A 57,671-nucleotide genomic window follows, 5' to 3' on the forward strand; every position below is an offset into this window, starting at 1 on the left:
AGCCATTAGCTCAGTTGGTAGAGCACCTGACTTTTAATCAGGGTGTCGAAGGTTCGAGTCCTTCATGGCTCACCATTCATGAACTTATATGTCATGGATATAATGATATTGCGGACGTGGCTCAGCGGTAGAGCATCGCCTTGCCAAGGCGAGGGTCGCGGGTTCGATTCCCGTCGTCCGCTCCATATTTGCGCCCTTAGCTCAGCTGGATAGAGCGTTTGACTACGAATCAAAAGGCCGGGAGTTCGAATCTCTCAGGGCGCGCCATTAACTTCATAAGCCGGTGTGGCGGAATTGGCAGACGCGCGCGACTCAAAATCGTGAGGGAAACCGTGGAGGTTCGAGTCCTCTCACCGGCATGTATTTCGGGATGTAGCTCAGCTTGGTAGAGCACCTGGTTTGGGACCAGGGGGTCGCATGTTCAAATCGTGTCATCCCGATTCAAAAGGAAAGTCGCTGGAAGCAGCGGCTTTTTTTTATATTCATATCTTTTTGTATAAATCAGTAATCCTCAGGTCACACTAACACAAAAAGTGGGACGGAAGGGATTACTGTGAAGCGATTAAGTTGGAAAAAACAGATGAAACGGCGCTGGAAACAGTGGAGAAGAACAGTGTGGGCATGTAGCATTTTTGGTGCGGCTTGTTTGCTGGCAGGGTTGGGTATTCTGTTTTCGAATTATTTGCAGGCTATGTTGTCACAGCCACTCGCTACTACCGTCATGGCAGAGGAGAGCTCGGAGGAGGCCTCACATCTGAGTCCAACTGAAGATCACTCCTCACAGATGCAACTATTGCAAAGTATTCGTGCTTCCGGTATAAGCAGGAAGACCCGTCTATTAACCACCTACGTGTGTGGTACGGAAACACTTTCCTTGGGAACGCTAAGTTCACAGCAGCTAGAGACCTTACTGAAGCAACATCCCGATTGGAAGGGACGACTTAATACCAAAGGAGAGGTGTGGCTGGAGCGTAGGGTGGAAGACTTGTCAGAGTCATGCAAAGAGCATGGATACATGGGGTTGAGCACTGACGGGCAGCTTACATTGTATGAAGGGCTACCTAAAAAGGAAAAAGTTATCCGCACTTTTTTTCAATTGGATGTGGGTTCCATGGAGACGGCCTTGCCAGAAGGGGTATATAAACAACTTCAGCAGGGAATACGTGTACAGGATATAAATGAGTATAACAGTGTAATCTCCACTTTTAGTGACTTTGCCCTGGAGCGAACACAAAGGGTATTAAAGCAGCACTATTGATTACAACTACGAGACGTTAGGCATTGCCCATGTGGTGAGGCTTGAAGCGTCTCTTTTTATGTTTTTACTCACGTTTAAATTTTTTCCTCTATTAGATACAAAGTTTTGTTATAATGAAAAGAACGACACATATGTTCGCTTTATATGGTATTTGACCATGATTATATTCAGGATAACGCTGGCTTTTGGTTGGGTACGCCATGTTTGAGTGATAGGGGAGAGATTTTTTTGCGTTTTTTAGGAATTGATCCGGGTATTGCCATTGTGGGCTTCGGATTTGTAGACAAGATTGGCAGCAAGGTGGTTCCTGTGCAGTATGGCTGTATCCAGACTGAGGCTCATACACCGGAAGAAGAAAGGCTGCTTCATGTGTATGAAGGCATGTTGCAATTAATAGATAAATATAAGCCTGATGCGGTAGCACTGGAAAAGCTCTTTTTTAATCGCAACGTTACAACCGCTATGTCTGTAAGTCAGGCACGTGGGGTGCTGGTACTAGCTGCAAAACAACGTAATTTGCCTATAGGTGAATACACACCGATGCAGGTAAAGCAGGCTATTGTAGGGTATGGTAAGGCTGAGAAGAAACAGGTACAAGAAATGGTTAGAATGTTCCTAAAGCTTCAAGTTGTGCCCAAACCGGACGATGTAGCGGATGCTTTGGCGGTGGCTATTTGTCATGCGCACTCCTATGGACTAAATTCAAAATTAAATGAGGTATTGCGAAAATGATAGATTTCTTGCGTGGTTCTGTGGCCCATTTGGAAAATGAATATGTTGTTTTAGATGTGCAGGGTGTAGGGTATAGGGTATTTTGTCCGAATCCTTACGCGTTCGCCAAAACTGAAGGTCCAGTGGTTATTTACATTCACCATCATGTAAGGGAAGATGCTATTTTACTGTTCGGTTTTGCGACCCGTGAGGAGCAGCAGCTTTTCCGTAAACTGATTGATGTATCTGGTATTGGACCGCGTGTTGCGCTTGGTATTTTGGGAGGCGGTACGCCTGCTCATGTGGTAACGGCGATTTATCAGGAGAATATCACATTTCTCACCAAGTTACCGGGGATCGGTAAAAAGACGGCACAACGTATGATTCTGGATTTGAAAGACAAGCTGGACGGTATTGGCTCGTTGGGGATGGCAACCGGATTGTTTGCTGAGCCTGTCGTAGAAGATGGCGAAGGTTCATATTGGGGCGAGGCCCGTGAGGCGCTCAAGGCGCTCGGTTACACTGATGCTGAGTTGGATAAGGTATGGAGCAGAATGAAGAAAGATGCGAAACCTGATGAATCTGCCGATATTTTGATGAAGCGGGCTTTGCAACTGTTGTTTGCCGGATAGGACGATGATGTCCGCTAACAAATGTCTGGTGAAAAGAGGAGCGATGGAACATGGATGACCGGATTATTTCCGCCAATTTGATGATGGAAGACCAGACGGCGGAGCTAAGCCTTCGCCCCCGTTATCTAAATGAATATATCGGGCAAAATCAGGTTAAGGAAAATCTGAAAGTATATATTGAAGCGGCCAAAATGCGTAAAGAAGCGTTGGACCATGTACTGTTGTACGGACCGCCTGGGTTGGGTAAAACAACTCTTGCTAACATTATCGCCAATGAGTTGGGGGTTAATTTGCGTACGACTTCAGGTCCTGCAATTGAAAGACCGGGAGATTTGGCAGCATTGCTGACCAATCTTCAAGAGGGTGATGTTTTGTTCATTGATGAGATTCATCGCCTTCATCGTACGGTGGAAGAAGTCATGTATCCGGCGATGGAGGATTTTGCGCTGGACATTATGATTGGTAAAGGCCCGAGTGCACGTTCGGTCCGTCTGGATTTGCCACCCTTTACCCTTATAGGGGCCACTACGCGCGCTGGGCTGCTCTCTGCGCCATTGCGTGACCGGTTTGGTGTTATTAGTCGATTAGAGTTTTATACGACAGACGAGCTGGCTTACATCGTGTCCAGGAATGCGGATATTATGGAGATTGAGATTGTTGGGGATGCGGCGGAGGAAATCGCATTGCGTTCACGGGGGACCCCGCGTATTGCTAACCGACTGTTAAAAAGGGTGCGTGATTTTGCTCAGGTTGCCGGAGACGGTATTATTCATTCTGAGTTGGCTGCAGAGGCGCTAAAGAGACTTCAAATAGATCCACTCGGACTGGATGAAATTGATCATAAAATGCTTAAGGCCATGATTCATTCATTCCGGGGCGGGCCTGTAGGATTGGACACCATTGCTGCAACTATTGGTGAGGAGAGTCAGACAATTGAGGATGTGTACGAGCCCTATTTGTTACAAATTGGCCTTTTACAAAGAACACCTCGGGGACGAACAGTGACTCCGGCGGCATATGGCCACCTTGGAATCCCACTGCCAACGGATCCACGGTGAGTAGGAAACATGATGCTTTTCAAAAAATCATTGCATGATTACACGCAATTATGGTGAATACGATATTGGCTGACGGATGATTGAGGGAAGTGAGAGTGTAAGTAAGATTCGAGCGGGTTCATATTTTGGTTTATTCCGCCGATGTATTTAAAGGGATGGACAAGGGTCGAGATCCCGATAAATTACGCAATATAAGTGCTAGACAGCTAGATTGGGGGAGCCAGAAATGAGTGGAGAAGCATTTAACCGAAAAAGTATTTTCGGTGCATGGATGGGCCGGGCCAAACGAGCAGCAGCGATTATGGTATTAGCTACAGTGTGCATACCTTGGTCTTCGGGCGTTCACGCTGCTGCCGCCCAAGAGGATATTCGTGTAGTGATTTTTGCGGATCTAGGTAGCAAATATAAAGCGACAGTCCCCGCTGTAACCTTGAAATCATCAGGAGGTCTGAGTGTTGGACAGAACAGTGGGGGCAGTTTTCAAACTTGGATGGGACTACCAGACAGTACGGCTCGTTTTAGTGTAGACAGCTATCGGGTGAAGGTACTTGAAGGAAATGAAGCAGCGGCAATAAAAGCGGCCCAAGCCCTGCAAAAGACTAATGATAAACCTACGGTTTTTATCGGTTCAAAAAATGGTAGCTCAGTGTATCAAGTGTACGCGGGAATATATGCTAGTGAGCAGTCTGCGCAGGCTGCTGTACAGCGGATTTCCTCCGCAACCGGAGCGCAGGCCGAAGTTAAGGGAAACAAGCATTGGTCCACAGGAAGCTACGGAAGCGAGCAGGAAGCTAATCTCGTTCGAACGACAATTGCTGCGGCAGGCTTTGATGCTTTTACTGTAATTCAATCAAGAGGCCAGTATGCTGTATGGGTTGGAGAAGAAAGTAATGACAGCAAGCTGTCGGCTTTGAAAACAGAGCTGGAGAGCAAGCAGCCGAGACTCACGCTGTCTAAAGTTAATGCTACTCAAACCGGCCTCATTATAAGACAGGAAGCAGGAGTCACGACTGGCTCGCAGGTGATGTCTCATTACATGCTAAGTGGTTCTGATCATAGCAAGGTAATTGTCAACGGCGGTAATGATGGAATACAAGTGATGGAGAGATCACAGCGTACATATCGCGGCGAGATGGAGATTGCCATGACGTCAGGCCAGCTGGCGCTTGTGAATGAAGTTCCTCTGGAGCAGTATTTGTATTCCGTGGTAGGAGCAGAGGTCTATTCCTCATGGCCAGATGAAGCGCTCAAGGCTCAAGCGGTAGCGGCTCGTAGCTACGCGCTTGCCCAAGGCAATCGGTTTCAGATCGGCAATGTAGTAGATGGCACGTTAAGCCAGGCTTACAACGGTAAGAGCTCGGAACATGCCAATGTCAATGAGGCTGTAGATGCAACAGCTGGTGAAGTCATTAAAAGTGGCGGCAAAGTGGTCGAAGCTGTATTTTCATCTAATGCGGGCGGTGTGACAGCAGATGCTTCCGAGGTGTGGAACAGTGGTGGCGAAGCCTTTGCCAGCGTAGACAGCTCGGGAGATACTTCGGCGCAAAAAGGAGCACAGGAGTGGTATCATGTACTTCTCTCCAGTGGCAAGACAGGGTATATTCGTGAGGATAATGCTAAGGAACTGGAGGGTGTCACAGAAGCGGGGTTAGACAAAATCACCGTCACTGCGGAAAATACAAATGTGCGTCCTATTCCCCAAATTCAATCGACGGTTACACCAATAGCCAAGGCGCAGCCGGGCGAAGAGATCATTGTATTAGAAAAGGTGCCTCAGTCCGGAGACTATGCATGGGTGCGGGGGCCCTTTACGTCAGCTCAGCTTGCTAAATCCCTGCAAGGGAAAGTAACGGGCACAGTGCCTTCCTCTATTAATCACCTCGATGTCACCAAACGTGGTCCATCAGGGCGAGTGTTGGAGGTTGAAGCGAACGGATCCTCTTTGAAAGTGAAATATCCGGATATGTTTCGCTCAGCAATGGGCGGACTCCCGAGCACACTGTTTGATATTGCGAGTACCGGAAGTTATACTGTATTAGGCGCTGATGGGGCTACTTCTCATGTAAGTGGTACACAAGGCACTCAAATCCTGTCCGCATCTGGCAGCAGTACTTCAAGTGGTAACGGGGTGATCGTCATGAATGAAGATCGTCATGCACGAGTCATTGACAAAACACAAAGCTTTATTTTTACAGGTAAAGGAAATGGTCATGGTTTGGGCTTATCCCAATGGGGTGCCAACGGTTTGGCCGAGCAGGGGTATGATTACAAGAAAATTTTGCAACACTATTACAAAAATGTGGATATAGTTAAGGACTGACCAGTATATGAATGTAAACGACTACGATTTTGAACTGCCTGAAACATTAATTGCACAGACACCTTTGCTTGATCGGAGCGCTTCCAGATTACTGACGTTAAACAAAAATAACGGTGAAGTGGGTCATCATACGTTTTCGGATATTGTGCAGTATCTCCAACCAGGGGATACGCTGGTATTAAACGATACGAGAGTGATTCCTGCACGCTTGTTTGGCATCAAGGAAGACACGGGAGCTAAGGCTGAGGTTTTGTTGCTTAAGCAACTGCAAGGGGACCGATGGGAAGCATTGGTGAAACCCGGTAAAAAGCTAAAAAAGGGTGCTGTTATTGTTTTCGGTGATGAGCTGAAAGCAGTAATTGAGGAAGAAGGAGATATGGGCGGAAGGGTGCTTTCATTTTCATATGACGGTATTTTTCAGGAGATCTTGGACCGTCTGGGGCAGATGCCGCTTCCGCCGTATATCAAGGAACAACTGGATGATCGCGAGCGTTATCAGACCGTTTATGCTCGACATGAAGGTTCGGCTGCGGCTCCAACGGCAGGGCTGCATTTTACAGAAGAATTGCTGGACCAGATTAAAAAGAAGGGCGTTACCGTTGCCTTTATCACACTTCATGTTGGCTTAGGGACGTTCAGACCGATGTCTGTGGATACGATTGAAGAGCATGTCATGCACGAAGAGTATTATTCATTATCACAGGAAACGGCAGATGTACTTAATGCAACCAAGGCCCGCGGTGGGAGAATCGTGGCAGTGGGAACAACCAGTTGTCGAACGCTAGAGACGGTGGGCAATACATTCGCAGATGGAGTGCTGCAGGCCAGCAGTGGCTGGACACAGATTTTTATTTATCCAGGCTACGAATTCCGTGTGGTGGATGCGATGATTACGAATTTCCATTTGCCTAAATCCACCTTGGTTATGCTGGTCAGCGCACTGGCGGGCAGGGAGAATATTATGCATGCTTACCAGGAGGCGATTGACCGACAATATCGGTTCTTCAGCTTCGGGGACGCAATGTTCATTTATTAATTAAGGATGGTAGAGAAAATATGGCACCAGCAATAAGATACGAACATATTAAAACCTGCAAGCAATCGGGAGCTCGTCTCGGGCGTGTACACACACCTCACGGAGTTATTGAGACACCAACCTTTATGCCGGTGGGAACTCAAGCGACTGTTAAAACGATGAGTCCTGAGGAACTGAAAGCGATGGATGCTCAAATTATTTTGAGTAACACGTACCATTTGTTTCTTCGTCCCGGACACGATATTATTCGTGAAGCGGGTGGACTGCACAAGTTTATGAATTGGGATCGCCCTATTTTAACAGACAGCGGCGGATTCCAGGTGTTTTCTTTAAGTGAAATGCGTAAAATTTCAGAGGAGGGTGTTCATTTCCGCTCTCATTTAAATGGAGATAAGAAGTTTCTTTCACCAGAAGTGGCGATGGAAATTCAAAACTCGCTTGGCTCAGATATTATGATGGCCTTCGATGAATGCCCGCCGTTTCCGGCTGAATATGAGTATGTGAAAAAGTCACTGGAACGCACCAGCCGTTGGGCTGAGCGTTGTCTAGAGGCACACGCGCGTCCTCATGATCAAGGTCTGTTTGCCATTGTTCAGGGAGGCATGCATGAAGATCTGCGCAAGCAAAGCGCTGCGGATTTGACTTCCATGGATTTCCCGGGGTATGCTATTGGTGGACTGAGCGTAGGTGAACCGAAACATTTGATGTATGAAGTGCTCGATTATACGGTTCCTCTGCTTCCCACCAACAAGCCACGTTATTTGATGGGCGTGGGTTCGCCTGATGCTTTGATTGAAGGCTCTATCCGTGGTGTGGATATGTTCGATTGTGTACTTCCAACCCGAATTGCTCGCAACGGGACAACGATGACCAGCCAAGGTCGTCTTGTCGTTCGCAATGCCCAATATGCAAGTGATTTTGGCCCGCTCGATCCCGCTTGTGATTGTTATACCTGTCGCAATTATTCACGTGCTTACTTGCGACATTTGATTAAAGCGGATGAAACCTTCGGGCTCCGACTGACAACGTATCATAACTTGCATTTCTTAATACAATTGATGCGTAATGTCAGACAAGCGATTATGGATGACAGGCTGCTTGATTTCCGAGATGAATTTTTTGAGCAGTACGGTCTTCATGATAATGATAAAGGCTTTTAAGTTTTAGGGAGAGTATACGAAAGGGGGATTTAACATGTTTCATTTTGCTACAGCCGCTACTGCACCCGGTGGAACTGGCGGACTTTTCCAAATGATCTGGCCACTGGCTCTGATGTTTGTAATCTTCTATTTCTTGCTGATTCGCCCGAATCAGAAAAAACAAAAGCAGCGTCAAACGATGCTTCAAGCTTTGAAAAAGGGAGATAAAGTAATTACAATCGGAGGTCTTCACGGTACAATTATGGAGATTACGGATGATGTAGTAGTTTTGCGTGTGAATGATGTCACGAAGCTGACCTTTGACCGCAGTGCAATCAGCAACGCGATTGCAAAAGATACGGCATCTGAGGAAGTTGTTTCCAAATCGTAAAATGCTGGTGACCGTTATGCAAAAACCGAGCCTTTGAGGAGGCTCGGTTTTTTTGTGTTGTTTTATTACATGGATACAAACATTTTGATTACTTGTTGAGATTAATGCCAAACATCCCACCACCTGCGCCTATGACAAACGCGAAACCTAAGTGTAACAGGTCCTTGCCGTTCATGCCCGCATCCAATGCCAGAAAACCGACCAGAAGAACGATTAGTCCATACAGGATGCCTGTAATACCGCCTTGATACCAGCCTTTGTTTGTGGATCTTTTACCGGCGACGAAGCCGCCAGATAGCATGGCGAATGCATGGACGATGTACGTATACAATGATAAGTCCTGTTCCTGCATCTGTGTCAGCCACAAGAGTAATGAAAGAATCAATGCGCCAAGCAGCATCCATGCAAAAGCATAAAATAAACCGGATAAAATGGGATGGGCCAGACGAAACGAACACCAGCGGCGAATGAGCTCCATTGATAATTCCTCCTGTACCAAGGTTTGAACTATTATCATTCTATGGCCAAGCCTCCCGGCTTAGTACCAAGTCGCAAGCAGTCTTTCTCTTTATTTCAATAATTTAGCCTTTTGTTTTTTGTATGAGCCAAGTGAGGAACGGTCAGAATACGTGTACAATGAACGACTCATGTCTTATTGCAAGTACAGGGGAGGAGGCGAACATATTGAGTCACGATATTTTTGCTCATATTTTTCGGACGCTGCTCATGTATTTTATTGTATATCTGGTGATGCGCTTGATGGGTAAAAGGGAGATCGGCAAATTGTCTGTTTTCGATCTCGTCATATCCATTATGATTGCAGAAATTGCTGTATTCAGCCTGGAGGATATAAAACGTCCACTTTATGAAGGGTTGATTCCTTTAGGAGTGCTGTTAATTTTGCAAATAGGTATTTCATTTTTCAGTCTGAAAAGTCGGCGACTGCGCTTACTATTTGATGGTAGGCCCAGTGTATTGTACTCTAATGGACAATTAAACAAGGATGAAATGGTAAAACAACGTTATAACTTAGATGACTTGCTGTTACAACTTCGCGAACAAAATATAGAAAGTCTGGACGAAGTTGAATATGTTATTTTGGAAACGACAGGTAAGCTAACGGTTATAGGTAAGGATGATAATGATGGAGTGGAACACGAAAAAATGAAGCAGGAATTAAACGGAACAGATTTGACAAGCAAAGAGCAACAGGTGAATAAAGTCCATCCTTCTCCACAAATCGGTGGAAAGTTTAGATATGAGGGACTGCCTATTCCATTAATCATGGATGGCAAAGTGCTGGATAGAAATTTGGAACGGATGGATATGAACCGTTTTTGGCTTAAAAATCAAATTCAAGCGAAGGGACACAAAGATTTTAAGGATGTTTTTTTATGCTCGGTTAACCATAGAGGTGATGTGTACATTACACCACCGGCCTATGGAAAATCTTCAGATTAGGTTTTTTATGCTTTAAACCATCTTCTCAGGATTGGAATGCGTGTAAGGTTGTCCCAATCAATCATTTTGATCAAGGTCATTAGGAAAAGGTACAGTATAATTCCCAATCCTGCGGCAAAAATAAACTGTAGCCACATTTGGTTGAACATCGTTAGATGTCTGTAGGTATATAATACTGCTGCTGCCATGATGATCATGCCTATCCCGGTCTTCCAGAAATCGAGCAAACGTACGCGGAAGCGAAGCAGTCTGCTGACACTGAAGCCGTGAAGGAGAGTAACAATGGCACTGTTAATACAAATGGCGATGACAGCTCCATAGATACCATACTGAGGTTGGGAAGCAAGCCAGACGATCAGTACAATTTTGATAACGGCTCCGATAAAGGTATTTAATAAGGCACTTCCAGGACGGTCTAATGCCTGAAGTGCTGCCTGAAGCGGGGCCTGAATGTACATAAAAAGAGCAAAAGGTGCCATGAGCTTAAGCATGCCCGCAATATCGCCATTATTGTAGAGTAGCAGACACAGAGGTTCTGCCAATACATACATGATAACGGCAAATGGGGCTCCTGCAACCAAAGCGAGCCGAAGCGATTGATGTAGACGTTTGTGAATGGCTGTAATATGCCCCTTAGCTGCTGCTTCGGATAACGAAGGAACGAGTGAAACTGCTAGCGAACTGGTTAGAACCCCAGGTAGTAATAACACAGGAATGACCATGCCCTGCATGGCTCCATATTGTGCGGTTGCCACGCCAGTTGCAATGCCTGCTACGGCAAGGCTACGCATGCACAAGATAGATTCGAGCAAATAGGATAAGGAACCGACAAGCCTTCCAGCAGTAACGGGAACGGATATAGACATAAGACGTGACAAAACGGATGATTGCTCGGGATGAACTTCAGAGGAGGGGACAGGCGACTTTGGCTGAAGGATGCGATCTTTTCGCTGGTTACACACGTATTGCCATAGCAGTACAATCATGCCAATGAATTCGCCCGCCAGAGCACCGAGCATGGCACCTGCAGCAGCGTAGTCTACCCCATGGGGAAGTAACAAGTAAGCAAACCAAATGACGCAAAAAATGCGTATAACGGTCTCCGCAATGGAGGAGCTGGCGGAAGGGATCATATTTTGCTTTCCCTGAAAATAGCCCCTATAAGCTGAAGAAACAGCTACAATGACAATCATTGGGCTCATGCTCACAAATGTATAATACACGCGACTGTCGGTCAGGAGATGGCTTGTGATCCAAGGCGCGAACACAAGACAGAGCACCATGGCGATCAGACTGAGTGTAATGGTGAAGCGCAGGCTGGTGTGCAAAATACGCCGCGACATTTCGGGCTGTCCAGCCGTTTCAGCTTCGGCTACAAGCTTGGCTACCGCAAGAGGGATCCCCCCTGTAATAAGCGTCACCAGAACGATAAAAAAGGGATACCCCTGTTGGTATAAGCCAACTCCTTCGGGGCCGATGATACGCGGGAGTGCGATTCGGGGAATAAAACCAAGTATCCGGTTAATAACTCCCGCTGCCAATAAAATGATTGCTCCATGGATGAAAGTCTGCTTTTTCAATCGCAACTCCCTCTTCCCAAAATGTAATTCTGCGTCTATGCATTACTTTAGAAGATATGCTGGACCTGTCCATGTTCATGACAAGCTTTTCCGTTCAGAAACAAAGTGATTTAGACAACAAGAGGGCGAGTGGTGAATTCTGCTATTGACGAGCGAAATGAATGCATATATTGTTGATTTAAGGCTATTTTCAACGAAAAGAAGGGTTTTCCAGGATCAGGACAGAAATGTTCTACAAAGCAGTCAATAACCCCGCTAATTGCTGATCTGCGGAACCGGTAGTCGCTGGGAGGAGGAACGGCCATCGTGGGTATGGAAGAGCTGGATGAGCAGGATTGGGATGACGCAATTGAGATGCTCTGTCAAAGTAAGGCGGACGAGTTGATTCTCGTAGGCTATGAGCATGTCACAAGTAAGGACGTGTGGAATTGCGTCAGCCATAAATATGAAAAGGAGGGTATCCCTCCGCTGCACAAGCTCGTTAATGATATTCTTTCCCTTAAAGCGACGAGCTTTATGAACTATTTGACGATGTCCGCATTACGGGGCTCCACTTTCGAATAGAAGGGGGTCTTTTTTTGCGTTCAAATTGACTGCTTTTTGAGGGGTAGCTATAATAGGAATATTGAGAATGAAAGGGGAACATGGGACGGAATGAAGAGAATTCTAAGTTTCATCGTGGTCGTGCTCATAACTACTGGTGTTATGATCGGGACAAGCCCGGGCCTACTGAACAGTTTAAAATTAGGCCTCGATTTAAAGGGAGGCTTTGAAATTTTATATGAAGCCCAGCCTTTGGAAGCCGGGCAGAGTGTAACCAGCCAGTCTCTTATACAAACAGCTCAAAGTCTGGAGAGACGGATAAACGCGCTTGGTACAACTGAGCCGGAAGTAACAACAGAGGGTACCAACCGTATTCGTGTGCGGCTTGCTGGTGTCTCTAATGAAGCAGAAGTCCGCTCTATGCTGAAAAAGCCTGCCGAGTTGACCTTCCGCAGTGCAACGGCAGCGGATGCTAAAAAGCCAGGCCAATACAGCAAAATTGAGCTCCGCGGTAATGATTTTGTGGAGAATGGCGCTGTTGTCGGCTATGATCAGCTGAACCAACCTGAGATTAGTATCAAAGTGAAGGACAAAGCTAAATTTGCAGAAATCACAAAGCGACTTCTGAATAAAGAATTGGCTATTTTCCTCGATCAGGAATTGCTGTCTGCACCTACAGTACGTGGGGAATTAACGGACGGTAGCGCGTCAATCACAGGTAGCTACACTCGTGATGAAGCGAATAAACTGGCGGATACGATTAATCTGGGTGCCCTTCCGCTCAAACTGACGGAAAAATATTCTCAGAGTGTAGGTGCTACGCTGGGTCAATTGTCACTGGATCAGACGATTCGTGCTGGATTGATCGGCTCGATCATTATTCTGGTATTTATGATTGCGATGTTCCGTGTACCGGGATTAGTCGCCAGTTTCTGTCTTATCGTTCATACCTGGGTGGTGCTTGCCATCTTTTATTTGGGTGGATTCGTGCTTACGCTTCCGGGTATTGCAGCCTTCGTGCTCGGGATCGGGATGGCGGTAGATGCCAATATCATTACGTATGAACGGATTAAAGAAGAAATCAAGTCAGGCAAAACGATTCGTTCTTCTGTCATTGCAGGTAGTAAGGCTTCGTTCCGTACCGTTATGGATGCCAATGTTACGACTATTATAGCGGCAGCGGTTATGTTTGGTCTGGGAACAGGCTCCGTTCGAGGATTCGCTTTGGTGCTCATCGTTGATATTGTCACCAGTATTTTGACGAATATCTTCTTCTCCCGCTTCTTACTCAATCTGCTGGTTAAAGCGGATGTTGTGAAGAAGCCAAAGTATTTTGGTGTGAAGGAGAGTGATATCAGTGCGCTTTAATTGGAACTTGAAATATATCAAGATGAGCAAGTGGTTTTACACGTTCTCGATTATTATCACACTGCTTGGTATTCTGAGTTTGTCGATATTTGGCTTGAATTACGGAGTAGACTTTCGTTCCGGTTCCAATGTGGATGTCAATTTGACTAAAGTTGTTACACAGGAACAGATTCAAACTTTGCTGGATAAGCAGGGGATCGGCAAAGAGGTGGATTATACACCGGGTAAAGAGCGTTTCGGCATTCGCTTTTCACAGGTTTTGACGGATCAGCAAGTGAATGACTTTAAGATTTCTTTTAACAAACAGCTGGATCCGAAGGCTTCCTTTGAGGTTAATACAGTGGATACGGAAATGGCGCAAGAACTAGAACGAAATGCGTTATGGGCGATTTTATTGGCTTCTGTGGCTATCGCTATTTATATCTCAATCCGTTTTGAATGGCGGTTTGCCGTTGCAGCAATTGTTTCGTTGTTGCATGATGCCTTCCTCGTCATCAGTATTTTCTCGATTTTCCGTCTTGAGGTGGATTTGACCTTTATTACGGCAATTCTGACGATTGTCGGTTTCTCCATTAATGACACTGTCGTTATTTTTGACCGTATTCGGGAAAATCTACGATTTGCGAAGAAGAAGTCCAGGGACGACTTAGAGCAGGTAGTTGATCACAGTATTGCGCAGACGATGACTCGTTCACTTGCAACTGTGTTTACGGTGTTTATTGCTTCCTTATGTTTGTTCATATTTGGCGGCGAATCGATCCGTATGTTCTCACTTGCGATGGTTATTGGTTTGTTGTTTGGTGCTTATTCCTCCATTTTCATTGCCAGTCCGCTGTGGGTGGCTTTGAAAGGAAAACAAAAATCTCCGACAGCTGGCGGGGGCGCGGTCAAAACTGCAAAGTCTTAAGTTACGTAAATACCAGTAGTATAAATTAAAGAGAAAGCCGCGTCTGCTTGGGCGCGGTTTTCTAAGGTTTTGAGATTTACCTTGAGTAAGGGCACAATAGTGGACACTTAATGTGAATGGTTTTTGGTTTTAAGAAATTTGGTTATTTTAGAATGGAGCTTTATTAGGAAAGGGTTAGTTCAGGATTGAGGGGGAAACGTTGTGAATAGCGAACGCAGCCGATCATTGGAAACTGCGGCGTTGAGCGGGATTGTAGGCAATCTCGCGCTGGCTGTTCTAAAGGGAACCGTCGGTTATGCGGCAAACAGCAAGGCGTTGTTGGGGGATGCACTGCACACGGCTGCGGATAGTGCTTCCCGTTTGCAGGAGCTTCTGTTTTCCAAGGGTGCTACAGGGCACGGAATGCTGGCACGGTTGCGGAACGGTGAAAAAGTTCGGACGGTCATATCTGTGGTGCTGGCTATTTTAGTGCTGATGAGTGGTCTTCAGCTAGCTATCTCGGCGGTTCGTTCATTAAGCAGTTCGGAACCGCAGGCTCCCGGTTTGTATGCATTAATTACCGTATTTATTGCGTTGGTGTTGAGAGAGGCGTTATTTCAGTTTCAATATCGCTATTCGATTAAACATGGTCATAAAGCGGAAGCAGATCGGTACGCTAACCATGAACGTTACTCGCTGTATGCATCGTTGATTGCATTGATCGGCATGATCGGTGCAATGACTGGCGAAGCAATGGAATGGCCTGCATTATTATATCTTGATCCAACCGCAGCTTTGCTGGTAGCCTGTCTGGTGCTGCGCAAAGGATATTTGATGGTAATGAATACCGCTTACCAGGTTCCTGCACAGCCCTTGCAGGAGGAAGACTCCCGACGCTTTATGGAGACGATTCAACGGGTGTATGGTATTGTAACGGTTGAGCACTTACATGCCCAGGAAACAGGCCATTTCATAACAGTGGATGTAACGATAAGTGTGAACCCGCGGATTACGGTACAGGAAGCGCAGGAAATCGCCGATCGAGCCAAAAATCTACTGTTAGCCCGTTTTCCACAGGTGACCCATGTACAAATGCAGTTCATTTCTTATCAAGCCGGGTATCCTTACAAATCCAATCATGAACTGCCAGATAATGATGTGTCGTCGTTACTTCAATAGAGTAGGACGACTATGAAAGAAAGGTGAACAGGATTGCTTCATTCGCAGTACAGATGGAAGACCCCAGAGGCTAACCTGGAAGCGGCTCAGCTGTTGACAGAAGAGCTGGGGATTTCACCATTGTTGTCCCGGCTTTTAGTGAACCGGGGCGTCACTACCGCCGGGGAAGCAAACCGCTTTTTGTACGGAAGTGTGGACGATGTACACGACCCTTATCTGCTTCTTGGTATGAAAGAGGCCGTGCCGAGAATTCGCCAGGCTCTGGAACGTGGCGAGCATATATTAATCTATGGCGATTATGATGCAGACGGCGTATCCAGTACATCATTGATGATTCAGCTCATGCGTTTTCTGAAGGCTTCTTATGATATTTATATTCCCCATCGTTCTAATGAGGGATATGGTCTGCATAACCATGCCCTTGATTGGGCTCATCAGCAGGGAGTTACACTGGTCATTACGGTAGATACGGGAATTAGTGCAGTCGAGCAAATTGCTTATGCAACTTCCTTGGGGATAGATGTTATTGTGACGGATCATCATGAGCCGCCTGCTGTACTTCCTGAGGCATATACTTTGATTAATCCGAAGCTACCCGGTTGCCCATACCCATTTAAAGGTCTTGCAGGTGTTGGTGTTGCCCTGAAGCTCGCTCAGGCGCTGTTGGGTGAGGTGCCAGAGGAATGGTTTGAAATCGCCGCTATCGGCACGGTAGCCGATCTGATGCCACTACATGGTGAAAATCGAACGATGGTACGCAGAGGGATTCAATCCATGAGAAACTCTGCATTTCCGGGTATCCGTGCGTTGCTCCATGTAGCGGGTGTGGATATATCTACAGTGACTTCAGTCAACATCGCATTTGCATTGGCTCCGCGGATTAATGCCAGCGGGCGCCTGGATCATGCGGGACGAGCAGTTTCTCTGCTGACGACAGAAAAAGAGGAAGAAGCAGACCAACTTGCGCATGCGCTGGACCTGCTCAATCGTGAGCGTCAACAGGTGGTCGAACGTATTGTGGAGCAAGCCGAGCAACAATTAGCATCCAAACTGAATGGAGGCAAGCTACCGTCAGTTATTGTGTTGGCTGGTGAAGGCTGGAATGTCGGCGTTGTCGGAATTGTGGCATCCAAGCTATTGGATCGCTATTATCGACCGACCATTATTCTTGGTATAGATGCTGAGACAGGCACGTGCAAAGGTTCTGCCCGGTCTATTCCTGCATTGGATATTTACAGTGCTCTTACGGACAGCCATGAGCTTATGGAGCATTTTGGTGGTCATCCTTCGGCTGCGGGTATGACGCTGTCCCGTGACAATCTGAAATTGTTTGAAGAGCAGCTGAACCGCTATGCGGGTTCCATTCTGACACCAGAAGATCTCATTCCTGTAGCTGAAGCTGATATGGTCTGTCGTCTGGACGAGGTATCTTTGCAAGTGGTTGAAGAACTGGAATTGCTTCAGCCTTTTGGTATGGGGAATCCTTCTCCACGATTCGTATTACAGGGTCTGCAATTGCGCGAGGCTCGTAAAATGGGACGTGAGAAAAATCATGTGAAGCTCCTGCTGGAGCAGAACGGTTTATCGCTGGACGCGATTGCTTTCCGTCGTGGCGATTTGGCTGATTTTTTACAGCAACAAACGGAGATAGATCTGCTGGGTGAATTGTCAATTAACGAATGGAACGGTAAAAGGTCTCTCCAACTAATGATGCAGGACATTCGAGTGCAGGCGCCACAAATTTTTGATTATCGTGGAGTGTCGGACCCTTTTGCCGAATTAGAGCGGGGACTGAAGATTTTTCATCCACGTATTGAGGAAAGAAAGAAAGACGTTGCGGTGTTGATTCATCCGTCATCCAGACTTCGTCCATCGAGCTCCGTGGACGCTGAATCCTTTTGGTTATACGATAAAGATGGCAGCGTTATTCCCAGTGATGGTCAAAGAGATGCACAGCACTCTGTAAAGTCGCTGTTCGTACTGGAGCCGCCGGATACACCGGATCAGTTTCAGGCATTATGGTCTACCTTTGAGAATGTAGAGAACGTATTTCTCCTTCATTCGGTCAGTGAGCGTGGCGGTCGACTCGTAAGCCCCGACAGAGAACTGTTCAAGCGCATTTACGTTGTGCTTTCCCGAATGGGAACACAGCCTATTGATGAAAAGGCAATGCTGCCTGCTCTTAGCCGACAGTGTTCCTGTTCAGTACGCATGTTATCCAAAGTATTGGACATCTTCGAAGAGCTTGAGTTTATGACGCGTACAGATGGTCAATTCCGTTTTGTATCCAATCCGCCTAAGCGGGATTTAACCGCTTCTCCACGCTATCAGGAATTGTATAATATGGCTGAAATGGAGAAGTATTTGCTGGATGCGGACACTACCCAGATGACGAGCTGGATTATGTCGCTTATGAAGGGTGCGTCTTGAGATACTATTTCGCAATTTATGTTGTAAAATGTATATACTAATTTGAAGTTACAGTAGGAGGAACTAAGTTGGACTACAAAGAATATATTCGGGTGATTTCCGATTTTCCACAACCAGGGATTAGTTTTAAGGACATTACGACCCTGATGAAAAATGGTGAACTGTACCGCAAGGCTATCAACGATATGAAGGAACTGGTATCGGATTTGAAAATTGATTTGATTGCAGGGCCAGAAGCACGTGGGTTCGTTATTGGTGCTCCTTTGGCTTATGCGCTTGGTGTTGGTTTTATTCCCATCCGTAAAAGTGGCAAGCTCCCTGGGGAAACCATTGAGGAAGCATACGGTTTGGAGTATGGTAAAGATACACTGGCGATGCATAAGGATGCTATAGAGCCAGGCCAAAATGTTCTGATTGCTGATGACCTGCTTGCTACAGGTGGAACTATTGCTACATCCGTGAACTTGGTACGCCAGCTTGGTGGCAATGTGGCAGGGGCTGCTTTCCTTATCGAGCTGTCTGATCTAAACGGTCGGGCGAAACTGCCTGATGTAGATGTATTCACTCTGATTACGTATTAAGTATTTCGAAACCGGGTTTCCCGGGAAATAATTATGAACGGATCACCTAAATAGTCCGATGGAACATCTCTTTATCTAAAGAGTTGCTCCATCGGACTATTTTGTTTAGCAGTGTTTTAAGTTTGGGCTTTGTTTAATTGGTACAAACCACCAGCCACTTTGTTGGAGATATTTAATAATTTTTTAAAAAATTGTCGATGAAGAAAAAGAGTAGAGGTGGCCATAAGGAGCATAGAGGTCATGCTGATTTCAATCAGTTTTTTGTCCTTATTTTTTTGCTAAGCAGAAGCTAGATAAGGAAATAAGTAAAAATGCTGCTCGTTGCATATCGAGGGTTAAAGCGGATATTGCAACTAACGTGGAGGGGGCGCTCTGGAGAAGGATGAAGGATTATCTATTAAAAAAAGGCCGTGCATAAAAAAACGCCGCTCCATGAGATATGGATCTTTTTTACACGCTTGTCTATACAGCCTGAGCGTGTTGATCAATAACTAACATGGAGCGGCGTTTTAAAGTTGAAAAAAAGATATCAATCTGGTGTTTTCTCGGTTAAAGGTTCCTGCGATTTATCGTTGGACCAGCCGAGCACGTCAATCAGCTTAAAGAACAAGCTGAGGATGATGCCGATGATTGTAGCCAATGCCATACCTTTCAAGGTTACAGCGCCCCAAGTGAGCGTAGTACCGCTGATTCCGACAACAAGCACGATGGTCGCAAGCAGCATGTTGGTTGGCTTGGCGAAATCAACCTTTTGCTCAACGAAGATTCTTAGACCGGAGGCAGCGATGACACCGAATAATAGTAAGGATACGCCACCCATAACTGGAGCTGGAATATTAGAAACAATCGCTGAGAACGTGCCTGAGAAGGACAATAGGATGGCAATGACAGCCGCTCCGCCAATGACCCATACAGAGTACACTTTAGTTAATGCCATGACACCAATATTTTCACCATAAGTCGTATTAGGTGTAGAACCCACAAAACCGGAAATGACGGTGGAAATACCGTTACCTAGCAGAGAGCGATGGAGACCAGGATCTTTGGACAGTTCGCGCCCGACAATGTTGCTAGTCACAAGCAAGTGACCAATATGCTCTACGATGACGACCAGAGCAACAGGAAGAATCGTCAGCATAGCAGAGGTATTAAAAACGGGAGTGGTAATTGCAGGATGTCCGAAAAAAGGAGCGTCTGCAATGGCTTGTGTATTGACCATGCCCATAAAATAAGCAAGTACATAGCCCACTACGATACCGATCAGAATATGAATGATTTTGGCAAAGCCGCGAAACAATACCGCACCCAGAACAGTGACCCCGAGTGTAACGAGCGAAAGAGTAATCGTTTTGGGATCTGGAGTCCAGGCCTTAGTAGGATCGGCATTGATAATGCCTGCCATACCTGCTGCAACCGGAACCAGTTCCAGACCGATTAAGGCTACGATGGAGCCCATAACAGCTGGAGGAAAAACGACGTCCAGCCAACGGGTTCCGGCATATTTGATCACCAGTGCGACGAGGCAGAAAATAATACCTGTAACGATGAAAGCACCGAGGGCCATAGCATAGCCGTTGCCGCCGGGATTGTTTTTAAGCACAAGACTGACGGGAGCGATAAAAGCGAAGCTGGAGCCGAGATAGGCGGGAATTTTGCCGCGGCAGATCCATATGTACAACAATGTGCCAATACCGTTCATTAGCAAAATCATGCCGGGATCGACGCCGAAAATATTCGGCACCAGCACAGTGCTGCCAAACATGGCAAACAAATGCTGTACGCTGAGCAGGAACCCAGGTCCTGCCGGTAGCTTTTCATTAACTTGAATTTCGCGTTGCAACGCAGTTCACTCCTTAGTTCTTTCAATTATTCTTATATACATTAATTACTTTTCGTAATTTTTTCAATATAATTCGTTTCATTTCGTCAACAATCCTGATTTTACTTACCATGTGTGACAGAATAATGCGACAATGCCAAACCTGTAATAGTTGACGTGTGACGTGCTAACCGTCATAATTGTAGGAAATCACTTTTAAAAGGGAACCTTTGCGCGACATTGATCGGCGGGTTCCATTTTGCATAGAAAGGACACGGAATAGAGCAGAATGGGGATAGAGCAATTACTTAAAAAGGCCGGGGCCTATACCAGAGAAGCAGATCTTATCCGCATCAGGGACGCCTATGATTTTGCCGAGCAGGCCCATTCCGGCCAGACTCGTAAGTCCGGTGAACCTTATATTCTGCATCCGCTTGCGGTTGCTGATATCGTCGTTAATATGCAGATGGATACCATCTCCATTATCGCCGCTCTTTTACATGACGTTGTGGAGGATACAACGGTGTCTTTGGCGCAGATTCGCGAGCATTTTGGCGATACATGTGCGATGCTTGTCGATGGTCTGACGAAGCTGGAGCGTATTCAGTTCCGTTCCAAGGAAGAACAACAGAACGAAAATTATCGAAAAATGTTTATTGCTATGGCGCAGGACATTCGTGTCATCGTCATTAAGTTAGCAGATCGTCTGCATAACATGCGTACTTTGAAATATCAGTCAGAGGAAAGCCAACGTCGGATTGCTTATGAAACGTTAGAGATTTTCTGTCCGGTTGCAAACCGACTGGGTATTTCGGCCATTAAATGGGAAATGGAAGATATTGCTTTACGCTATCTGAATCCTCAGCAGTATTATCGCATCGCTAATTTGATGCATAAAAAGCGGGCAGAGCGGGAGCAGTTTATTGATAATGTTATACAGCGTATCAGAGAAAAGCTGGAAGAGATGGGTATTCAGGCTGACCTGTCCGGACGCCCTAAACATATTTACAGTGTGTTTAAAAAAATGACGACGAAGAACAAGCAATTCAATGAAATATATGATTTGCTGGCGATTCGAATTATTGTGGATAACATTAAAGACTGTTACGCCACACTGGGGATTATCCATACGTTGTGGAAGCCGATGCCGGGGCGGTTTAAAGATTATATCGCTATGCCTAAGGCCAATATGTATCAGTCCCTTCATACGACAGTAGTAGGTCCCAACGGGGAGCCTACCGAGGTACAAATTCGCACAGTGGATATGCACCGTACCGCTGAATTCGGGATTGCGGCCCATTGGGCCTATAAAGAAGGCAACGGAGCAAACAACACTAACTTTGAGGATAAAATCACCTTTTTTCGAGAAATTCTGGAGCTGCAAAATGAAGCGAAGGATGCGTCGGAATTTGTGGAATCGCTCAAAATGGACTTTTTCTCAGACCTTGTGTTTGTGTTTACTCCTAAGGGAGAGGTCATTGAGTTGCCGGCCGGATCCGTTCCGCTGGACTTTGCTTTCCGTATTCATACCGAAGTTGGCAATCGAACGATTGGCTCTAAGGTAAATGGAAGAATCGTACCTTTGGATTATCGGCTTAAAACCGGTGATATTGTCGAAATTATGACGTCCAAGCATTCTTATGGACCTAGTCAGGACTGGCTCAAAATTGCTCAGTCCTCTCACGCGCGCAGTAAAATCAAACAATGGTTCAAGAAAGAAAAGCGTGAGGAGAATGTTGAAAAAGGCCGCGAAAGTCTGGAACGTGAACTGAGAAAACGTGATATCGAGCCATCGGTGTGGATGAGCGACGACAAGCTTCAGGAAGTGGCACAGAAGTTCTCTTTTAACGATTCCGAAGATATGCTGTCTGCGATTGGCTTTGGTGGTATAACCGCAGCGCAGGTTTGTACACGTTTGACAGAGAAGCTGCGTAAGGAACAAGAAGAGGCACGGTTGATCGAATTGACGACCGAGGTCAAGGAGTACAAGCCGCAGGGCGAACGGAAAAAAACACCGACCAACGGTGTCAGCGTCAGAGGCGTCGATAATTTACTCGTTCGTTTTGCACGATGTTGTAATCCCGTACCGGGAGATGACATCATTGGCTATGTAACACGTGGACGCGGCGTATCCGTTCACCGGACGGATTGCCCGAATATTCCTTCGGGTACGGGCGAAGACCAGGCACGTGTGATTGAAGTAGAGTGGGAAGAAGCAGCGGAAGTCAACTACAGTGTCGATATTGAGATTACGGGGCATGATCGCAACGGTTTGCTGAATGAAGTGCTTCAGGCCATTTCTGAGAACAAAACCAGCTTCTCGGCCGTTACAGGTCGTACAGATAAAAATAAAATGGCGATGATTCACATCACGATTCTCATTCGCAACACGGATCATTTGCATTCTGTTGTCGAACGGATTAAACGGGTGAAGGATGTATACACTGTGCATCGGATTATGCAATAACCTTATTAAGCGTACAGATAGGTTTATAGCCTTTGTAACACATCTTGGGTAGAAAGACCCATGGGTTGCTAAAAGAGCCATAATACGGCTGTGAGCACCTTTTAAAAGGGAAGGTTAAAGGAGATATCGGATAGGCGATGAAGATCATTATTCAGCGCTGTAAAGACGCTCAGGTAACGGTGAATCAAAAGGTGGTCGGCAAGATTGGAACCGGATTAATGCTGCTGGTTGGTATTGGTCAGGGAGATACTGCAGCCGATGCCGTTTATTTGGCGGATAAAACAGCGGGATTACGTATATTTGAGGATGCTGAAGGTAAAATGAATGACAGCGTTCTGGATGTCGGTGGAGCCATTTTGTCTGTCTCTCAATTTACGTTGTATGGTGACTGCCGTAAAGGAAGAAGGCCTAACTTTATGGGGGCGGCCAAACCTGAGGAAGCGGAAAAGCTGTATGATTTCTTCAACAGTCAGCTTCGAGCCAAGGGCCTGGAGGTAGAAACGGGAATTTTTGGGGCTATGATGGATGTTTCATTGACGAACTGGGGCCCAGTGACACTGATTTTGGATACCGAACGTTCGTAACTATACATTCACGGCGTGGTCTGAGTAGAATAAAATAGCTGTTCAGAGGGATCATAATGTCATCCCGATTGGTGATTAGCCAGGCGGATAGCCTAAGGGTGACAGGAGAGACGAAGCTATGCGTCAAACCCCGAAAATGGACGGGCATCGAAGCACTATGCTGCTTTTTCCCGGTAGTATGCAGGAGGCAATCAGCCTTACACGTAATGCTGATACGTTATTACAGCATGTTGCAACAGCCATCGACAAGCCGGGACGGGATGCTTTGCCACGCAGGTAACATCGGGTTAAATGTAACGTTACGTTATGAGGTGCTACCCGGAAGTAGCATAAAGAGGTCAAAAATAAAATATGTAGCATTGAATTAGTGCAGGAGCCGAAAGGCTCCTTTTTCTTTTCCGCCGCTGCGATTGTTATAAAAACAGATCAAGCGGGTAATAACAAATCGTGGTAGACAAACAAACTTAATTTTAACTTTTTCGAGGATAACCGGAAAGGAGATCTGAACATTAATGAGTAAAATTGCATTTTTATTAGCTGACCAATTTGAAGATTCTGAAATGAAGGTACCTTATGATGAATTAAAAAAGGCTGGACATGAGGCAGATATTGTTGGGCTGAAGCAAGGTGAGAAAGTGAGCGGTAAGCAAGGTAAAGCAAGCTACACTATTGAAAAAGCCATTGCAGATGTGAAATCAAGTGACTATGATGCAGTTGTTATTCCCGGCGGATCCTCCCCGGAAAATCTGCGATTGGATGCACATGTTCTGAAATTTGTGACTGAAATTAACGAGTCCAAAAAAACGATTGGCGCTATCTGTCACGGGCCACAAATTTTGGCGAGTGCCGATTTGTTACAAGGCCGGACGATTACTGCTTATCCTCCGTTGAAAGATGACTTAATTAATGCGGGTGCTCATTTTGAGGATCGAGAGGCGGTTGTGGACGGTAACTTTATTACGTCTCGGACCCCTAAGGATGAGCCTGCCTTTGTGCGTGAGTTATTAAAAGCATTGTAATTTGAACGTGAATATTTCCTTAGATTAATGCCAGTACAATTCCCAAACGAGGAGGATTTGATATGGCAAAACAGATTCAGGCTTATTTTCGCACAGAAGATGAAGCTGAGGGTGCCAGAGCCTCGCTTCAAGCTTATAGAACTGAACATTTGGAAGTAGGTGCTTTGGATGATGCGCTCGGTCGGGAGACGAGAGTTTTAATTCCGCTGGTCCCCTATAACAATACAGGTTCTGTGAGCACAGGAGGCTCTGCAGGTGCGGCAATCCCTGCGGCGGGTGCTTATGGCGAAAATATTCTACCAGATGCGAAGGATGGCCAGATTAACTCTGGCTCAGCCCAAAGGGATCTGAATGAAGATCGGGGTGGAACAACGAATCATGACGGAGGGTTGCTCCGTGCGACAGATGTGTATATTAACGGTGATCAAGATGAATTACGGTATGTATTATCAGCAAAGGTGAATGATGCCGATTATGATGAGGTCATTTATAAGCTACGTTCCAATCGTGGATATGTATCGCAGTTGGATTAAAGCTGAGAGCGCGACACAAGAGATTGTCGATACTTGAGAAATTCAGCTGCAAAAGAGTGACTGTAATACAATTGTAATATTCGAAACATCATTCCTTAATATTCGTTGTTTATAATAACAGCATGACCCCCTTTTGATATATCTTTTTGAACCTGCGGACCGTTTCCGCAGGTTTTTTCTTTTTATAAGCCTTATTTGTCCGATTATAGGGAGAATGTCTTGACTTTGTCGAAGCGGTTCATTAAAATCATAAAATAATGAAAAATGATTTGATGACGGGACCAAGTACTCCGAACCCACAAGCGCAGAGAGGAATTTCCAGGCTGTAAAAATTCCCTTGATGAGCGGATGAATGACCTCCCCGAGAACAGGCGGCGAACAATTGAGGAAACCCTACTGAAAGTACATTGCAACTGTGCCGACAGTGGATGGTCCTGCATAATAGCCGTACTGCGCGTTACGGGCGTTATACGTATGAGCGGAGTCAGTATAATGCTGACGGGCAATGAGTGATTCTTATGCTGGTTGTCTGGGTAAACTCCGGAATGTGGGTGGTACCACGGGTGATTTGTAAACGACAATCCCTCGTCCCTGTTAATGTTAACAGGACGAGGGATTTTTTGTTTTATTTGAAAGTGGAGCAATAAGAAAGTGCACAATACGAAATACAACGATGGGGGGATACGTTAATGGCCTTTCAAAAACCGACGGGAACACAGGATTTGCTGCCGGGCAGTGTAGAAAAATGGCAAGTTGTCGAGGAAAAAGCCCGTGAGATTAGCCGCCGCTTTAATTACCGAGAGATTCGTACGCCCATGTTCGAACAGACGAATTTGTTCGTTCGAGGTGTGGGTGAAACGACGGATGTGGTGGAAAAAGAAATGTATACTTTTGAGGATAAAGGGAAGCGCAGCATGACTTTGCGTCCAGAAGGAACAGCAGGGGTTGTCCGCTCCTATGTGGAGAACAAACTATACGGGGAGCCGGATGTAACTAAGCTGTATTATATCGGCCCGATGTTCCGGTATGAGCGTCCACAGGCTGGGCGTCAGCGCCAGTTTCACCAATTTGGAATTGAAGCATTTGGTGCGGTCGATCCGGCGTTGGATGCAGAAGTTATTGCTTTTGGGTATCAATTCTGCCGTGAACTGGGCTTGAAAGGAGTACAGGTGGAGATTAACTCCGTCGGTAATGCAGCCAGCCGGGCAGCTTATCGTCAGCATCTGGTAGACTTCTTGATGCCAATTAAGGATACGTTGACCAAGGAGAGCCAAGCACGCATTGAGCGTAATCCGCTACGAGTGCTGGATAGCAAAGATGACCAGGACAAATTTGGCGGAGCACCTTCGATTTTGGATAGTTTGGATGAAGAATCCCGCACGCATTTTGAGAAAGTGAAGCAAAATTTGGATGCCATGGGCGTGGAATATACAGTTAACCCGCGTTTGGTACGGGGGCTGGATTATTATACGTTGACAGCGTTCGAATTCAAAGCCGAAGGAATTGGTGCCATAGACACGATCGGTGGAGGCGGCCGCTACAACGGATTGGTTGGAGATCTGGGCGGACCGGATCAGCCGGGCATTGGTTTTGGCATTGGACTGGAGCGAATTCAACTGATCCTGGAGCATCAAGGTGTCAAACTGAACGAAGCCAAGCCTTTAGATATCTATATGGTAGCGTTGGGAGAAGCAGCAGAAACAGAAGTAACTAAACAACTATTCAAGTTGCGTCAAGCCGGATTTTCCGCAGAACGAGATTATCTGGGGCGTAAAATGAAGGCACAGATGAAATCAGCCGATCGCTTTAAAGCAAGGTATACTGCGATTCTGGGTGAGGATGAGCTGGTTCAGGGTGAAATTGCACTAAAAAACATGGAAACCGGCGAGCAGCGTACCGTTAAGCTGGATCAGCTGGTGGAAGAATTAGGATAAATAAAATAATGTAACATCAGTCAGGGGAAGTTTCCCTCTGGCTGTCATATAGCATTAACTACTAAACATAAACAGGAGTGTGTATTATGAAAAGGAGTCATCAATGCGGCGCATTGACTCATGCGCATATCGGAGAAACAGTTACATTGAACGGTTGGGTACAAACTCGTCGTGATTTGGGGGGCGTACTTTTTATAGACCTACGTGACCGTAGCGGAATTGTACAAATCGTGTTTAATCCGGCGTATTCAGGTGACGCACTGCAAATTGCGGATCGTGTCCGTAGTGAATACGTCCTTGAGGTTACCGGTACTATTGTTAAGCGTGATGCAGAAACGATTAACCCGAACCTGCCTACAGGTGAAATTGAGGTACGCGTCACTGAAATCGAAGTATTGAATGCGTCTAAAACACCTCCGTTCTTCATTGAAAATGGTGTAGAAGTGGACGAGTCTCTGCGTTTAAAATACCGTTATTTGGACCTGCGTCGTCCGGAAATGTACCAGACCTTGAAACTGCGCTCTAAAGCAGCAAAAATATTCCGTGACTTCCTGGACGGAGAAGAGTTCGTCGAGGTGGAAACACCAATTTTGACGAAAAGCTCCCCAGAGGGCGCACGTGATTATCTGGTACCTAGCCGGGTGCATGAAGGCGAATTTTTTGCCTTGCCGCAATCGCCACAACTGTACAAGCAATTGCTGATGGTGGGTGGCCTGGAGCGCTACTACCAAATTGCACGTTGTTTCCGTGATGAAGACTTGCGTGCTGACCGCCAGCCTGAATTTACGCAGGTCGATATTGAGACCTCCTTTATGCAACAGGATGACTTGCTGCCTATGATGGAGCGTCTTATGGTGAAATTGTTCAAAGAAACCGTTGGGGTAGAACTGGAAACACCGTTCCAACGGATTACACATGCAGAGGCAATGGACAAGTATGGTTCTGACAAGCCTGACCTGCGTTTTGGTCTTGAGCTGATAAATGTTAATGATATCGTGGCAACCAGTGGTGTGAAAGTATTTGCTTCCGTAATTGAAAAGGGTGGCGAAGTTAAAGTCCTTAATGCCAAAGGATGTGGCACGTGGAGCCGTAAGGACATTGATGACCTGGGTCCTTTTGCAGCGCGTTATGGAGCAAAGGGCTTGGCTTGGATTCAAGTGAAAGAAGGCGAATTCAAGGGGCCTATCGTTAAATTCTTCACACCGGAAGAAATCGAAGCATTGAAGGAGCGCACAGGAGCCGAAGAAGGCGATCTGTTACTATTCTCTGCGGATAATAAAAAGGTAGTTGCTGATGTATTGGGCGCACTTCGTCTGAAAATTGGCCGTCATTTGGGACTGATCGACGATAACAAATTCAAATTTGCCTGGGTTGTAGACTTCCCGCTTCTCGGCTATGACGAAGAACAAAAACGTTATGTAGCGGAGCACCATCCGTTCACTCGTCCGAAGGAAGAAGACCTGGCCCTCTTGGACACAGATCCTGGTCAAGTTCGTGCTCAGGCCTATGATATCGTGCTGAACGGCTACGAAGTGGGTGGTGGCTCGATGCGGATTTTCAAACGTGAAGTTCAGGAAAAAATGTTCAAAGCGCTCAATCTGCCGCCTGAAGAAGTGAAGGATAAATTCGGTTACCTGCTGGATGCATTTGAATATGGTACGCCTCCACATGGTGGTATTGCCTTCGGTTTTGACCGTCTTGTCATGCTGCTTGCAGGTCGTACAAACCTGCGTGAAACTATTGCATTCCCGAAAACAGCCAGCGCGACAGACCTGCTTATGGATGCACCAGCCGAAGTGGATCAAGCTCAATTGGATCAGCTTCATATTCGTCTTGCTCCGAAGCCTGTTGCGCCTAAAGCTTAAGACGAACATTTGGCTTAGCAAGTGCCATCCATTGGCATGAGATAGCTTATAGAATGCCATGAACCCGTTACCCTCATATGGATAATGGGTTCGTGGTTTGTATGCTGGAGTTCAGGCATAGAGTTTAAATCAGTGAGGGAGGATATACCATATTGTTGCATCAATTTTCACGAACGGAACTAGCCATTGGAACTGAAGGTCTAGAGGTTATGAAAAATAGCACGGTGGCCGTGCTGGGTATTGGCGGTGTCGGTTCGATTGCAGTGGAAGCACTGGCGCGCACGGGTGTTGGACGCATCATTTTGATTGATAAAGATGTTGTAGATATCACCAATATTAATCGCCAGATTCATGCGTTGACAACGACGGTAGGTCAAAAAAAGGCTGATCTGATGGTAGAGCGTGTGAAGCTGATTAATCCTGAATGTGAAGCGATTGCACTGAACATGTTTTATACAGAAGAAACATATGAGGAACTGTTCAAGTACGAATTGGATTATGTACTGGATGCTTCGGATACGATTATATACAAAATTCATTTGATTAAGGAATGCCTGAAACGGGGGATTCCGATGATCTCCAGTATGGGCGCTGCGAATAAAATGGATCCAAGTCGTTTTCAAGTAGCAGATATTTCCCAGACGAGAATGGACCCGATTGCCCGTGTCATCCGCACCAAGTTGCGCAAGGAAGGCATTACCAAAGGCGTCAAAGTTGTGTTCTCCGATGAGGAACCCATGAAGCCACGTGAAGAAATTACAAAAAAAATTGTACCTCCAAACGCACCTGAAATCCGGAAGGCGAAGCAGCCACCTGCAAGCAATGCATTTGTACCTCCGGTAGCAGGACTGATCATGGTTAGTGTAGCCGTGAAGGATTTGTTAGAACACGCTGGTGTGTAAGTTGCAGAAAAATAGCATGGCAGTGCATTGGTAGATTTACAGCAGTATGTATTCACTTTAAGACCTGTAGTTCTGTGCATCACATCCTTTGTGTCACAGTTGCTACAGCTCTTTTTTGTTTTGAAAAAGCGCAGCTTACTGCAAAAAGATTGAACAACTTGCTGGAGGGTTTTGGTATGAAGGATGGACTATGGTCCAGAAGTCTCGGTTTCAAGCCCGAGCATCATTGGAAAAAGGAATTAGCCGCTGGGGCCATTTCTTATTTTTCCGTTGTATACATTGTTATGGTTAATGCAACTATTTTGGCAGATGCCGGGATTCCCCTCCAAGGGGCAATGCTCGGGACGCTGCTGACATCGATGATCGGCTGCCTGCTTATGGCTTTTGGTGGGAAATCTCCAATGGTCGTTGTACCCGGGATGGGAATTAATGCTTTTTTCACATATACGCTCGTACATTCTATGAAGCTGAGCTGGCAGGAAGCGCTGATGGTGGTTGCCGTCACAGGGATTTTATTCGCCATTGTGGCTTTTACATCATTGTACAAGCTGATTAGCCAAGCGATTCCCCATAATTTGCAGCACGGAATTACGGTGGGCATTGGGTTGTTTTTAACCTTTATCGGATTGCAAAAAAGCGGCATCGTGATTGCTCATCAGACGACTTTTGTGGCTATTGGCCATTTTAATGATCCCAAGGTAATTACGGCTTGTGTAACGTTGCTGCTCGCTATTGTATTGTTTGTGCGTAACGTTCAGGGAGGTTTACTAATTAGCATTTTGGCGGGAACTGGCCTTGCTTATATACTAGGAGCTGTAGAGCCTACAAGCACGGTACGAACCTCTGAAACGGTGCGACAGTATGGGCAATTGTTTGGAGAGCTTTCCTTTTCAGGCATTGTCTCGGTAGCTTTCTGGATTGCTGTCTTTTTGCTCCTACTCATTGTGCTATTCGAGAATATTGGTATGATTACTGCACAAACCAACATGATTGGAAGACCGGATTTATTTAAAAACAGCTTGCGTGTGTTGGCTGTAACCAATATCTTTGCCGGTATTTTGGGTAGCAGTCCGGCGGTAGCCGCTGCGGAATCGACGGCTGGCATTGCAGCGGGGGGACGCTCGGGAATGACACCGCTGGTAACTGCTATTTTATTCGGAGCGACGTTTTTCTTTATTCCTCTGTTGGCTTATATTCCTGACAGTGCCATTGCGCCCGTGTTGATCATCATTGGGGGTCTAATGGTGCAAAATGTGCGAGAGATGGATTTCAGTGATTTTACTGAAGCGTTTCCTGCATTTCTGATCATGGTGATGATGCCCTTTACTTACAGTATTGTGGACGGGATGGCATTTGGATTTATTGCATACCCCGTAGCCAAGCTGGCAGCAGGACGGGGCAAGGAAGTGCCTGTTGCATTATATATCATTTCTGTACTGTTTGTGGCTAACTTTGTGCTTCATTCTCTGGTGTAGTAAACTCGAAGATAGATTGTACTGTTCATACCCGCGCAGAGCGCGGGTGTTGTTGTTTGAACAAGAATGGTCAGACAGGAAGCGAGGTTGATGGCATATGGAAAAAGAACATCATACACACCAAGATGAGCAGGAGGACCAGATGAAGGAAAAACCGGGTAAAAGACCGGATAAGGCTGGCATGGGGCGGTTTATCAAATTGATTGCGAGTGCGCATCCGCCCAAGGCAATTCTGATCATCGCCCTGATTCTGACGCTGATTCAGACCATTGCTGGTTTAATCGTACCCATGATGACCAAAGGGTTGATTGATGGCTTGACCTTTTCTTCACTAAACCGTATGGTCATTGTTGGTCTGCTTGGCGCTTTTGTGCTTCAAGCGGTGGCTTCGGCGGTTTCTATCTATATGTTGAACTATGCCGGGCATAAGATTGTGGCTAATTTGCGCAAACGTTTATGGCATAAAATCTTATCTCTACCTATCCCTTACTTTGATCGGAATCGGTCAGGAGATACGATGAGTCGCGTCACCAATGATACAAGCCTGATTATGAACTTAATTACGGAGTATCTAGTCAATCTGATTTCTAATGTGATCGCAATTATTGGTGGTATTGCATTGTTATTTTATCTGGATTGGGTGATGACGCTCATTATTATGGCCATTGTTCCGCTAACAGCCCTGATTTTATTTCCGGTAGGCAGAAAAATGTACCGCATCTCCAAAAAACAGCAGGATGAGATGGCAGATCTGACCTCAGTGTTGAGTCAGGTTATCGGCGAAATCAGACTGGTGAAGGCCTACGGAACCGAAAGCAGAGAGGCCCAGGCAGGTGAGGATCGTATTTACCGGATGTTCCGCTTCGGTTTGCAAGAGTCCCGTATCCTGGCCCTTGTAGGTCCCATTTCTACCTTCTTGCTGACTGCAGTACTGGTCATTATATTGGGTGTTGGTGGTGTTCGTGTCGCATCGGGTGTGCTGACCGCTGGGGATTTGGTGGCTTTTATTTTGCTGCTGTTTCAGGTGATCACACCGATGGCACAATTCACGACCCTGTATTCACGTCTGCAAAAGGTGGTTGGGGCTACTGAACGGATTCAGATGATTTTAGATCATGAAGAGGAACCGCTCGAGTTGAAACAGGAAGCGGCAAAAGAGAGCAGAGATATTATACTTCGTGATGTTGCCTTTTCTTATACCGAAGGGGAAGAGGTCCTTCATAATGCGAACTTGGTCATTCCGGCTAACCGGACGACAGCATTCGTGGGGCCGAGCGGAAGTGGGAAGTCCACCTTGTTTTCATTGTTGGAACGCTTTTATGTGCCAGATACAGGTGAAATTCGTTATGGAGACGAACCGATATCGTCATATACACTTTCCTCCTGGCGCTCCAAAATTGGTTATGTATCGCAGGAAAGCTCAATGATGACTGGAACGGTCAGAGATAACATTACATATGGCTTGGGGCGCGAAGCTGACTTGGAAGAAGTGAGACGAGCAGCCACGATGGCGTATGCGGATACATTTATTATGGATCTACCTCAAGGCTACAATACTGAGGTGGGAGAACGAGGAATGAAGCTGTCCGGAGGGCAGCGTCAACGGATCGCTATTGCGCGTGCGCTTCTTCGTAGCCCTGATATTCTCATGCTGGATGAGGCTACATCTAGTTTGGACAGCTCATCTGAGCATGAGGTACAGAAGGCCCTAGCGAACTTGATGGAAGGACGCACGACAATTGTCATTGCTCATCGTTTGTCTACAGTAGTTCACTCCGACCAAATTATCGTGTTGGACAAGGGGAAGGTGACCGGTGCAGGAACTCATACTGAGTTATTAGAGTCCCATCAGGTGTACCGTGAGCTGGCTCAAAAGCAGTTTGTGGAGATGGGGGAGAGGAGTATGGAGCATTAGAGGCCGCTTCGCGTGTGCCGCAAAGCTTCATACTTTTGTGAAAGAGTAGGGGAATAGGCGTATTAGGAAATAAGGTTGGATTTTTATGGTTAAATGTGTTACGCTTACTTTCCTTTTTTTGTGTCGGAGCAAGTGAATGCGATGCAGAAATCGAGACTTGATATTCTTAGGAGGTAACTGAAATGGAGAATGAGTTTCAAAGTGCCTATCAAGAAGAACAGCACAGGCTGTCGCTTGCTATGGAGGAAATTGATCGGAGATTGGAACGGCTTCGCAATACGCCGGTGTACACCGGGCATGATTTTACGGAGCAAGTGCTAGAATCGGCACGGGAGGAAAAACGTCAGGCTTTGGCCAAAAGCTCGCAGGAGCCTTATTTTGGTCGTATGGATTTTGACGAACGTGGCAGAGGGCAGCGGAAGCCACTTTATATCGGTAAAATTGGAGTGGAGCGTGAAGAAACGTCAACGTATCCGCTGGTGATTGATTGGCGCGCACCGATTGCCAGCTTGTTTTATTCATTTACAGGTGGTGAAGAAACTGCGTCCTATGAGGCTCCCGAGGGAACCATTGAGGGCTTGGTCTATCTGAAGCGCAACGTTGTCATTCGGAAAAGAATCCTGGAACGGGTAGCCGATACGTATAATCGTGAAAGCGACGAGCCGGCCGTTTCCGATGAGTTTCTCGTTTATCGTTTGGGAGAAAACAAGGATAACCGTTTACGGGATATCGTATCTACCATTCAGGCGGAGCAGGATCAGATCATCCGCGCGGCTAAAAATACAGCCCTCGTTATTCAGGGGGTGGCGGGTAGTGGCAAGACGACGGTAGCGCTGCATCGGCTCGCATTTTTGCTGTATCAATACAAGGATCAGGTATCGGCCGACAAAATGGTAATTTTCGCACCAAACCATATGTTCCTTGACTATATTTCAGATGTACTTCCAGAGCTGGGGGTCGGGAATATTCAGCAAAGTACATTTGCAGACTGGGCGCTGGATTTGTTGGGTTTGGATTTACCTTTGGCTGATCCTGCCGAAACATTATCTTATTGGTTTGAGAGTGGCAGTCTGAGAAAGGAATCCATGGATGAGGCGCCGGGAAGATTCAAGGGTTCGGTTCATTTTATGGAGCTGCTTCAAGCTTTTGTTGAACGACTGGAGCCCATTTCCGTGCCAGAGGATGATTTTTCACCATGGGATGGGGCGGTGCTACCGCGAGCTGAGATTTTGAATTGGTTCAATGAGGAATATAAGCCTTATCCGCTCGCGAAGCGGAAGGAGCGTGTGCTGGCAAGAGTGCACCGCTGGATTGAAATGGAGCTGAAAAAGTCGCCTTCGGCGGCAGCGCTCAAGGAACGCAAAAAAAGGGCAGGGGCACGTGAAAAGGCATATGCTAAAAAATGGCCACAATATGACGCACTGACGCTCTACAAGCAGCTTTTTCAGGCAGCTAAAGGGTTACCCGCAGATACGGCTGCGGAGATGAAGGCTTCTCTGCCGCCTGCTATTTTTAAGACCACACAGTCGGATCTGCGAAAACAGATTATCCGTGAAGAAGATCTGACTGCGTTAGTGTATCTTCACGTGCTGATTCATGAGGTAGAATCATCCCAACGTTTTGACCATGTGGTCATTGATGAAGCACAGGATTTTTCACCTTTTCATATCGCATTGCTGGATTTGTTCGTGAAAGGACATTCCTTTACGATACTGGGCGATTTATCGCAGGGCATTCATGAATACCGTGGCGTGCATGCGTGGGAGGAAATGAGTTCTCTTTTTGCGCCGGAACATACAGGGTATTTTGCACTTACGCGGAGCTACAGATCAACCTTGGAAATTATAGAATTTGCAAATACGATTTTGGAGCAGGGAGTTCGCGGCGGTATTACGGCAGTTCCGGTATTTCGTAGTGGCGATCCGGTGCGCACGATGTCTTACGACTCATCCGTGCGTGAGCAGAGTTTGCTTACCGCTCTAAAAGAGCTGTCCTCCAAGGAGTATCGTACCGTTTCTGTGCTGACCCGCACCTTAAAAGAGGCCGTGGAGCTACATGAGGTTTTCACAAGCGCGGGGTTGGATGTGAATTTGATTGACGGTGGTAAAAAGCAATATGAAGGCGGTTTGTCGGTACTGCCTGTGTACCTATCCAAAGGTCTGGAGTTCGATGCAGTTATTGTGGCGGATGCCGACCATGAGCATTATGGAGAACGGGCATGGGATGCAAAACTGCTGTATGTAGGATGTACCCGTGCGCTGCATGAGCTGTGGCTATTGCATGATGGCTCACTTCCTAGTTACGTACAGGCACAGATGGAGTAAGCAGAAAAAGCGTTGTAAAGCATCGCCTGAGTTGTTGTATTCCTTTTTGTTACTGTTTATCTTAGTGATGGAAATTATGAAGTTATGCCAGTCGAAGAACAGCCACGAAATTCATCTTTCGTCTAAGGCTGTTCTTTCTTTTTTGTAGGCGACTGACTTGTAGATCTACAGCCGTGCCGTGACCATGCTATCTGCAACTTGTTAACGGATATGGTAGAATAAGAGGCGGTTTATACCGTATCAGAATCAAAGGTGACTTGAATTTTCATGATTTTCAACCGTATGAGCGAACATAATATAGTATGTTTTCAAAGAAAAAGAGAAAGTGTTCGTTCATAAAACATAAGGAAGTGAATGAAATGGACTTATTTTCATATTCCCAAGAGTCAACGCCAAGCAATCGGTTGCTTGCGGATCGCTTGCGTCCGACTTCGCTGGATGAATATATTGGACAGGAGCATGTTGTGGGTCCAGGTAAGCTGCTGCGAAGAGCTATAGAGGCAGATCAGGTCTCTTCTATTTTGTTGTACGGACCGCCGGGGTGCGGCAAAACAACACTGGCACATATCATCTCGCAACACACGCAAGGCGATTTTGTACGTCTGAATGCTGTAGAAGCATCTGTGAAAGACGTAAGAGAAGTCATTGACCGTGCACAGACGAATAAATCGATGTATGGCAAAAAAACCATTTTGTTTCTCGACGAGGTACATCGTTTTAACAGTTCACGTCAGGATGCACTGCTGCCTGCGGTGGAAAAGGGCACGATCGTGTTTATTGGCGCCACCACTGAAAATCCCTTTCACTACGTCAACGGCGCTTTAATGAGCCGTTCTACGTTGTTCCAGCTTGAAGCGCTAACGCAGGAGCATTCGCTGGCTGCTATGCGCCGTGCCTTGAGCGATGCGGACAAAGGGCTCGGCTACATGCAGCTTCAGGTAGATGAAGCTGCACTGGCTCACATCGCGTCCATGGCGAACGGTGATATCCGCCGCGCTTTGAACGCGCTGGAACTGGCGGCGCTCACGACGCCTCCGCTGGCAGACGGCACGATTCACGTGACACTGGAAGTCGCAGAGGAATCCATCCGTCGCCCGATTGTCAAAGCAGATGAATCCACGCAGTATGACGTGCTGTCGGCCTTTCACAAAAGCATTCGCGGCTCCAGCGACGCCGCGCTGTTCTGGTTTCTGTACGCCGTAGAAAAGCTCGGCATGGACCCGATGACCTTTATCCGCCGCCTCATCGCGGCGAGCAGTGAGGACATTGGCCTGGCGAACCCGCAGGCAATGGTGCAAGCGGTGAGTGCGCTTGAAGCCTATCGCAATAACGGCTGGCCCGAGGCCAAACTGAACATTGCACAGGCCATTTTGTTTGCTGTGGAAAGCCCCAAATCGAATGCCGTATATACGGCAATTTCACGGGCCATGTCGGCTATGGACGATATCAAATCGGCTGAGGTGCCACTCCATTTGCGTGACGCACACTACAAAGGCTCGGAAAAGCTCGGTCATGTTGGCTATCAATATCCACATAATTATCCGAATCATTATGTGAAGCAGCAATATTTGCCCGATTCGATAGCAGACCAAACCTTCTATCAGGCTACTGAGCAGGGGAATGAGTCCAAAATCAGGCAAAACCAGCGCTGGCGGGATTCACAGTCTTAATATATGTGCGACTTCATATACAGAGTGTGTACGAAATCGTCACGTTACACCATGATCGTGCAAGAGCGAAGAAGGGGATAAGAAGATGAAAGACGTGCTATTCGTTGCCGCGGGCGGAGCGCTTGGAACCTCTACCCGTTATGGCCTGCAGTCGCTGTTGCCTGCAGCGGGTGCGGATTTTCCACTTGGTGTGCTGCTAATTAATTGGATCGGCTGCCTGTTTCTTGGTTGGTTCTTTACGATAACCTTGCGATCGTGGCGTATCAAGCCGCGATTGCGACTTGCCATCGGAACAGGCTTTACAGGGGGCTTTACCACCTTTTCCACTTTTGCAGTAGATGCTGTACGCCTCACGGTTCATGATCGTATGCTGACGGCTGTGTTGTACCTGCTGCTTAGCGTAGGCGGAGGGCTGTTTTTGACATGGACAGGTATCCGCCTAGGTACAAAAATGACGCAGGCTGCTCCCAAGGAGGAACGCTTATGATCTGGTGGGCGGCGGCAGGCGGGATTATGGGTACACTGGCGAGATACGGGCTTGGCATATGGGCCGGAAAGAGGTTCGGTACTGTATTCCCGTGGGGGACGTGGATCATTAACGTCAGCGGTTCATTGCTGCTAGGCTGGCTCTATGGTCAGTTTACGCAAAACCATTTGTCTCCTGCACTCTGGATGCTGCTAGGAACAGGTTTTTGTGGCGGCTACACCACCTTTTCCACATTCGGCTATGAATCTCTTCAACTGATGGAGCGTAAAGAGTACCGACGCATGGCTATGTATGTACTGTCCTCCGTCGTGGTAGGAGTTGTAGCTGCGGCTATCGGGTACAGAGTAAGTTAAACTCTATACATTTTCGAAATAACACGTAAAAATGCAATAAAAAGCTTCCAATCTCGACTCAAGGCATTCTCAGCCGTGATACGGTTTTGGAAGCTTAGTGCTGTACCTATACAGCTAATTTTTATCTCGTTCTTTATACAATTCAGGTAAAAGGGATTCAAGTTCAGGTCTTGGTTCAGGATCAGACAACTTCATTTCCTCCAGCGTTTGGACGGCAATCCGTAGCACAGTATAATCCCTATACCAACGGTTGTCTGAAGGAACGACATACCAAGGAGCTTGTTTGGTTGCACTTAGCTCTAATACATCCTCATAATACTGGGTATATTGCTTCCAAAATTTTCGTTCCTGCAAATCACTTGGATCGAGCTTCCAGTTTTTGTGAGGCTTTTCAATTCGATCGATCAGCTTTTCTAACTGAAATTGCTTTGAAATATGTAAAAAGATTTTAACCACCTTTACACCATTATCCAGCAACAACTGTTCAAAATGTTTGATATGCTTAATATTCCGTTTGGCCTGCTTATCGGATATCTGTCCGTGAACACGTGTAATCAGCACATCCTCATAATAAGAACGGTTAAATGCTGCAATATATCCACGTCCTGGGGTAACGCTATGAGCACGCCACAAGAAATCATGACTTAATTCCTCAGCCGTAGGTGATTTAAAACTGTGGACAGTCACCCCCGCAGGGTTAAGGTTGGAAAATACCTGTTTGATGACGCCATCTTTGCCGCTGCAATCCATACCCTGAAATACAAACAAAACGGATTGTTTTTTCTCTGTAAATAATTTGCTCTGTAATTCCATGAAGCGTTCCTTCAATTGATCTGTTTCCTGTCGGATTTCTTCTTTATTTTTGATATTCTTCGTATCCTTAGGGTCCCATTCTTTCAAAGAAACTTTTTTACCCGGTGTCAGCATTCCTAATGAATCAGACATAAAGGCACGCTCCTTTTCAATTGAAGTATGATCTTGTCTACATCATATACCCAAATGAGGATGTTATCAAAAGTTCCTTATGTATTAATGGTCTTTCAAGTTAATTCGAAAAGGATTACAGAGGGAATAAGTTAGAAGTCCATTGTAGCGCTCTTATTTAAATATCACGATTCCTATTTAAAATGGGAAGTATATAATTGATTAAAAGAGACGTTTATACACCACACCATGGAAAATTTTTTGCAAGGAATGTTTGCTCAGCATGACAGACATCATAAAGAGCAGATTATGAACTCTTTTTCCAATCATTAAATAAAAACATCTTTCATAAAAAAGTCGCCCCTTCCAAATCTGGAGAGACGACTTTTTTAATTCCTGCTATATCAATGCAAAATGGTCATTCATTTAAACTGTTTCAGGCTGAAGTTTTTCAACCTTATCGATGGTTCCGCCACCCAGACAGCGTTCCCCATCATAAAATACAACAGCTTGTCCAGGCGTAATGGCCTTTTGATGTACATCGAATATGACATGCACGGTTCCATCGGCAAGCCATTGTAAAGTTACTTGCTGATCAGGTTGGCGATAACGGAACTTGGCTGTGCAACGGAATTCGCCGGACGGACGAGTATCTGCGCCTTCAATCCAGTTCACATCTGTTGCAATCAGGCTGGTAGAATACAGGCTGTGGTGACGATCACCTTGTACCACATATAGAATATTCTTCTCCAGATCCTTATCCGCTACAAACCACGGTTCACCTGAACCTGAGCCGCCAATGCCCAAGCCTTGTCGTTGACCCAGTGTATAGTACATCAGACCATCGTGGCGTCCTTTGACTTCACCAGTAGCGATATCCACCATGTCTCCACCTTTTGCAGGCAGATATCCACTCAGAAACTCCTTGAAATTACGCTCGCCGATAAAGCATACGCCTGTGCTGTCTTTCTTCTTGGCCGTATACAGTCCCGCAGCTTCCGCAATTTTACGTACTTCTGGTTTCGGCAGATGACCGATGGGAAACATCGCTCGGGATAACTGTGTTTGGCTTAATGCATTTAGGAAATAAGTCTGATCCTTGTTGCTATCCACACCTCGCAGCAAAGTAAAGTGGCCGTCTTCTTCCACAACCCGTGCATAATGTCCAGTAGCAACATAATCTGCTCCCAAATCCAGCGCTTTATTTAGAAACTCGCCGAATTTAATTTCACGGTTACACATGACATCCGGGTTGGGTGTGCGTCCAGCTTTATATTCATCAAGAAAATAGGAGAATACTTTATCGAAGTATTCTTTCTCAAAATTGACGGTATAGTAAGGAATGTCGATCTGTTCACAGACACGGCGCACATCCTCCGCATCCTCCTCAGCCGTACAACGGCCAAATTCATCCGTGTCATCCCAGTTTTTCATGAAGATGCCGATTACGTCATAGCCCTGCTCCTTCAGCAGCAGCGCGGTAACGGATGAGTCGACGCCACCGGACATCCCGACGACGACACGGGTTTCATGATTGGCTTTAGCCATGGTCATCACCCAATTCTTTCAATATTGTTGTAGAACCCACCTATTGTAACATAAACGATAATAAGATACGATGTTTGGACGATCCAACGACACGGCGAACGATGGAAGAAAGCTATATAAAATGGGCTAAAGCTGTTCCAAATCGCCCGAAAGCAACTTTTTTTAAGATTGTTACCGTAATGTTTCCCTTTACCTGCCCTAATATGTTAACATAAGCTGAGGGTTAGGATCGGAATAGAGAGGTTTACAACACCAGTTATTCCGCGTGTTTAACGGAATTGTTACTATAAGTGAGGTGGCACAATTGAAAATATCAACGAAGGGCCGTTATGGTCTGACCATTATGATGGAACTTGCAGCCAGGTTTGGCGAAGGCCCAACTTCTTTGAAAAGTATTGCCGAAAAAAATCAGCTGTCAGAGCATTATCTGGAACAACTCATCGCGCCTTTGCGTAATGCAGGTTTGGTAAAAAGTATCCGTGGTGCTTACGGCGGTTATATTTTGGCGAATGAACCGGCAGGAGTAACAGCGGGAGACATCATTCGTGTACTGGAAGGTCCGATTTCTCCAGTAGATTTCACGGAAGAAGACGATCCGGCAAAACGTCAGCTGTGGCTGCGAATTCGTGACAGCATCGCTGAAGTGTTAGATTCAACTACACTTAAGGACTTGATCACATACCAAGAACATGATGAATTGGACAATTACATGTTCTATATTTGAGGTGGATTAACATGAACAGAATTTATCTGGATCATGCCGCATCGACTCCTATGCATCCTGAGGTTGCGCAGACTATGATGGACATCATGACCGGCCAATTTGGCAACGCTTCGAGCGTTCATGCCTTTGGTCGCGATGCCAAGCGCACCGTCAGCGCTGCTCGGGATGCCGTTGCGGCCTCTTTGGGCTGCAAGCCTGAAGAAATTATATTTACGAGCGGAGGGACAGAAAGCGATAATCTGGCCCTGTTTGGGACGGCTACGGCAGACGGCCGTACTTCCGGGCATATGATTACAACCGCAGTTGAACATCACGCAGTGCTTCATGCTTGTGATGAGCTGGAAAAAGCGGGGTATGAGGTGACTTATGTCCCGGTCAACGGTTTTGGACGCGTGAACCCTGCGGATATCGAGGCTGCCATTCGACCGGACACTTTTTTGATCAGCATGATGTATGCCAACAATGAGGTGGGCGTCATTCAGCCGATCTCAGAAGTAGGGCAGATTGCGAGAGAACATGGCGTTGTATTCCATGTAGACGCGGTTCAGGCTTTCGGTCATATATCCATCGACTGCCGGAATCTCCCGATTGACTTACTGAGTGTGTCGGGTCATAAGATTAACGGACCTCAAGGGGTGGGGGCATTATATATCCGTCAGGGTACACGCATTCAGCCGCTAATGCATGGGGGACTTCAGGAGAAGAAACGCCGTGCCGGAACAGAAAACATCGCTGGTATTGCGGGTCTGGCTAAAGCCGCAACTCTTGCTAATGCTTCCATAGAGGAGCGTGGGGCGCACGATACGGTTCTTCGTCAGACATTGCTTAAAGGGTTGGAAGACACTCTGGGTAACCAAAATTTTGTGATTAACGGTGACCCTGAACATTCTTTACCTAATGTCCTCAATGTTAGCTTTCCGGCCATTGGTACAGAGACCATGTTGATGAACCTTGACATGGAAGGAATCGCAGCAGCAAGCGGATCAGCCTGTACTTCTGGATCTCTAGAGCTATCGCATGTATTGCAGGCGATGGATCTTCCTGAAGATGTTTTACATTCAGCGATTCGGTTTAGCTTCGGATTGGGTAATACTACGGAAGAAATGGAATACACGGCCAAGAAAATTGAAACCATATGGAAGCGGCTACGTACTAGGTACTAGGGATTTCTCCGCATTTTAATAAGAAGGGAGGGGCGGTTTTCCATTTCATTGCATGAACGGAAGCAAGGTCTGACAGGCATGTAGGAAAATGACCGCACCTTCGTTCGGATTGCAGAATGAGGAGGTACCCTATAATATGAAGCTTCAAGATATGATCGGACTTGCCGTTTTCGATGTGGAGGACGGGAAGCAGATTGGCAAAATACATGACTTTATGGTGACAGCTGATTGGCGAATCACAGGGATCGAGTTGGAAGGAAAAGGGCTTTTTTCTTCTCACGTGAAAATGGTTGCTTGGGATGACATCGTTGCTTACGGTGAGGATGCGATCATGATTCGCAATCAGCAGGCTGTCCGTAAAACGGAGGCCCATGATATACAACATACGTACTTGCTTGGACCCGGTAAACTGAAGGATCTATCCGTGCTAACAGAGGAAGGGCTTATGCTCGGGCACATCTCGGATGTTTATTTTGACCAGGAAATGGGCAATAACATAATAGGCTTGGAAATCAGCGATGGTTTTGTATCGGATATTATAGAAGGGCGGAAATGGCTGCCCTGCACCGAAGATATGTCCATCGGGGAAAATGCCGTTATGGTTCCCCCGTTAAGCGAGCAGCGTCTGGAAAAAGCCATATATTCTGTTAATGGATAGGGTGAGTTTATTGAGATGTCCGAATTGTAATTCCAAAGATATCGGCAAAATCGGCTCCCATCAATTTTATTGCTGGGGATGCTTTATCGAACTTCAGGTGAATGGTGAAAAAATGTCTGTCTACCAAGTGGAAGAGGATGGAACGCTCAGTTCGCTGGACGACCTATTCTTTGGAGACGAGATGGCACAACAGGACTTGCCGCAAATTCATGCTTCTTCCTAAGCTTGACACCGAAAGTGGACAGGCTGCTTACTAAGAGGTGTGATCTACATACGGCTTAGTAGGTTGGATAATGCTTGATAAAAAACAACGAAGAGGGTGCCTCGAACGGCCATATGGCCGTTTGGGGCACCCTCTTTTATACCATATTTATGAAGATGGTTAGTTTTACAATTTAAAGCGTTTGACCTCTTCCAATAGAAGATCAGCGTGAGAATCGAGTTTGGCAGAAAGGTCGGCAATATTGTTCATGGCATGACCTTGTTCTTGTACAGAAGAAGCCACTTCCTCGGTAGATGCTGCACTTTGTTCAGAAACAGCGACAACGCTGGAAATGACATCGGAAATATGTCCAGCATTCACACGGAGATGATCTGCGGCGGCGGTAACGTCCTCAATTTGGGCAAGCATATGCTGAGAAGCCCCACGAATGGATTCAAACGCCTGTCTCGTCGCAATGGCAGCATGCTCCTGTTCTACTGTTACAGCAAGTGCTTTCTTCATTTCCTCTGCGCTTTGTACTCCTGCAATTTTAATTTCTTCCAGCTTCCTCATAATACTGTCACTGGAACTGCCCGCTTGCTCAGCCAGCTTTCTCACTTCTCCCGCGACGACAGCAAAACCTCGTCCGTGTTCCCCGGCCCGTGCTGCTTCGATAGATGCATTGAGGGCCAGCAGGTTTGTTTGTGCGGCGATATCGTGGATGGCCCCGGCTAGCCGCTCAATATCCTGAGTTTTCAGCGCGAGCGAATCTACGGCTTCTCCTGCCGCAGTCGTCGTTTGTCTGGACTCGGCGGCCAGTTTCGCTTGACGTTCTGCTGTTTCATACCCTGCAAGCACGGCAGAATCTGTTTCGAACACGGCAGTTTGGGTGCGTTTGACACTTTCGCCGATCTGGTCGATGGAGCCTGTCATGTGAGTCAGCTTCTCAGAGCCGGAATATACAGCCTCAGCTTGATCGCTCGCTCCTTGGGCAAGCTCCTGAACTGCACTGGAGATTTGTGACGCGATGGTTCCAGTATCTTTGGCGTGTTGATGCATATCATGGGAAGCTGAGCTGACATCACCAGCAGTATCTGATACCTTGCGCAAAAGGTGAGAGAGATTATCAGACATGATATTAAAATCTGTTCCCAGGCTGGCAATTTCATCTTTACCCTTAACATCTACGCGAGCGGTCATATCACCATCAGCTATACGTTTGACATTCGCTTGGAGTCTGCGAATCGGCTTAATAAAGTTGTTTGCCGCCCAGATTGCCAGCAGCATAGCGACGACCAAGATGATAGCAACCGTAATAATCAACGTATTACGAGTGGAGTAATACTCCTGAAAAGCAATTTCTTTGGAAATAGACAACCCTACAATCCAGCCTGTGCTAGGCATCTTTTTAAAATAAAGCTGACGGTCACTTCCATTGTAGCTATAGTCTGTTCTTCCCGAAGCTGCGCTCAGCAGGTCCGCGGTTGATGAACCCAACTCGGGGGTATCCTTGAGGTTTTTGCCAGCCAGCTTGTTGTCTGGGTGCGCGATCACGGCTCCATTTTGGTCAATCAGAAATGCGTAGCCCAATCCGTTCAGGTTTATGCTTTGAATCATTTTTGTCATATCGTTGAGCATAATGTCTTCGCTGACTACCCCGGTGATAGAATCGTTGGAATCCTTGAGAGGCTTAGCAATGGAAATGGTAAAGTCCTTGCTGCCTGCATCAATGTATGGGGACGAGTAATACATTTCTCCCTTGGTTTTGGCATCCTTGTACCACGGTCGAGCGCGAGGATCATAACCTGCTTCAAACCAGCCAGATCCATCCCAGTAGGATCCATCTTCAAAGCCTGCGTAAATATTGGAAATATTTTGATCTTTATAGTTTTGAAAGGCTGCTTTCAGAGATACGGCTTTGGCAGCTGATGAAATATCGCTGGATTCCAGGCCTGCAGCCAGTGTTTCAATAATTTTGGCGTTGCCACCTATCCATCCGTCGAGCTGATTGACGGTTTCGGAGGCTTTGCTGTTCATAAGCTCTTGGATATCATGGTTGGCCTGATTTTTAACGCTTGTCATGCTAATGATCGACAATGGCCCAGCTGCAACGATAACAATACAAGTAAAAAGGAGAATAAGCTTGATTTTTAAGTTCATGTAACGACCCCCGATGTTTCAGAAATGTGAAAGCTTAAAGTAGTGCTTTGTACTTATATCGTCAGATGGAATGACTTTGTTAATTGTTTTCATCCGTTTTCATTCTTTCTTCATAATCATTATAGAAAGTTTTTCCAAGTTAAGGCCTCCAGAGTCAGGTGAAGGATTAAAGCAGAGGTACAGGCATATACTTAAAGGAGGCTAGTCCGGTAAGGAGGCACGAAATGGAGCAATTAACGAAAAGTAGACTGTTCCGATATGGAATATGGACGCTGCTGGGACTTGTCATTCTATATTTTATCTGGCTGCTGCGACCTTTGTTTTTGCATTTGTATGAATTTCTGAAAACAATCATTGCCCCGTTTGCGATAGCGATGATCATCTCCTATGTACTTAATCCCGTTGTCAGTATGCTGGGCGGTCGCAAGGTGCCTCGAAGCGTAGCTGTGCTGCTCATCTATGCTGTATTTTTGGCCAGTCTCGTTGTGATTCTGATGAACCTGATTCCGATGTTCATTGAACAACTGGATGAGCTGAATGAGCATCTGCCTGAGCTGACCATGCATGTACAGGGATTAATGACGAATATGGATAGCGGCATTTTGCCCCAAGGGGTGCGAACGGGTATGAATCAATGGTTTTTCCAACTAGAGAATCGGATGGCAACAGGAATTTCTACCTTTATGGATAACATCGGCGGGATGATCAACATGCTGTTCAATGTATTCATTGTACCGTTCCTCATTTTTTATATTTTGAAAGATTTTGATGTGTTCGAGCGGACGATTGTGTCTTACCTCCCACGTTCTCGTCGTAAGGCGATTGTAACGGTACTTAAGGAAATTGATCAGGCGCTTGGCAACTATGTCAGGGGACAATTACTGGTATGCGTCATTATTGGCGTGCTGGCTTATCTCGGATATATGCTGATTGGCATGCCTTATGCGCTGTTGCTGGCAGGAGTGGTGGCGGTTTTTAACATCGTTCCATATTTGGGGCCCTTTTTGGGAGCCGCTCCGGCAGTAATCATGGCTTCTACAATATCCTTCAAAATGGTGCTTTTTGTCGTGGTCGTTAACACTTGTATTCAAGTGTTGGAGAGTAATGTCATCTCTCCCCAGGTGGTGGGACGAACGTTGCATCTGCATCCGATAGCCATTATTTTCGCTCTGCTAGTGGGTGGGGAAATTGCGGGAATTACCGGCTTGATTTTAGCGGTTCCCGTGATGGCGGTTTTAAAGGTAGGACTTCAGCATTTTTTTGCTTATTATGTGAAGCGGAAAACAATCTGATTTTGTCCATACACCGTATGTATCTTGTCTGAAATCGCGTTGACACGGCTAAATGACACGGATATACTGAATTGAGTATGTTTAAATGTGTTTATCCAGTAGGGAAAGCTCATTTCGAAGTGCGGGCTGAACCCGCCGGGATGCTCCCGTTACCAGTGAAAACAAGGCGATCGATCGTCCGTTAAGCAAATGTTGGTGTGCAGCTTGCGCATGGGCATTTCGTACAGAGGGGACGGCGTTAACCAGGGTGGTACCGCGATACAATCGTCCCTGATCCGTTCAGGGGCGTTTTTCTGTTTTTTTATGGCCAGTGCCAGGAACCAGTGACACCATAATTAGGAGGCTACTTATATGAAAGCTAGTGAAATCCGCTCCAAATGGCTGGAGTTTTTTGAAAGCAAGGGACATGTGATTGAACCAAGCGCACCGCTTGTTCCACATAAAGATCCTTCCCTGCTGTGGATTAATGCGGGTATGGCGCCGCTTAAGCCTTATTTTGACGGACGTGTGAAGCCGGAGAATCCACGTATTGCTAATTCGCAAAAATGTATCCGGACGAACGACATTGAGAATGTCGGTAAAACGCGCCGTCATCATACTTTTTTCGAAATGCTCGGCAACTTTTCCATTGGTGACTATTTTAAGGAAGAAGTCATTACATGGGCATGGGAGTTTCTGACGGACCCGAAATGGATTGGTTTTGATCCGGAACGTCTGGCTGTAACTGTGTATCCTGAGGATGAGGAAGCGTACAAGCTGTGGAACGAAAAAGTTGGACTTCCTGCCGAACGTATCATCAAACTGGAAGATAACTTCTGGGATATCGGTGAAGGCCCTTGTGGACCTTGTACGGAAATCTTTTATGATCGTGGCGAAGCCTACGGCAGCGACATGACGGACCCTGAAATGTATCCAGGGGGAGAAAATGAGCGTTATCTGGAAGTGTGGAACCTCGTATTCTCACAATTCAACCATAACAAAGACGGCAGCTATACGCCGCTTCCAAACAAAAATATTGATACAGGGGCTGGATTAGAGCGTTTTGCATCCATTTTGCAAAATGTGGATTCCAACTTTGATACGGATATCTTCCAGCCAATAATCCAAAAAACAGCGGCGATGGCAGGAGTCAAATATAACGAAAATGTGGACAGTGATGTGGCTCTAAAGGTTATTGCTGACCATGTCCGCACCGTAGCTTTTGCAATTGGTGACGGTGTGCTGCCTTCTAATGAAGGACGGGGTTACGTGATCCGCCGTTTGCTGCGTCGGGCTGTGCGCTATGGAAAAATGCTCGGCATGAACCGTCCATTTATGTTTGAGCTGGTGGAAACCGTTGGGGATGTCATGGGTGTGTATTACCCTGAGGTAGTGGACAAGCGTGATTTCATCATCAAAGTGATCAAAACGGAAGAGGAACGCTTCCATGAAACACTGACAGATGGATTGGCCATTTTGTCCGATATCAGTGCTCAGGCGAAAGCCGAAGGTCGCAATGTCATTAGCGGAGCAGATGCCTTCAAACTGTATGATACGTACGGGTTCCCGTTCGATCTCACAGAGGATTATGCGGACGAGCAAGGCTTGAAAGTAGACCGTGAAGGTTTTGATGAAGCGATGCAGGAGCAACGCAAACGTGCCCGTGATGCTCATCAGGACAGCGCCAGCATGAAGATTCAGGGCGGAGCTTTGTCCGATCTGGCGGTTAAAAGTGAATTTGTTGGATATAATGACCTCATAACTGAGTCTAAAATTGTGGCGATTGTATATGAAGATGCACTGGTGGACAGTGTTAGTGAAGGGCAGTCTTGTCAGGTCGTGCTGGATGTGACTCCTTTCTATGCCGAAAGCGGAGGACAAGTCAGTGACCAAGGCTTGCTGCGTGGAGGTACGGTAACCGCGAAGGTCGAAGGGCTGTTTAAGGCGCCACAAGGTCAGCATGTGCATCAGGTTGTTGTAGAAGCCGGTGAGCTGAACGTTGGCGATACGGTGAAAGCAGAAGTAGATCAAGCTTCACGTGGAGAAATTGAGAAAAACCATACGGCTACACATTTGCTTCACAAAGCGCTTAAAGAGGTACTGGGTGACCATGTCAATCAGGCGGGTTCTTTGGTAGAGCCTGGGCGTCTGCGTTTTGACTTCTCCCATTTTGGAAGCATTACACCAGAAGAGCTGGCGGATATTGAACTGCGTGTAAACCGTGCCATCTGGAGCCAACTGGACGTTAATATTGAACTGAAACCGATTGATGAAGCCAAGGCTCTCGGAGCAATGGCGCTGTTCGGTGAAAAGTATGGAGATATCGTACGGGTCGTTAAGGTAGGCGATTATAGCATTGAACTATGCGGTGGCTGTCATGTCAGCAATACTTCGCAAATTGGCTTGTTCAAGCTTGTCAGCGAGAGCGGCATTGGATCAGGTGTACGTCGTATTGAAGCGGTGACCGGACGTTTTGGCTTTGAATATATGGAAGGTCAATTAGAGCTGTTGAAGGTGTCGGCTGGGCTTGTAAAATCCAAGCTGTCTGAGGTACCTAAGCGTATCGAATCTTTGCAGCAACAAATTAAAGACCTCAGTCGTGAAAATGAATCGCTGCAAAGCAAGCTGAGCGTTATTGAGGCAGGCCAGCTGACCGATCAGGTCGTGCAAGCAGGCGGGGTGCAGCTGTTGGCTGCACGCGTGCAGGCTTCCAGCATGGATGCGTTGCGTGCGATTGCTGATGAACTGAAAGGGAAACTTCCGGCTGCTGTATTGGTGCTCGGCGCTGCAATGGACGACAAAGTTAATTTTGTCGTAGCAGTTCCGGCAGAGCATACCAAGGCTGGACTTCATGCAGGCAAGCTTGTGAAAGAAATTGCTGCCGTATGCGGTGGCGGTGGTGGCGGACGACCTGACATGGCGCAAGCCGGTGGTAAGGATGCCAGCAAGCTGGACGAAGCACTTCAACGTGCGCATGAACTGGTGTCGGCAGCCTCACAAGGATAAAGTTCGATAATTTTTGCGGATTTTTGGGAAAAAACGGGCTTAGATATTTCCTTGTAGGGCTTTGCTTATGGTATGATGTAAAAGAATAAGCTGGCATAAACATGTACACATGTTTTGTGGAAGCGAGGTGTCAACAATGGATTCCATGGACAAAACGGTCAAATTTAATGTCAAGGCAGATGAGAAGGAAGCTTCTGCTCAGGAGATTTTGTTGACCGTATATGATGCGCTGGTGGAAAAAGAATACAATCCGATCAATCAAATCGTCGGCTATTTGCTATCCGGTGATCCGGCTTATGTGCCACGGCATAATAATGCCAGAAGCCTGGTACGTAAAAAAGAGCGCGATGAGTTGATTGAAGAATTGGTTCGTTTCTATCTCGCCAAGCACCGTTAGGAGACAGGCATGAAAGTAATGGGATTGGATTACGGGGATCGCCGAATTGGGGTCGCCGTAAGTGATGCCTTCGGCTGGACCGCCCAAGGATTGGAAGTCATAGAACGACGCGGTGACGACAGCGAGTTCGGTAAAATTGCAAATTTGGTTCGTGACAATGAGGTCGGCGAGGTTGTTGTAGGCTTGCCGAAAAACATGAACGGAACCGTGGGTCCACGCGGTGAGATTTGCATCGAGTTTGCGAACCGACTCAAGGAGTTACTGGGTTTACCCGTTCACCTTTGGGATGAACGGCTGACGACGCGTTCGGCGGAGCGTGCGCTTCTGGAGGCCGACGTCAGCCGAAAAAAACGCAAGCAGGTGGTAGATAAACTGGCCGCAAGCCTGATCTTGCAAAACTATTTGGACGCACACAGTACAAGGTGAGGGGGATTTCGTAATGGCTGAAAATCAAGTGGGTATGGAAGAAGAGCCGGAAATTATTTATATTGCCGATGACGAGGGCAACGAGGAAGAGTTCGAGGTCATTATGAAGTTTGAGGTAGATGGTTCCGAAGCGAAGTACATGATGGTTGCGCCAGTGGACCCTGAAGCTGATGAGTCCGATGTGTACGCCTTCCGTTACGAGGAAGAAGGCGATGATATTAAATTGTTTGTGATCCAAGACGATGCCGAATGGGAAATCGTCGAAGAGACCTTTAATACATTTGTAGAAGAAGAGGAAGAGGAAGAGGAAGACGGGAAATGACGAGCTATTCACGTGAAGACCTGAGTTGGACCTCTGATTTGAAGGAAACGTTCGACGGCGATGTAGAGTTACAGGATGAACAGGGCCATGCAATTCGCATGGAATTGGAAGCAGAGTTCAAGGTAGGTGAACAACGGTACGCTGTATTGCGTAGACCTGGGGCTGCTGTTGGCGAACATGAACTATACCATGTAAGCTCATCCACAGACGGCGAAATCTCCATCACCACCATTGAAGATGATGATGAGTGGGAAGATATTTCCGAACTGTACGATGAATGTACGTTACCGGAAGAACTGTAAGTCTGGATAGCGATGAGATCAAACCTGAAAGGGCGGACCAGTCCGCCCTTTTTGGCTGTGAAGGAGTTGGGTGGATGTGAAGCGAAGGACGAGGATGTTTACGTTGTTTCTACTGCTTATCATTATAGCAGGAGGGGCAACCCTCTATATTTGGAATGCCATGCAGCCTGTTCAGCCCCAAACACAACCCGTTGCTTTTACGGTGGTGCAGGGAACAGGAACATCGGCAATTGCAGATACGCTGGAGCAGAAGGGACTTATACGTAATGCGTTCGTGTTTAAGGCTTATGTGAAATTCAAACAGCAAGGAAGCGCATTTCAGGCCGGAAAATATGAGGCGCAGCCTGGCGCAACCTTTGACCAGTTGATTACTAAGTTATCGGCTGGAGATGTTGTCAAAGAGGAAATGATTCGTTTTACAATCCCAGAAGGTTTTACGATTAGACAGATGGCTGATAAGCTGCAAAAGGAAGGATTGGCAGATCGGCAGCAATTTTTGCAGCTGGCCAACGATCCGTCCGCTTTTGACGTCGCGCTAGTGCGGGACATTCCAAAGCAGGCGGGGCTTCGCTATGCGCTGGAGGGCTATCTTTTCCCGGAAACCTATGAGCTGAAAAAGGGTAGTACGGCCAAAGATATTATACAGGTGATGCTAGAACAGACACAAAAGCGGTTGGAAACTGTTTCCGATTTGGATGCCAAGCTGAAACAGCGGGATGAAACGCTGCATCAACTGCTGACAGTTGCTTCTCTCGTAGAGCGCGAAGTGGTTGTGGAAGATGAGCGGTCTGTAGTAGCTGGCGTCATTTATAACCGGCTCAAACAGGGGAAGAAGCTGGAAATTGATGCAACGGTTCAATATATGCTGGACAAGCAAAAAGAACGGCTGTATTACAAGGATTTGGCTGTGGAAAGCCCTTATAATACGTATTTGCATCTGGGACTTCCGCCAGGGCCGATTGCAAGTCCCAGTCTAAACTCAGTGATAGCGGCTTTACAGCCAAAAGCTACAGATTATTTATTTTATGTGACCAAAAAAGATGGGACACATGAACATTTGTTTGCCAAAACGTATAAAGAACATTTGCATAACATTCAGGTAAGTAACCGTAAGACAAATTAGGAGGTGAGCCTATGGCTTACAAACCCGAACTACTGGCAACTGCCAGCTCTCCGGAGGATGCCCTCCATATGCTGGAGGCTGGAGCTACTGCATTACTTATTGGAGATGACCGCTTTGGAATGCGGCTGCCGGGACATTTTACCCCTGACCAAATCCGTGAAGTGGTGGAAGAGGCACGCAAGCATACGGCACAGGTATATGTATCCATGACGAATTTGATGACGAACGAGCTATTGCCGCTCCTTCCCGAATATGTGCAGACCCTAGCTGGATGCGGCATTGATGCCATTGAGTTTAATGATCCCGCAGTGCTCATGGCCGTGAAGGAGTATGCTCCGCATCTTAAGCTGTTCTGGAACGGTGAGATGATCTCCACCAACTTCGCAACCGCCAACTATTGGGGTGAAAAAGGGGCTTCCCGGGTCATTTTGGCTCGTGAGCTCAGTATGGATGAAATTACCGAAATGATACCAAAGTTGAACATAGAAGCACAGGTTCAGGTACATGGTATGACCAATATTTATCATTCCAAGCGTAAGCTTGTTCAAAGTTATATGCTGCACCAGGGACGTAATGTAGAGGGCGATTTGGGCAGAGGGCGCGGCTTGTTTCTGATTGAAGCAGAGCGGAAGGAAGAAAAGTTCCCCATCTACGAGGATATTAATGGGACACATATTATGAGTTCAGATGATTTTTGCATCATGGAGGACCTGCATATTCTAATGGAGGCGGGCGTGCATAGCTTTAAGATCGAGGGCTTATTGAAACCTACGGCTTACAATGAGGCGGTTGTTCGTGCTTATCGTAAAGCAATAGATACTTATACAGCTGATCCGGATGCTTATGCTTATGATGAAAGCTGGCTGGATGAAGTTCGCCGTCTTCAAGATCCAGAACGGGAACTTTCCTTCGGATTTTTCTATAAAGAGCAGGTTTATTAATTTTAAAATGAATTGAATTCACAGAGGGGGGAACGTCATGGGGACGATAACCAAAACGAGAAAATATATAGGTAAACGGAATCGTCTGGATAAGCCGGAGCTGTTGGCTCCTGCCGGAAATCTGGAAAAGCTGAAGTTTGCCGTTCACTATGGCGCGGATGCTGTATATATTGGTGGACAAAAATATGGTCTGCGTTCTAACGCCGATAATTTCAGTTTTGAAGAAATGCGAGAAGGTGTAGAATTTGCCAACAAGTACGGTGCTAAGGTGCTTGTGGCTACCAATATCTATGCCCACAATGAAGATATTGCCGGAATCGAGGAATACTTGCGCAATCTGTACGAGGCAGGAATTCATGCCGTTATTGTCGCTGACCCGGCTATTGTATCCGTGGCATTGCGTGCTGTTCCTGGATTAGAAGTGCATTTGAGTACACAGCAGTCCACGCTGAACTGGCAGGCGGTAAAGTTTTGGAAAAACGAGGGGCTACCGCGTGTAGTACTGGGTCGTGAGACCAGTCTGGAGGAAATCGAAGAAATCAAAAAGCATGTGGACATCGAAATCGAAGCTTTTGTCCATGGTGCGATGTGCTCTTCATTTTCCGGCCGCTGCGTGTTGTCCAATCACTTTACAGACCGTGATTCCAATCGTGGGGGATGTTGTCAGTCTTGCCGCTGGAAATACGATTTATTTGAGGATGCCCGCCCAGGTGAGGTTTGGATATCTGAGGAAGAGGCACAGGACAGCAATGCACTGAAACAGTTCCAGCTCGGTGTTAACCAGCTTCCACTGTTTGAAGAAAGCGATAATGCTTTTTCTATGGGTTCCAAGGATCTGTGTATGATTGAAAATGTCCCTGATCTGATTGATGTAGGTGTAGACAGTTTTAAAGTAGAGGGACGTATGAAGTCTATCCACTATGTGGCTACGGTCGTGAATGTCTATCGTCAAGCGATTGATTCCTATATGGCTGATCCTGAAAATTATGTGCTCAAACCAGAATGGATTGAAGAAATTAACAAGGCAGCCAATCGCCCGCTGAATACAGGATTTTTCTACGATACACCGGATCATGAGGATCATATTTATGAGCCGGAAGAAAAAGCAGTCCCTTATGATTTTGCTGGACTGGTCATGGACTACGATGCCGCGAGTGGCATCGCAACTATTCAACAACGGAACCATTTTAAACCCGGTCATGAAATTGAATTTTTCGGCCCGAACGGAACATTCTTTAAACAAACGGTCGGAACGATCTGGGATGAAGAAGGCAACGAATTGGATGCTGCTCGTCACCCGCTTCAACGAATTAGAATGAAGGTAGATCAACCCGTATCCTATTTTGATATGATGCGTAAAAAGAAGTAAATAAGCCTTAAGTCACAGGTTAAAAGATTCAAAAGCCTCTCCTATCGGTTGGAGAGGCTTTTTTTTGAATAGTTTTCTAGGAAAAAAGTTTCACAAAATTTAGTTGATACTCAAAGGAAAGCTACATTCCTTGTCGAATAGTTCCGATAGAAGTTATATAGATAATAGATACATAATGGATGACGTGGAATTAGAAACTAATTATATGGTGGCAGGTGAGAGGAATGGGTTTACGGAAAAAAGAGGGGAATACAGTAAAAAGGCAACCCAAGAAAACGGATCAAATGCAGGGTTTGAAAGGCAGTAAAGTGACCACGGAAAAAGGGGAACAAACGGGTGCGGTGTCTTCGAAGGTTGCCCCCTGGGTAGCTAAAGCGACTCGTAAAGGTACACACAATTTAAAGCGTTTACTTAAGCCGGAAAGGTACAGTAAAGATTTCATGCATTTGGTCAAAAACTATAATCCGATACGTTCGGTTGGAATGAAGTTGTTTCTGATCTTTTTTGCGGCAATTATGTTATTTGTGGTCAGCTTGGGGATGCTCTCATATTACGAGGCTAAAAGTACGATTGAGCAAAATGCAGCTACGGCTTATCAGCAGACCGTTCAGCAAACTTCAGAAAAGCTTGATATTATTCTAGAGCGCTTTCAAGATACATCGACACAGGTATTTTTCGATACTGAATTAAGTGATCAGTTGCAAAAGGCTGTAAAGCAAGATAAAAATCCCTTTGCATCTTTTGTTGCTATGGGCGAAGTGAATAAGAAGCTAACGAATCTTGCTTTTACGAATAAAGCGATTGATTCAATGTACTTGTACCCGGAAGAAACCAATTTAGCTGCTATGGGCACCGGAACACAAAAGGATGTACGGCAGGAAGCGTGGTTTAAGGATATTTTGAAAAACAAGGGAATGGTTTGGCTACCTACGCAGGTGAATGACAATGGTAGCAAGACCTTTCGTCTGGCACGCTCCATGAACAGCATGTCCGGGTTGGGAGGGACTTATGTTCTGGTTATGGATTTAAAGTCCAGTGCGGTGGAGGACGAGTTAAAAGGTATTAATTTGGGCTCAGGCAGTATGATTAGCCTTGTGACAGACAAGGGTGAGTTTGTAGGCTCTAACAATGAGAGCTTGACAGGAGGGAAGACAAAGCTGGATTACGTTTCCAAGCTTGAAGGAATCGAAGGAAATCAAATTATGGAGCAGGAAGCAGACGGTAAAAAGCAAAGTGTGCTTGCGGTTCATAATACGCTGGGAACTTCCAAGTGGATTCTCGTGGGTGTAGTACCTGTATCTGAGCTGGTGAGAGACGCTAAGGGGATTCTAACCACAACCTGGATATTTGCTGCAGTGGCTGCACTCATTGCATTGTTCATTGGCCTGTGGATCGTGCGCCTCGTGGCTCGTCCATTGACACATCTGAAAGATTTAATGGTCGAAGGCGCTAAAGGCAACTTGCAAATTCGAACGAGCTATAAGGCTCAGGATGAAATTGGGCAGTTGTCAGAAAGCTTTGATATGATGATGGAGCAAATTACATTGCTGGTACAACAGACGAATGCCTCAGCTCAGGAAGTTCTGAATACAGCGACAGAACTAGGTGATGCCTCGAAGAAGACAGCCATTTCAGCCAAAGAAATTGCAGCAGCAACGGAAGAGATTGCTCACGGCGCCGCCAGTTTGGCAACAGAGGCTGAACGTGGCAGCGGACTAACCGGGAATATATCTCAGCAAATGGATACGGTGATGGCTTCCAATTATGAAATGAGTCTGGTCGCACAAGAAGTTGAACAATCCAGTGAAAAAGGGACCATTCAGCTGAAAAATCTATTGGGCAAGACTCGGGTTACGGAAGAAACTACACATGCTCTGGTGGGCAAAGTAGATGAACTGAAGCAGACAACTTCGGATGTATTTAAGGTGCTGGACGTACTACAGGATATTGCGAAACAAACGAATATTCTATCACTGAATGCGACGATTGAAGCGGCACGAGCGGGGACGGCGGGGCGTGGTTTTATGGTGGTAGCTAATGAAGTTCGGCAGTTGGCTGAACAATCACGTCAAGCTATTCGTACGGCTACAGGCATTACTAACAACATCGTCAATGAAATGAATGAAACGGTACAGGCATTATCTGAGGTGTACCCGCTGTTCCGGGAACAGATGGGAGCCGTGCAGGAAACAACGGACATTTTCCAATCGGTGCAGCAGCAAATGGGAGAGTTCGCGCTACGATTGGGAACGGTCACTGCCTCCATTCATCATCTGAGTGAATCCCAGACCACTTTGTCCGAGGCAATGACCAATGTAAGTGCGGTGGCCGAGCAATCCTCGGCTACTTCGCAGGAAGTCGCTTCGCTCAGCACTGAGCAGGCCAATATTGGTAATCAACTGGTAGGTTTGTCGGATAAGCTGGAAGGAGTATCGGTGAATTTGAAGGAACAGCTTTCGCGGTTTACGGTGTAGATATAACAAGACCATGGGAATCAGGATTGTCACTGATCTCCGTGGTTTTGTACTTTTTATTAGTGGATGTGCTTAAAAATCCCTCAAGAAGGAAAGCAAAAGATGAATACAAACACAAAGGTAGCTTGGGTTGTGCTGGCCATTACTATTTTTATTACGTTTTTTTATTCATTAGACGAGATTTTAGATTGGAGTCCAGAAGCAGACATCACAAGATACAAATAAATTCGGAAACCCATTCACGTTAAAAGTTGAGTGGGTTTTCTTTTTCAACTACAGGACATACTACTGGAAAAATGATGAAAGAAGGATGGGTGTGCCGAGGCGTGGTAGCAGTTTCATACGAAAACGTCGAATTGGATATATGGCCTTGGGGGTGATGGCGCTACTGCTGATTTTATTATTCCGACTGGCTTGGATTCAGGGGACAGCGGGCATTCATATGTCTGTTTATGGAGGGCATTCGCTTAAGGAAATGTCAGCACGTCAGCGACAGGAGGGCATTTCTATCGACTCTGGACGTGGACAGTTTACGGACCGGCATGGGCAACCCTTGACTGGCGGAGTCGTATGGGCGCCAGTGCTTTTTCCCGATGTAGATGGCAAAGCGGCTATACATGGCGAAGAACTGGCTAAGCTACTGCGTACGAACAAGAATCAACTAACGACACGATGGAAAGGACTGCAATCCCCGCTCATATGGCGTGATGGGGGCGGAGAGCCCGTACAAATCAATCCGCA

Annotated in this window: 50 protein-coding genes and 4 tRNA genes (1 of these 54 running past the window's edge); 48 read left to right on the plus strand and 6 right to left on the minus strand. The window is 46.4% G+C overall.

The features are described from left to right. Positions 1-110: 110 nt before the first annotated feature. The 12 genes from ACUYLD_RS15630 to yajC all read left to right on the plus strand — a co-directional run bounded on the left by ACUYLD_RS15630 (position 111) and on the right by yajC (position 8,545). Positions 111-185, plus strand: a tRNA-Gly gene (locus tag ACUYLD_RS15630). Between the two features lie 5 nt (positions 186-190). Continuing rightward, positions 191-267 (plus strand) — tRNA-Arg (locus tag ACUYLD_RS15635). 12 nt (positions 268-279) lie between these two features. Beyond that, positions 280-359, plus strand: a tRNA-Leu gene (locus ACUYLD_RS15640). 7 nt (positions 360-366) lie between these two features. Beyond that, positions 367-440, plus strand: a tRNA-Pro gene (locus ACUYLD_RS15645). Positions 441-553: 113 nt separating this feature from the next. Continuing rightward, positions 554-1,258: a BofC C-terminal domain-containing protein gene (locus tag ACUYLD_RS15650; protein ID WP_322173526.1), complete on the plus strand. Its 705-nt coding sequence runs from the start codon at positions 554-556 to the stop codon at positions 1,256-1,258. Positions 1,259-1,486: 228 nt separating this feature from the next. Then, entirely contained in the window at positions 1,487-1,990 is a 504-nt protein-coding gene (gene ruvC / locus ACUYLD_RS15655) for a crossover junction endodeoxyribonuclease RuvC (RefSeq protein ID WP_013311580.1), read from the plus strand. Then, positions 1,987-2,601 (plus strand): Holliday junction branch migration protein RuvA, encoded by a 615-nt coding sequence (ruvA, locus tag ACUYLD_RS15660; RefSeq protein WP_446675459.1) that lies wholly within the window; start codon positions 1,987-1,989, stop codon positions 2,599-2,601. Before ruvC ends, ruvA begins: the two co-directional genes overlap by 4 nt. Positions 2,602-2,651: 50 nt before the next feature. Continuing rightward, positions 2,652-3,659 carry a Holliday junction branch migration DNA helicase RuvB gene (gene ruvB, locus ACUYLD_RS15665; protein WP_069290204.1) on the plus strand — a complete coding sequence of 336 codons (1,008 nt, stop codon included), beginning with the start codon at positions 2,652-2,654 and terminating at the stop codon, positions 3,657-3,659. Positions 3,660-3,885: 226 nt separating this feature from the next. Continuing rightward, positions 3,886-5,979, plus strand: a complete 2,094-nt coding sequence (locus tag ACUYLD_RS15670; RefSeq protein WP_446675460.1) for a SpoIID/LytB domain-containing protein — start codon at positions 3,886-3,888, stop codon at positions 5,977-5,979. Between the two features lie 7 nt (positions 5,980-5,986). Continuing rightward, entirely contained in the window at positions 5,987-7,015 is a 1,029-nt protein-coding gene (gene queA / locus ACUYLD_RS15675) for a tRNA preQ1(34) S-adenosylmethionine ribosyltransferase-isomerase QueA (RefSeq protein ID WP_061829380.1), read from the plus strand. Between the two features lie 20 nt (positions 7,016-7,035). Further along, positions 7,036-8,175 (plus strand): tRNA guanosine(34) transglycosylase Tgt, encoded by a 1,140-nt coding sequence (tgt, locus tag ACUYLD_RS15680; RefSeq protein WP_039275028.1) that lies wholly within the window; start codon positions 7,036-7,038, stop codon positions 8,173-8,175. Positions 8,176-8,209: 34 nt separating this feature from the next. Further along, entirely contained in the window at positions 8,210-8,545 is a 336-nt protein-coding gene (gene yajC, locus ACUYLD_RS15685; protein WP_069290201.1) for a preprotein translocase subunit YajC, read from the plus strand. Between the two features lie 88 nt (positions 8,546-8,633). Here yajC and ACUYLD_RS15690 read toward each other — a convergent pair whose 3' ends face one another. Further along, complete coding sequence (locus ACUYLD_RS15690; RefSeq protein WP_061829378.1) at positions 8,634-9,023, minus strand: TIGR04086 family membrane protein; 390 nt, start codon at positions 9,021-9,023, stop codon at positions 8,634-8,636. 206 nt (positions 9,024-9,229) lie between these two features. Here ACUYLD_RS15690 and ACUYLD_RS15695 point away from each other — a divergent pair, with 206 nt between their 5' ends. Then, a complete protein-coding gene (locus tag ACUYLD_RS15695) occupies positions 9,230-10,006 on the plus strand; it encodes a YetF domain-containing protein (RefSeq protein ID WP_446675461.1) in 777 nt (258 codons plus the stop codon). Positions 10,007-10,011: 5 nt separating this feature from the next. On the opposite strand, the gene spoVB is transcribed toward ACUYLD_RS15695, so the two are convergent. Next, on the minus strand, positions 10,012-11,586 hold the full coding sequence (gene spoVB, locus ACUYLD_RS15700; RefSeq protein ID WP_440722803.1) for a stage V sporulation protein B: 1,575 nt from the start codon (positions 11,584-11,586) through the stop codon (positions 10,012-10,014). A 306-nt stretch (positions 11,587-11,892) separates the two neighbouring features. Between spoVB and ACUYLD_RS15705 the strand changes: the two genes are divergently transcribed. The 6 genes from ACUYLD_RS15705 to ACUYLD_RS15730 all read left to right on the plus strand — a co-directional run bounded on the left by ACUYLD_RS15705 (position 11,893) and on the right by ACUYLD_RS15730 (position 18,573). Then, on the plus strand, positions 11,893-12,150 hold the full coding sequence (locus tag ACUYLD_RS15705; protein WP_013311570.1) for a post-transcriptional regulator: 258 nt from the start codon (positions 11,893-11,895) through the stop codon (positions 12,148-12,150). A 90-nt stretch (positions 12,151-12,240) separates the two neighbouring features. Next, positions 12,241-13,497 (plus strand): protein translocase subunit SecD, encoded by a 1,257-nt coding sequence (gene secD / locus ACUYLD_RS15710; protein ID WP_061829375.1) that lies wholly within the window; start codon positions 12,241-12,243, stop codon positions 13,495-13,497. Then, positions 13,487-14,404, plus strand: a complete 918-nt coding sequence (secF, locus tag ACUYLD_RS15715; RefSeq protein ID WP_446675462.1) for a protein translocase subunit SecF — start codon at positions 13,487-13,489, stop codon at positions 14,402-14,404. The genes secD and secF overlap by 11 nt, the downstream gene beginning before the upstream one ends. A gap of 201 nt (positions 14,405-14,605) precedes the next feature. Then, positions 14,606-15,562 (plus strand): cation diffusion facilitator family transporter, encoded by a 957-nt coding sequence (locus tag ACUYLD_RS15720; protein ID WP_023989928.1) that lies wholly within the window; start codon positions 14,606-14,608, stop codon positions 15,560-15,562. Positions 15,563-15,595: 33 nt separating this feature from the next. Further along, positions 15,596-17,992, plus strand: coding sequence for a single-stranded-DNA-specific exonuclease RecJ (gene recJ / locus ACUYLD_RS15725; protein WP_446675463.1), 2,397 nt, complete (start codon positions 15,596-15,598; stop codon positions 17,990-17,992). 68 nt (positions 17,993-18,060) lie between these two features. Further along, on the plus strand, positions 18,061-18,573 hold the full coding sequence (locus ACUYLD_RS15730) for an adenine phosphoribosyltransferase (RefSeq protein WP_029514814.1): 513 nt from the start codon (positions 18,061-18,063) through the stop codon (positions 18,571-18,573). Between the two features lie 529 nt (positions 18,574-19,102). Here the strand turns inward: ACUYLD_RS15730 and uraA are convergent. After that, a complete protein-coding gene (gene uraA, locus ACUYLD_RS15735) occupies positions 19,103-20,413 on the minus strand; it encodes a uracil permease (RefSeq protein WP_061829372.1) in 1,311 nt (436 codons plus the stop codon). 268 nt (positions 20,414-20,681) lie between these two features. On the opposite strand from uraA, the gene ACUYLD_RS15740 reads away from it, so the two are divergent. The 14 genes from ACUYLD_RS15740 (at position 20,682) to crcB (ACUYLD_RS15805) (ending at position 37,920) form a co-directional block, all read left to right on the plus strand. Further along, entirely contained in the window at positions 20,682-22,859 is a 2,178-nt protein-coding gene (locus ACUYLD_RS15740) for a RelA/SpoT family protein (protein WP_134903559.1), read from the plus strand. 137 nt (positions 22,860-22,996) lie between these two features. Then, the gene (gene dtd, locus ACUYLD_RS15745; RefSeq protein WP_023989923.1) at positions 22,997-23,443 is read left to right on the plus strand and encodes a D-aminoacyl-tRNA deacylase; all 447 of its coding nucleotides are present in this window, start codon (positions 22,997-22,999) and stop codon (positions 23,441-23,443) included. 118 nt (positions 23,444-23,561) lie between these two features. After that, positions 23,562-23,723, plus strand: a complete 162-nt coding sequence (locus ACUYLD_RS15750) for a hypothetical protein (protein WP_250260595.1) — start codon at positions 23,562-23,564, stop codon at positions 23,721-23,723. A gap of 232 nt (positions 23,724-23,955) precedes the next feature. Further along, on the plus strand, positions 23,956-24,462 hold the full coding sequence (locus tag ACUYLD_RS15755; RefSeq protein ID WP_134903560.1) for a type 1 glutamine amidotransferase domain-containing protein: 507 nt from the start codon (positions 23,956-23,958) through the stop codon (positions 24,460-24,462). Positions 24,463-24,524: 62 nt separating this feature from the next. Next, the gene (locus ACUYLD_RS15760; protein WP_250260596.1) at positions 24,525-24,995 is read left to right on the plus strand and encodes a hypothetical protein; all 471 of its coding nucleotides are present in this window, start codon (positions 24,525-24,527) and stop codon (positions 24,993-24,995) included. Positions 24,996-25,684: 689 nt separating this feature from the next. After that, a complete protein-coding gene (hisS, locus tag ACUYLD_RS15765; protein ID WP_023989920.1) occupies positions 25,685-26,929 on the plus strand; it encodes a histidine--tRNA ligase in 1,245 nt (414 codons plus the stop codon). An 86-nt stretch (positions 26,930-27,015) separates the two neighbouring features. Then, the gene (gene aspS / locus ACUYLD_RS15770; RefSeq protein ID WP_061829369.1) at positions 27,016-28,794 is read left to right on the plus strand and encodes an aspartate--tRNA ligase; all 1,779 of its coding nucleotides are present in this window, start codon (positions 27,016-27,018) and stop codon (positions 28,792-28,794) included. 152 nt (positions 28,795-28,946) lie between these two features. Beyond that, a complete protein-coding gene (locus tag ACUYLD_RS15775; RefSeq protein WP_446675464.1) occupies positions 28,947-29,696 on the plus strand; it encodes a tRNA threonylcarbamoyladenosine dehydratase in 750 nt (249 codons plus the stop codon). 176 nt (positions 29,697-29,872) lie between these two features. Continuing rightward, positions 29,873-31,171, plus strand: coding sequence for an NCS2 family permease (locus ACUYLD_RS15780; protein WP_061829368.1), 1,299 nt, complete (start codon positions 29,873-29,875; stop codon positions 31,169-31,171). Positions 31,172-31,268: 97 nt separating this feature from the next. After that, on the plus strand, positions 31,269-33,086 hold the full coding sequence (locus ACUYLD_RS15785) for an ABC transporter ATP-binding protein (RefSeq protein WP_446675465.1): 1,818 nt from the start codon (positions 31,269-31,271) through the stop codon (positions 33,084-33,086). A 182-nt stretch (positions 33,087-33,268) separates the two neighbouring features. After that, positions 33,269-35,410 carry a HelD family protein gene (locus ACUYLD_RS15790; RefSeq protein ID WP_446675466.1) on the plus strand — a complete coding sequence of 714 codons (2,142 nt, stop codon included), beginning with the start codon at positions 33,269-33,271 and terminating at the stop codon, positions 35,408-35,410. Positions 35,411-35,769: 359 nt separating this feature from the next. After that, positions 35,770-37,080, plus strand: coding sequence for a replication-associated recombination protein A (locus ACUYLD_RS15795; protein WP_023989915.1), 1,311 nt, complete (start codon positions 35,770-35,772; stop codon positions 37,078-37,080). An 85-nt stretch (positions 37,081-37,165) separates the two neighbouring features. Next, entirely contained in the window at positions 37,166-37,567 is a 402-nt protein-coding gene (crcB, locus tag ACUYLD_RS15800) for a fluoride efflux transporter CrcB (protein WP_446675467.1), read from the plus strand. Next, entirely contained in the window at positions 37,564-37,920 is a 357-nt protein-coding gene (crcB, locus tag ACUYLD_RS15805; RefSeq protein ID WP_446675468.1) for a fluoride efflux transporter CrcB, read from the plus strand. The genes crcB (ACUYLD_RS15800) and crcB (ACUYLD_RS15805) overlap by 4 nt, the downstream gene beginning before the upstream one ends. A gap of 114 nt (positions 37,921-38,034) precedes the next feature. Here crcB (ACUYLD_RS15805) and ACUYLD_RS15810 read toward each other — a convergent pair whose 3' ends face one another. Together ACUYLD_RS15810 and mnmA are read right to left on the minus strand one after the other, a co-directional pair. After that, positions 38,035-38,865, minus strand: coding sequence for a PPK2 family polyphosphate kinase (locus ACUYLD_RS15810; protein ID WP_235308657.1), 831 nt, complete (start codon positions 38,863-38,865; stop codon positions 38,035-38,037). Between the two features lie 405 nt (positions 38,866-39,270). Next, positions 39,271-40,392, minus strand: coding sequence for a tRNA 2-thiouridine(34) synthase MnmA (gene mnmA, locus ACUYLD_RS15815; RefSeq protein WP_165178721.1), 1,122 nt, complete (start codon positions 40,390-40,392; stop codon positions 39,271-39,273). 304 nt (positions 40,393-40,696) lie between these two features. Here mnmA and cymR point away from each other — a divergent pair, with 304 nt between their 5' ends. The 4 genes from cymR to ACUYLD_RS15835 all read left to right on the plus strand — a co-directional run bounded on the left by cymR (position 40,697) and on the right by ACUYLD_RS15835 (position 43,160). Next, complete coding sequence (gene cymR / locus ACUYLD_RS15820; RefSeq protein WP_013311532.1) at positions 40,697-41,116, plus strand: cysteine metabolism transcriptional regulator CymR; 420 nt, start codon at positions 40,697-40,699, stop codon at positions 41,114-41,116. Between the two features lie 11 nt (positions 41,117-41,127). After that, entirely contained in the window at positions 41,128-42,279 is a 1,152-nt protein-coding gene (locus ACUYLD_RS15825; RefSeq protein ID WP_446675469.1) for a cysteine desulfurase family protein, read from the plus strand. 136 nt (positions 42,280-42,415) lie between these two features. Further along, complete coding sequence (locus ACUYLD_RS15830) at positions 42,416-42,937, plus strand: PRC-barrel domain-containing protein (protein ID WP_013311530.1); 522 nt, start codon at positions 42,416-42,418, stop codon at positions 42,935-42,937. Positions 42,938-42,947: 10 nt separating this feature from the next. Next, positions 42,948-43,160 (plus strand): hypothetical protein, encoded by a 213-nt coding sequence (locus tag ACUYLD_RS15835; RefSeq protein WP_013311529.1) that lies wholly within the window; start codon positions 42,948-42,950, stop codon positions 43,158-43,160. Between the two features lie 165 nt (positions 43,161-43,325). Here ACUYLD_RS15835 and ACUYLD_RS15840 read toward each other — a convergent pair whose 3' ends face one another. Beyond that, on the minus strand, positions 43,326-45,299 hold the full coding sequence (locus ACUYLD_RS15840; RefSeq protein ID WP_250260668.1) for a methyl-accepting chemotaxis protein: 1,974 nt from the start codon (positions 45,297-45,299) through the stop codon (positions 43,326-43,328). Between the two features lie 224 nt (positions 45,300-45,523). On the opposite strand from ACUYLD_RS15840, the gene ACUYLD_RS15845 reads away from it, so the two are divergent. The 11 genes from ACUYLD_RS15845 to ACUYLD_RS15895 all read left to right on the plus strand — a co-directional run. After that, positions 45,524-46,591 (plus strand): AI-2E family transporter, encoded by a 1,068-nt coding sequence (locus ACUYLD_RS15845; protein ID WP_446675470.1) that lies wholly within the window; start codon positions 45,524-45,526, stop codon positions 46,589-46,591. 351 nt (positions 46,592-46,942) lie between these two features. Continuing rightward, positions 46,943-49,576 carry an alanine--tRNA ligase gene (alaS, locus tag ACUYLD_RS15850; protein ID WP_446675471.1) on the plus strand — a complete coding sequence of 878 codons (2,634 nt, stop codon included), beginning with the start codon at positions 46,943-46,945 and terminating at the stop codon, positions 49,574-49,576. 136 nt (positions 49,577-49,712) lie between these two features. Beyond that, positions 49,713-49,973 carry an IreB family regulatory phosphoprotein gene (locus ACUYLD_RS15855; protein WP_007431624.1) on the plus strand — a complete coding sequence of 87 codons (261 nt, stop codon included), beginning with the start codon at positions 49,713-49,715 and terminating at the stop codon, positions 49,971-49,973. Positions 49,974-49,982: 9 nt separating this feature from the next. Then, a complete protein-coding gene (ruvX, locus tag ACUYLD_RS15860; protein ID WP_061829280.1) occupies positions 49,983-50,399 on the plus strand; it encodes a Holliday junction resolvase RuvX in 417 nt (138 codons plus the stop codon). 13 nt (positions 50,400-50,412) lie between these two features. Next, positions 50,413-50,721, plus strand: coding sequence for a DUF1292 domain-containing protein (locus ACUYLD_RS15865; protein ID WP_241113411.1), 309 nt, complete (start codon positions 50,413-50,415; stop codon positions 50,719-50,721). Next, complete coding sequence (locus tag ACUYLD_RS15870; protein WP_013311522.1) at positions 50,718-51,023, plus strand: DUF1292 domain-containing protein; 306 nt, start codon at positions 50,718-50,720, stop codon at positions 51,021-51,023. Before ACUYLD_RS15865 ends, ACUYLD_RS15870 begins: the two co-directional genes overlap by 4 nt. Before the next feature lie 94 nt (positions 51,024-51,117). Continuing rightward, entirely contained in the window at positions 51,118-52,146 is a 1,029-nt protein-coding gene (gene mltG, locus ACUYLD_RS15875) for an endolytic transglycosylase MltG (RefSeq protein WP_250262038.1), read from the plus strand. Positions 52,147-52,157: 11 nt separating this feature from the next. Next, entirely contained in the window at positions 52,158-53,087 is a 930-nt protein-coding gene (locus ACUYLD_RS15880) for a peptidase U32 family protein (RefSeq protein ID WP_250266489.1), read from the plus strand. Positions 53,088-53,124: 37 nt separating this feature from the next. Next, positions 53,125-54,456 carry a peptidase U32 family protein gene (locus tag ACUYLD_RS15885; protein ID WP_039272863.1) on the plus strand — a complete coding sequence of 444 codons (1,332 nt, stop codon included), beginning with the start codon at positions 53,125-53,127 and terminating at the stop codon, positions 54,454-54,456. A gap of 224 nt (positions 54,457-54,680) precedes the next feature. Then, entirely contained in the window at positions 54,681-56,930 is a 2,250-nt protein-coding gene (locus ACUYLD_RS15890; protein WP_446675472.1) for a methyl-accepting chemotaxis protein, read from the plus strand. Between the two features lie 310 nt (positions 56,931-57,240). After that, on the plus strand, positions 57,241-57,671 hold the 5' end (the start) of the coding sequence (locus ACUYLD_RS15895; protein WP_446675473.1) for a peptidoglycan D,D-transpeptidase FtsI family protein. It continues 1,378 nt past the right edge of the window; only the first 431 of its 1,809 coding nucleotides appear in the window; its start codon is at positions 57,241-57,243; the stop codon falls past the right edge of the window.

It is taken from the genome of Paenibacillus sp. SER-28, from assembly GCF_052906305.1.

Excerpts from the sequence above, each read along its gene's own strand:
- ruvA (WP_446675459.1), top strand. The coding sequence starts at position 1,987 with ATGATAGATTTCTTGCGTGGTTCTGTGGCCCATTTGGAAAATGAATAT.
- ruvB (WP_069290204.1), top strand. The coding sequence starts at position 2,652 with ATGGATGACCGGATTATTTCCGCCAATTTGATGATGGAAGACCAGACG.
- ACUYLD_RS15670 (WP_446675460.1), top strand. The coding sequence starts at position 3,886 with ATGAGTGGAGAAGCATTTAACCGAAAAAGTATTTTCGGTGCATGGATG.
- queA (WP_061829380.1), top strand. The coding sequence starts at position 5,987 with ATGAATGTAAACGACTACGATTTTGAACTGCCTGAAACATTAATTGCA.
- tgt (WP_039275028.1), top strand. The coding sequence starts at position 7,036 with ATGGCACCAGCAATAAGATACGAACATATTAAAACCTGCAAGCAATCG.
- yajC (WP_069290201.1), top strand. The coding sequence starts at position 8,210 with ATGTTTCATTTTGCTACAGCCGCTACTGCACCCGGTGGAACTGGCGGA.
- ACUYLD_RS15690 (WP_061829378.1), bottom strand. The coding sequence starts at position 9,023 with ATGGAGCTCATTCGCCGCTGGTGTTCGTTTCGTCTGGCCCATCCCATT.
- secD (WP_061829375.1), top strand. The coding sequence starts at position 12,241 with ATGAAGAGAATTCTAAGTTTCATCGTGGTCGTGCTCATAACTACTGGT.
- ACUYLD_RS15740 (WP_134903559.1), top strand. The coding sequence starts at position 20,682 with ATGGGGATAGAGCAATTACTTAAAAAGGCCGGGGCCTATACCAGAGAA.
- dtd (WP_023989923.1), top strand. The coding sequence starts at position 22,997 with ATGAAGATCATTATTCAGCGCTGTAAAGACGCTCAGGTAACGGTGAAT.
- ACUYLD_RS15750 (WP_250260595.1), top strand. The coding sequence starts at position 23,562 with ATGCGTCAAACCCCGAAAATGGACGGGCATCGAAGCACTATGCTGCTT.
- ACUYLD_RS15755 (WP_134903560.1), top strand. The coding sequence starts at position 23,956 with ATGAGTAAAATTGCATTTTTATTAGCTGACCAATTTGAAGATTCTGAA.
- ACUYLD_RS15760 (WP_250260596.1), top strand. The coding sequence starts at position 24,525 with ATGGCAAAACAGATTCAGGCTTATTTTCGCACAGAAGATGAAGCTGAG.
- hisS (WP_023989920.1), top strand. The coding sequence starts at position 25,685 with ATGGCCTTTCAAAAACCGACGGGAACACAGGATTTGCTGCCGGGCAGT.
- aspS (WP_061829369.1), top strand. The coding sequence starts at position 27,016 with ATGAAAAGGAGTCATCAATGCGGCGCATTGACTCATGCGCATATCGGA.
- ACUYLD_RS15780 (WP_061829368.1), top strand. The coding sequence starts at position 29,873 with ATGAAGGATGGACTATGGTCCAGAAGTCTCGGTTTCAAGCCCGAGCAT.
- ACUYLD_RS15785 (WP_446675465.1), top strand. The coding sequence starts at position 31,269 with ATGGAAAAAGAACATCATACACACCAAGATGAGCAGGAGGACCAGATG.
- ACUYLD_RS15790 (WP_446675466.1), top strand. The coding sequence starts at position 33,269 with ATGGAGAATGAGTTTCAAAGTGCCTATCAAGAAGAACAGCACAGGCTG.
- ACUYLD_RS15795 (WP_023989915.1), top strand. The coding sequence starts at position 35,770 with ATGGACTTATTTTCATATTCCCAAGAGTCAACGCCAAGCAATCGGTTG.
- crcB (WP_446675467.1), top strand. The coding sequence starts at position 37,166 with ATGAAAGACGTGCTATTCGTTGCCGCGGGCGGAGCGCTTGGAACCTCT.
- crcB (WP_446675468.1), top strand. The coding sequence starts at position 37,564 with ATGATCTGGTGGGCGGCGGCAGGCGGGATTATGGGTACACTGGCGAGA.
- ACUYLD_RS15810 (WP_235308657.1), bottom strand. The coding sequence starts at position 38,865 with ATGTCTGATTCATTAGGAATGCTGACACCGGGTAAAAAAGTTTCTTTG.
- mnmA (WP_165178721.1), bottom strand. The coding sequence starts at position 40,392 with ATGGCTAAAGCCAATCATGAAACCCGTGTCGTCGTCGGGATGTCCGGT.
- ACUYLD_RS15825 (WP_446675469.1), top strand. The coding sequence starts at position 41,128 with ATGAACAGAATTTATCTGGATCATGCCGCATCGACTCCTATGCATCCT.
- ACUYLD_RS15830 (WP_013311530.1), top strand. The coding sequence starts at position 42,416 with ATGAAGCTTCAAGATATGATCGGACTTGCCGTTTTCGATGTGGAGGAC.
- ACUYLD_RS15840 (WP_250260668.1), bottom strand. The coding sequence starts at position 45,299 with ATGAACTTAAAAATCAAGCTTATTCTCCTTTTTACTTGTATTGTTATC.
- ACUYLD_RS15845 (WP_446675470.1), top strand. The coding sequence starts at position 45,524 with ATGGAGCAATTAACGAAAAGTAGACTGTTCCGATATGGAATATGGACG.
- alaS (WP_446675471.1), top strand. The coding sequence starts at position 46,943 with ATGAAAGCTAGTGAAATCCGCTCCAAATGGCTGGAGTTTTTTGAAAGC.
- ACUYLD_RS15855 (WP_007431624.1), top strand. The coding sequence starts at position 49,713 with ATGGATTCCATGGACAAAACGGTCAAATTTAATGTCAAGGCAGATGAG.
- ruvX (WP_061829280.1), top strand. The coding sequence starts at position 49,983 with ATGAAAGTAATGGGATTGGATTACGGGGATCGCCGAATTGGGGTCGCC.
- ACUYLD_RS15865 (WP_241113411.1), top strand. The coding sequence starts at position 50,413 with ATGGCTGAAAATCAAGTGGGTATGGAAGAAGAGCCGGAAATTATTTAT.
- ACUYLD_RS15870 (WP_013311522.1), top strand. The coding sequence starts at position 50,718 with ATGACGAGCTATTCACGTGAAGACCTGAGTTGGACCTCTGATTTGAAG.
- mltG (WP_250262038.1), top strand. The coding sequence starts at position 51,118 with ATGTTTACGTTGTTTCTACTGCTTATCATTATAGCAGGAGGGGCAACC.
- ACUYLD_RS15880 (WP_250266489.1), top strand. The coding sequence starts at position 52,158 with ATGGCTTACAAACCCGAACTACTGGCAACTGCCAGCTCTCCGGAGGAT.
- ACUYLD_RS15885 (WP_039272863.1), top strand. The coding sequence starts at position 53,125 with ATGGGGACGATAACCAAAACGAGAAAATATATAGGTAAACGGAATCGT.
- ACUYLD_RS15890 (WP_446675472.1), top strand. The coding sequence starts at position 54,681 with ATGGGTTTACGGAAAAAAGAGGGGAATACAGTAAAAAGGCAACCCAAG.